This window comes from Cupriavidus neocaledonicus, assembly GCF_000372525.1.
GTDB lineage: Bacteria > Pseudomonadota > Gammaproteobacteria > Burkholderiales > Burkholderiaceae > Cupriavidus > Cupriavidus neocaledonicus.
The window spans coordinates 1-54,091 of the sequence record NZ_AQUR01000099.1; the positions used below are offsets into that span (position 1 = coordinate 1).

Here is a 54,091-nt window from a genome sequence, read left to right on the forward strand (position 1 = left end):
GAAGACCTCGTCCTGGTTGGGCAGGTTGGCGCCGCCCGAGTCGACCAGGTAGATGCACGGCAGGTGGTTTTCCTCGGCGATCTCCTGCGCGCGCACATGCTTCTTGACCGTCATCGGGTAATACGTGCCGCCCTTGACGGTGGCGTCGTTGCAGACGATCACGCATTCCTGGCCAGCGACGCGGCCGATGCCGGTGATGATGCCGGCGCCGGGCGCGGCATCGTCGTACATGTCGTACGCGGCCAGCTGCGACAGCTCCAGGAACGGCGTGCCGGGGTCGAGCAGCTGCTGCACGCGCTCGCGCGGCAGCAGCTTGCCGCGTGCCAGGTGCTTGTCGCGCGCCGCCGCGCCGCCGCCTTCGGCCAGCTTCGCGATCTTCGCCTTCAGGTCGGCCACCAGCGCGCGCATGGCCTCGGCATTGGCCTTGAAGGATTCGGCGCGGGCGTTGAGTTTGCTTTCGAGCGTGGGCATCTCGGAGTCTCTTGCTGGCAGATAAGGTTGGGGGCCGCCTGATGCTGTGCCGTGGCGGCCGGACTCAGCCGGCTGCCTTCGGCAACGGATGCCCGGGCATCAGCGCATAGGGATGCTTCCAGCCCGGCAGGGCGCGGAAGCGCTCGGTCCACGCGTGGATATGCGGATATTCCTTGCGCCAGTGCACGCCGATCTCGTCATCGAAGAAGACGTAGCCCGCCAGCGAGAAGTCGGCGATGGTGGCGCGCTCGCCCAGCACGAAGTCACGTCCGGCCAGGTGTGCGTTGAGCACGTTCCACGCGCCTTCGCAGCGCGCGCGGAAGAAATCCAGCACGGCGGGATCGGGCGACCTGGCGAAGGTGCGCATGAAGCGGTAGGTGGCGGTGTACGAGGTGAACTTGTGGTTGTCGAACAGCAGCCAGCGCAGCACCTCGGCGCGCTCGGCTTCGTTGCGCGGGCCGAACGCATCCAGGCGCGCGGCCAGCGTCTCGAGGATGGCGCCGGACTGCGACAGGCGCTGGCCGCCGAACTCCAGCACCGGCACCTCGCCCATCACGTTGATGGCGCGGTATTCCGGGGTGCGGGTCTCGCCGTTGAAGAAATCGACAAAGCGCGCCCGCCACAACGACTGGCCGCGCTGCACGCCGACGGTTTCCAGCAGCTGCGCCACCTTGTAGGCGTTGCCGGACTGGGCAAAGCAATACAGCAGGTACTCGGGTTCGTTCTGCTTGTCGGTGCTCATGGTTTCTCCCCGATGATGTCGCCATCCACATAAAGCCAGCGCGGCGCCTCGCCCGGGGCGCGCGCCTCGCAGACAAAGCGGCTGCGCTCATGCAGCCGCCAGGCGCGCCCGCCTACCTTGTAGCGCGCCACGAATTCCACTTCGGCATGGGTGTCGTCCTGCTGCGCATGCGCCTTGACCGCCAGGCCGAGCCAGCGCGTCGCGGTGTCCGGCACCAGGTCGGCCGGGCAGGTGGACGCATGCCAGGTCTGGCGCAGCCAGTCGATATCGTTCAGCACATAGGCGCTGTAGCGCGAGCGCATCAGCGCCTCGGCATTGGGCGGCAGCGCCTCGCCGCGATGAAAGCGGCCGCAGCAGGCGTCATAGTCAGCGCTGCCGCACGGGCACGGCTGCGGGCCGGCCTTGCGCAGACGCTGTGCCGCCCTGGTTGCCTTCGCCGCCTTCATGCCCGTCATCCCACCAGCTCCGGCAGCTCGCGCATATCGGTGAAGATGATGCGCGCGCCGGCCTCGCGCAGCTGCGCGGCATCGTTGCGCGCGGCGTAGCCGAACACCGTCATGCCGGCCGCCACGCCCGCGGTCACGCCGGTCGGGCTGTCCTCCACCACGGCGCAGCGCGCGGGCTCGACGCCCATGGTGCGCGCGGCCAGCAGGTACACGTCCGGCGCCGGCTTGCTGCGCGCCACTTCGGTGGCCGAGAAGATATGCTCGCGCTGGTCTTGCTGGAACAGCTCGACCAGCCCGGTCTTGGTCAGCTGCAGCTTGACCTTGACGCGGTCCGCGCCCGACGCCACGCACACCGGCATGCCGGTGGCGGCGACCGCGCGGATGGCCTCGCGCACATGCGCCACCGCCGCGACCTCTTCTTCCAGCACCGCATTGCGGCGCGCGAGCCAGGTCGAGAGCCAGTTCTCGGGCAGCGGCGCGCCGCGCATGCGTTCGATCATGTCGAGCTCTTCGCGCACCGCGCGGCCCAGGAACAGGCGCGTGGAGTCTTCCAGCGAGATCTCGATGCCGAGCTCGTTCAGCATCTGGTTGAGCACGCGGTTGACGATGGGCTCGCTGTCGACGAGCACGCCGTCGCAATCGAAGATCACACAATCGAAGCGGCCGGAATGGCCGGGGGTTGCTGCAGTCATGCGGGTTTCTTTTCCTTGGTATCGGGGTTGGGCACGGCCCGGAGTTCGGTCTGGCGGCGGCTCTTCAGGTGGGCCTCGATCTGGTCGAAGCGGTCGAAGCCCCAGAACGGCTCGCCGTCGACGATGACGAAGGGCGAGCCGAACACGCCCTTGGCCATCGCCACGTCGATCTCGGCCTTGAGCTGGTCCTTGATCTGGTAGCTGGTGGCGCCGGCATCGAGCGCCTGCACGTCCACGCCCAGCGGCTCGGCCAGCTTCATGATCTCCGCCGGCTCGGCGATGTTGATGTCGTCGACGAACAGGGCGCGGTACACGGACCTGGCGAAGGCCGCGGCGAGGTCATCGCCGTGATGGTTCTGCAGCCACAGCATGGCGCGCGCGGCATGCGTGGTCGGCAGCGGGAAATGGGTTGGGCGCTTGTAGTCGATGCCGTGGAAGCGCGCGGTGCGCTCGAAGTCGCGCCAGCTGTAGTCGCCCTTGAGCGGCAGCTGCGGCAGCGGCGATGCGCCGGTGGTCTTGAACACCACGCCCAGCAGGATCGGATGCCAGGCGACGTTGCGCCCGTACTTCTGCGCCAGGTCGTCGATACGGGTACTGGCGAAGTAGCCGTACGGCGAAGAGAAATCAAAATAGAAGTCGATCGCTGCGGTCATGTCGGGGGCCCTATTCTTGTGGTGGCAGGTCCGGTTGCGGGAAGACGTGACGCCGGCGCGGCACGCCTGCTCATCGTACGCGCAAATGGCGGCGCTAGGCCAGCGCGCGCGCGATCAGGATCTTCTGGATGTCGCTGGTGCCCTCGTAGATCTGGCACACGCGCACGTCGCGGTAGATGCGCTCGACCGGGAAGTCGCTGACGTAGCCGTAGCCGCCGAACACCTGGATCGCGTCGGAGCTGACCCGCTCGGCCATCTCGCTGGCGAACAGCTTGGCCATCGCCGCCTCCTTCAGGCACGGGCGGCCGGCATCGCGCAGCGCGGCGGCGTGCCACACCATCTGGCGCGCGACGTCGATGCGCGTGGCCATCTCGGCCAGGCGGAACTGCACCGCCTGGTGCTGGAACAGCGGCTGGCCGAAACTCTCGCGTTCCTTGGCATACGCAAGCGCCGCTTCAAACGCGGCGCGCGCCATGCCGATGCTCTGCGAGGCGATGCCGATGCGGCCGCCCTCCAGCCCCGACAGCGCCATCTTGTAGCCGCCGCCTTCGTCGCCGAGCAGGTTGGCGGCCGGCACGCGGCAATCCTCGAACAGGATCTGCGCGGTGTCCGACGAATGCTGGCCGAGCTTGTCCTCGAGCCGCGCCACCACGTAGCCCGGGGTCGAGGTCGGCACGATGAAGGCGCTGATGCCGCGCTTGCCGGCGGCCTTGTCGGTCACCGCCAGCACGATCGCCACGTCGGCGTTCTGGCCGCTGGTGATGAACTGCTTGACGCCGTTGAGCACGTAGTGGTCGCCGTCGCGGACCGCGCTGGTGCGCAGCGCCGAGGCATCGGAGCCGACGTGCGGCTCGGTCAGGCAGAACGCGCCCAGCATCTCGCCGCGCGCCAGCGGCACCAGCCACTGCTGCTTCTGCGCCTCGCTCGCGAACGACATCAGCATGCTGCACACCGGGCAGTTATTGACGCTGATGACGGTGGAGGTGCCGCCGTCGCCCGCCGCGATCTCTTCCAGGATCAGCGCCAGCGACAGGTAATCGAGCCCGGCGCCGCCATACTGCTCCGGCACCGCCACGCCATAGGCACCCAGCGCCGCCAGCTCGCGGTGCACGTCCTTGGGGAAGGTCTTGTCGCGGTCCCACTGCGCGGCCTGCGGCGCGATCACTTCCTGCGCGAACTGGCGCACGGCGTCGCGGATCATTTCCTGTTCGGGGGTCAGCAGCATGTCGGTTCGGTGATGAAGTGTACGGGCGCCCTTTACCAGGGGATGGGGGTGCCGTCGTAGTTGTGGAAGGTGCCGTTGTCGCGGCGCTTGACGCTGGCCAGCACCTGGCGCATGCCCTTGACGCTCTGCTGCACGGTCAGGTCGGCTTCCTGGCCGCCCATGTCGGTCTTGACCCAGCCCGGGTGCAGCGCGACGCAGGTGGCGTGGCGCGCATCCAGCGCCACCGCGCGCAGCGCGGCGTTGGCGCCCGCCTTGCTGACGCGGTACAGCCAGCTGGTGCTGTGCTCCATCGCGCCGATGCTGCCCATGCGCGAGGACAGCACCGCCAGCACGCCGCCATGGCCGGACTGCCCGGCCTCGACATAGGGCAGCAGCAACGGCAGCGCCATCATCGGCCCGAGCACGTTGACATGCATGACGCGATCGAACTCCGGCGGCGTGACCGGTTGCGCGCTCTCGGTGCGCGGCCCCATCACGCCGGCGTTGTAGATCGCGACGTCGAGCGCCTCGCCATCGAGCTTCCAGCCCAGGCCCGCCACCGCGCCGGCATCGGACAGGTCGGCCTGGTGCGCCTCGGCGCCGAGCGCCTCCAGCGCACCGACGCCTTCGGGCGTGCGCGCCGCCGCGATGACGCGCCAGCCGTCGGCACGGTACTGGCGCACGAATTCAAGGCCGATGCCGCGCGAGGCACCTAGGATGAGGGCGGTTGGCAAGGGTGGGCCTCCTTTCTGGAACTGGCCGGCGTCGGGTAACGCCGGCTGCGGGTTCAGCATCGGTCTTGCTCCTTCTCCCGCTTGCGGGAGAGGGTTGGGGTGAGGGTGGGCGTTACCACCAAGTGAAGCTGGTCGTGCTTGGCACGCGCTGGCCCTCACCCCCGCCCCTCTCCCGCGAGCGGGAGAGGGGAGAACACAAGCGGTGAGCGTGGGGCGTTACAGGATCTCGATCCCCACCGCCGTCGCCTCGCCGCCGCCGATGCACAGGCTCGCCACGCCGCGCCTGCCGCCGGTCTTGCGCAGCGCGCCGATCAGCGTGGTCATGATGCGCGCGCCCGAGGCGCCGATCGGGTGGCCCAGCGCGCAGGCGCCGCCGTGGATGTTGACCTTGTCGCGCGGGATCTTGAGGTCGTGCATGGCCGCCATCGGCACCACGGCGAAGGCCTCGTTGATCTCGAACAGGTCGACGCTGTCGGTGTTCCAGTCGAGCTTGCGATACAGCTTGGCGATGGCCTCGACCGGCGCGGTGGTAAACCAGCCCGGCGCCTGCGCATGGGTGGTGTGGCCCAGCATGCGGGCGATCGGCTGCAGGCCCAGCTTTTTCGCCGTGGCGGCGCGCATCATCACCAGTGCCGAGGCGCCGTCGTTGATCGACGACGACGAGGCCGCGGTGATGGTGCCGTCCTTGGCAAACGCCGGCTTGAGCGACGGGATCTTGTCGAGCTTGATGCGGCGCGGGCCTTCGTCGGTGTCGATCACGGTGTCTCCGCCCTTGCCCGATACCGTTACCGGCGCGATCTCCCAGCGGAAATCGCCGTTCTCGGTAGCCTGCTGCGCGCGGCGCACGCTTTCCATCGCGAACTCGTCCTGCTGCTGGCGCGTGAATCCGTACTTGGCGGCGCAGTCCTCGCCGAAGGTGCCCATGGCGCGGCCCTTGTCATACGCGTCTTCCAGGCCGTCCAGCATCATGTGGTCGTAGATCATGCCGTGGCCGATGCGGTAGCCGCCGCGGCCCTTGGGGATAAGGTACGGCGCATTGGTCATGCTTTCCATGCCGCCGGCGACCGCGATCTCGAACGAGCCCGCGACCAGGCCGTCATAGACGGTCATGGCCGCGCGCATGCCCGAGCCGCACATCTTGTTGACGGTGGTGCAGCCCGTGCCCAGCGGCAGGCCCGCGCCGAGCGCGGCCTGGCGCGCCGGAGCCTGGCCCTGCCCTGCCGGCAGCACGCAGCCGAACACCACTTCCTCTACCTGCTCGGGCTTGAGCCCGGCGCGCTCGACCGCCGCGCGGATGGCCACGGCGCCCAGCTGCGGCGCGGTGACGCTGGCGAATTCGCCCTGGAACGCAGCCATCGGCGTGCGGGCGGCTGAAACGATGACGATCTCTTCCATGTCGGGTCTCCTGGATCGGTAGCTAGGTATCGGTGGTGGCGGATAGACGGGTCAGCGGATCGACGCCTGCGGCGGCTCGCCGTACTGGCGGTAGGCCGCGGCCAGCTGCTCGTGCAGCTCGTCGTTGTTGCTGGCGGCCATGCCCAGGTCGCGCAGCAGGCCGTCGGACACGCCGTAGATCCAGCCGTGCACGGTGATGGCCTGGCCGCGGGCCCAGGCGTCCTGGATCACGGTGGTCTGGCAGACGTTGTTGACCTGCTCGATCACGTTGAGCTCGCACAGCCGGGTATGGGCGTCTTCCTCGCGCAGGATGGTGCCGAGGTAGGACTCATGCTTGTCGGCCACGTCGCGCACGTGGCGCAGCCAGTTGTCGGCCAGGCCGATGCGCTCGCGCTTGAGCGCCACCTTGACGCCGCCGCAGCCGTAGTGGCCCACCACGGTGATATGGCGCACCTTGAGCACTTCCACCGCGAACTGGATCACCGACAGCGCGTTCAGGTCGCTGTGCGCGATCACGTTGGCGATGTTGCGGTGGACGAACACCTCGCCCGGCGCCAGGCCCAGGATCTGGTTGGCCGGCACGCGCGAATCGGAGCAGCCGATCCACAGGTATTCCGGCGCCTGCTGGTTGGCCAGGCGGGTGAAGAAGGCCGGATCTTCCGCATTGACGCGGTCGACCCAGTCACGGTTGTTGCGGAACAGCTGGGCGATGGCGTCATTCATGCGACTCTCCTTGCAGGGCCGGCAGCGGGCTGGGGGTGGGGCTGATTGACGGACGGCTCGGCGCCGTAGCGGTGAATGAACCGCTCTGAAGCGTGATAGGCAAAAAAGTCATGGACATGTCCGGCCAGCAGCCGGTCCTTGTGGCTCTGCCACATGGCAGGGTCAAAAAAATCCGCATGGTGCCGCAGGAACGCCGCGCCTACGCGCGGATCGCCCAGCAGGAAGGTGCGGAAGGTCTCGGGAAAGATGTCGTGCGGACGCACGGTGTACCAGACTTCGCCCGACATTTCCTCTTCCTCGTTGCGCGGCTGCGGCACGTGGCGGATGTTGCAGTCGGTCAGGTACTCGATCTCGTCGTAGTCGTAGAACACCACGCGGCCGTGGCGCGTGACGCCGAAGTTCTTGTACAGCATGTCGCCCGGGAAGATGTTCGCGGCGATCAGTTCCTTGATCGCGTTGCCGTACTCGAGCACGCCGTGCTCGACCTGCGCGTCGGAACCCTCCTGCAGGTAGATGTTCAGCGGCGTCATGCGGCGCTCGATATAGACGTGGCGCACCACGATCTCTTCGTCGCCGTCCTTGGCGCGCTGGTATTCGATCATCGACGGGGCATGCTGCTCGAACTCGCGCACCAGCGCATCGTCGAAGCGCGACAGCGGAAACGCCACGTCGGAATATTCCAGCGTATCCGCCATGCGGCCGACGCGATCGTGCTGCTTGACCAGCTGGTACTTCGACTTGACCAGCTCGCGCGTGGTTTCCTTGGGCGCGGGGAAAACATCGCGGATCACCTTGAACACGTACGGGTACGACGGCAGCGTGAACACCAGCATCACCAGCCCGCGGATGCCGGGAGCGACGATGAACTTGTCCGACGAATGCTGCAGGTGGTGCAGGAAATCGCGGTAGAACAGGTTCTTGCCCTGCTTCTGCAGGCCCAGCGAGGTATAGATCTCCGCGCGCGGCTTGCGCGGCATGATGTCGCGCAGGAAAGTCACGTAGGCCGACGGGATCTCCATGTCGACCATGAAGTAGGAATGCGTGAACGAGAACAGGATCAGCAGCTGTTCCTTCTTCAGCAGCACGGTGTCGAGCACCAGCTTGCCCGAGGGCCCGTGCAGGATCGGGATCGCCAGCGGGAAGGTGCGGTCGCCGTTGAGGATGCGACCGATGATAAAGGCCGCCTTGTTGCGGAAGAACAGCGACGACAGCGTATGGATCTGGAAATTCGGCGCGATGCGCAGGTCGCCGAAATGCTCGCCGACGGCGCGCACCACGTAGCCGATGTCGCGCTGCAGGTCCTCGAACGGGCGCTCCAGCTGGAAATTGTGGACGATGCGCTCGAAGCACGCGGCCATGCCTTCGCGGCTGCCCGGATAGTAGGCGCGGAAGGTCGGGCGCGTGGGCGATTCCTCGTTCTCGATGTACTCGGTCGAGATCGCCGGGCGCACGAAGATGAAGTCGTTGTTGAAGTAAGAGCGGTGCAGGATGCGCGTGCACACCGAGTTGAAGAAGGTCTCGGCCAGCTCGGGCTGGTGGTGGTTGGTCAGCAGCCCGATGTAGTGCAGCTTGATCTGCTGCCAGATCTCGTCCTCGATGTTCTCGGCGTCGTACTCGTCTTCCAGGATCACGCTGGATTCGCGCACGCGCTCGTTGTAGAAGGCGATGCGGTCGCGCTGGATCTGCTGCAGCCCGTGCCAGTCGCCGGCCTCGAACTTCAGCTTGGCCTCGTGGCTGACCTCGCGGAACAGGCGGTAGTGCTTGTCGAACCCGTCGAGCATCGTTCTCGCCACATCGTAGGCAATCTGCGAGGAGAGCAGTTTGGGGAAGTGGGACATGGGTCGACGGGGACGACTACGTGACGGTCTTGCGACGGGTAATGAGATTGTAAATGGGTTCTGGCCCAGGGCCCCGGATGCCCGGGGACGCCGGAGGTGATTCCGGCGCCCCGGCGCACCGTTACATGGTTTCCGCGAACAGCTCGCGCCCGATCAGCATGCGGCGGATCTCCGAGGTGCCGGCGCCGATCTCGTACAGCTTGGCGTCGCGCCACAGGCGCCCGGCCGGGTACTCGTTGATATAGCCGTTGCCGCCCAGGATCTGCACGGTTTCGCCCGCCATCCAGGTGGCCTTCTCCGCGGTGTACAGGATCACCGCGGCGCAGTCCTTGCGCACCTGGCGCACGTGGTCGCTGCCGAGCGCGTCCAGGTTCTTCCCTACCGTGTACAGGTAGCTGCGCGCCGCCTGCAGCGTGGTGTACATGTCGGCCACCTTGCCCTGGATCAGCTGGAATTCGCCGATGCTCTGGCCGAACTGCTTGCGGTCGTGGATATACGGCGTGACCACGTCCATGCACGCCTGCATGATGCCGACCGGGCCGCCGGACAGCACCGCGCGCTCGTAGTCCAGGCCGCTCATCAGCACCCTGGCGCCACCGTTCTCGGCACCGAGGATGTTCTCGGCCGGCACTTCCACGTCCTCGAACACCAGCTCGCCGGTGTGCGAGCCGCGCATGCCCAGCTTGTCCAGCTTCTGCGCCACCGAGAAGCCCTTCATGCCCTTCTCGACGATAAAGGCGGTCATGCCGCGCGCGCCCAGCTCGGGCTCGGTCTTGGCGTAGACCACCAGCACGTCGCAGTCCGGGCCGTTGGTGATCCACATCTTGGTGCCGTTGAGCACGTAGCGGTCGCCCTTCCGTTGCGCGCGCAGCTTCATGCTGACCACGTCGGAGCCGGCGTTGGGCTCGCTCATCGCCAGCGCGCCGATCCATTCGCCCGAGACCAGCCTGGGCAGGTACTTCGCCTTCTGTGCCGGCGTGCCGTTGCGATGGATCTGGTTCACGCACAGGTTGGAATGCGCGCCGTACGACAGGCCCACCGAGGCCGAGGCGCGGCTGATTTCCTCCATCGCGATCATGTGGGCCAGGTAGCCCATGTTGGCGCCGCCGTATTCCTCGGCCACGGTAATGCCGAGCACGCCCAGGTCGCCCATCTTTTTCCAGGCGTCCATCGGGAACTGGTCGGTGCGGTCGATCTCGGCCGCGCGCGGAGCCAGTTCGGCCTGGGCCCAGTCGCGCACGGCGCCGCGCAGCATTTCGATGTCTTCGCCCAGATCGAATTTCAGGCCTGGCAATTCAGTCATGATGGTCTCCTGTAGGAATCGGTGTGTCGGTGTGTCGAAGGGTTCCCGGGGTCGCCGGATCGATCGGTTCAGACGTGGCCCAGCGTTTTGACCACGCACAGCGTCATCAGCATGGTCGCCACCGGCTTGCGGCGGCCTTGCTGCTCGACGTAGACATCGCCCTGCGCCACGATCAGCGTGCGCCCGGGCTTGAGCACCCGTCCCACCGCCACCAGGCGTTCGCCCTGGGCGGGGGACAGCAGGTTGATCTTGTACTCGGCGGTCAGGCCCGCCTCATCCTCGCCGACCAGCGTCAGCGCGGCATAGCCGCAGGCGCTGTCGGCCAGCGCGCCGACCACGCCGCCGTGGAAAAAGCCGTGCTGCTGGGTCACGTCCTCGGACCACGGCATCGCCAGCTCGACCTCGCCGCGCTGCACGCGCGCCAGCTCGGCGCCGAAGGTCCGCATCAGCCCCTGGCGCGAGAAGCTGGTGGCGATGGCGCCCGCGCGCGCGGCGGACAGCGGTTCCGGTTCAGCGGGCACGGCATGGGCAAGGGAGGCGGTCATGGCGGGTTCCGGTGTGGGGCCTGTCTGGACGGACAGCGCACGGCCAATGCGCTGCCCGGCTATTCTATTTACGTTTACGTAAACGTCAATGCCGGATCGCACGGACGCGTGCGCAGGTGCCGCTCACGCGGCATGGGTCTGGTCCGGCCCATTGTCGCCGCTCTGCGCCGCCAGCAGGGCCCTGCACTGGCGCTCATGCTGGTCGATCTCGGCCAGTTGCGCCTGCAGGTCCTCCATCTGTCGCTCGAGCGTGCGCCGGTGTGCCGCAAGCGCGACCAGGAACCGGTCCAGCTGCGGCGCGGTATCGCGCGGCGATTCGTAGAGATCAAGGATTTCGCGGATCTCGTTGAGAGTAAGCCCCAACCTCTTGCCGCGCAGCGTCAGCTTCAGCCGGGTCCGCTCACGGCCGTTGTAAACGCGTTTGCGCCCTCCCGGTCCCTCGCGTTGCGGCGACAGCAGGCCCTGGTCCTCGTAGAAGCGGATGGCACGCGGCGTGACGTCAAACTCACGCGCGAGGTCGGTAATGGTGTAGGTGGCGGAAGCCGCCGCTGGCGTCGCTGACATGGCCTGACCAAAGAAAGTGAACGGTCGTTCGTTGCGAAGTCAAGTTTTCGCTTAAGATGGACACGAACCCGTATGATTGACGTTTACGTTAGCGTCAACCAGATCGGCTGGCAACCGGTGCTTGCACGCCCCTGGCGCAGCTCAGGGACGTGCCGGCAAAACGAGAAAGCCCGCGTCCCGCCGCCAGGCTTCGACCACGAGACTCCTCATGAACGCACTCGAACACCAGCTCCAATACCCGTTCGGCGATACCATGCCCGCGCCCGGCGCCAGGCAGGAAGTCGCCCCCGGCGTCTACTGGCTGCGCATGCCGCTGCCGTTCGCGCTCGACCACATCAACCTGTGGCTGCTGCGCGACCGCCTGGACGGGCGCGACGGCTGGACCATCATCGACTGCGGCATCACCAACGATGTCATCAAGGGCCACTGGGAAACGATCTTCGCCAACGAGCTGGAAGGCCTGCCGGTGGTGCGCGTGCTGGTCACGCACAGCCATCCCGACCACGTCGGCCTGGCGCACTGGCTGTGCCGGCGGTTCGACGTGCGCCTGTGGATGAGCCTGGGCGACTACATGAGCGCGCGCGTGATGGGCAGCGGCACCGGCGCCGGCTCCAGCGCCGGCGGCGAAGCGGCTGCCGCGCATTTCGCGGTGCACGGCCTGACCGATCCCGACAGCCAGGAAAAGCTGCGCGCGCGCAAGACCTACTACCCGTCGCTGGTGCCCGACCTGCCGAGCCAATACCGCCGCCTGATGGAAGGCGACACGGTGCGGATCGGCACCGATCCGGCCACCTCCGGCTGGCGCGTGATCACCGGCTTCGGCCATTCGCCAGAGCATGTGGCGCTGTATAACGCCGCCACCAATGTGCTGGTCTCCGGCGACATGGTGCTGCCGCGCATTTCGACCAATGTCAGCGTGTTCGACATGGAGCCCGAGGCCAATTCGCTGCAGCTCTACCTGGATTCGCTGGGCAAGTACGAGCCGCTGCCGCAGGACGTGCTGATCCTGCCGTCGCACGGCCGCCCGTTCCGCAACCTGCATACCCGCATCATGCAGCTGCGCGAGCACCATGCCGACCGCCTCGCCGAAACGCTGGAGGCGTGCCGCGCCAAACCCTGCAGCGCGCACGACATCGTCGGCGTGATCTTCAAGCGCCAGTTCGACATCCACCAGATGACCTTCGCCATGGGCGAGTCGCTGGCGCACCTGCACTGCCTGTGGCACCGCGGCGAGCTGGTGCGCGAAACCGGCGACGACGGCGTGATCCGCTTCCGCGCCGCCTGAGCGCTTCAGCTGGCGGCCGCCAGCGCCGCCAGGTAGCGCACCCCGTCGACGGCGCGGCTGCCGTACCACGACAGCATCTCGCCGTCGACCAGCAGCACCGGCTTGCCGAGCTGGCGCTCGAGCGCGTCGGCGTGGTCTTCGGTAAAGCGATAGGGCTCGGTCGACAGCAGCACCAGGTCGAGCTCGCGCACCAGCGCGTCGCTCCAGCGGAAGGTCGGATAGCGCTCGCCGGGCGCATTCGGACGGCTGCAGTCGCCGCCTGCGCAAGCCTGTACGCTGTCCGCGCCGCCAGGCCAGGTCTGCCAGTTGGCCAGCGCCAGCATGCGGCTGATATAGGTATCGCGCGACACCGTCATCCACGGGTCCTGCCAGATCGCATACAGCACCCGGCGCGCCGGCCATGGCCGCACGCGGATCGCATCCAGCTGCGCCTGCAGCGCCGCGCACAGCGCCTCGGCCTCGGCATGGCAGCCGAAGATGCCGCCCAGCAGCCGGTACAGCCCGAAGTTGTCCTCGGGCGCGCACGGATGGGTGACGATCACGTTGGGAACGAAGTCGCGGATCTCGTCCACGGTCTCGCGCCGGTTCTCGTCGATATTGACCACCACATGCGTGGGCGCCAGCGCGCGCAGCCGCGCCACGTTGACGTCCTTGGTGCCGCCCACCTTGGGCACGGCGCGCACCGCCGGTTCCGGGTGGATGCAGAAGCCGGTGCGCGCCACCATCTGTCGCGCCAGCCCGAGCGCGAACAGCAGCTCGGTCACCGACGGCACCAGCGAGGCAATCCGCACCACGCCCGTGGCGGCGGCATGCTGCTGGCCGATGGCGTCGCGCCACATCTCAGGGCTCCCCGGATGCGTCGGCACGACGCGGCTTGCGCGGTGCGCCCGCGGCAAGCGCGTCGTACAGCCAGCGCGGCATCACGTGCAGCAGCGCCGCCACCACGCCCATCGGCCACGGGATCACGCGGAAGCGCCGGCCCGCCGCGATCACGCGCACGGCCTTGCGCGCGAACACGTCGGCATCGGTCAGGAACGGCATGCGGTACGGGTTGTGCGCGGTCATCGGCGTGCGGATATAACCGGGCGCGATCGTGACCACGCGGATGTCGTGCCGGCGCTGCTCCAGCCGCAGGCTTTCGAGCAGCTTGATCACCGCCGACTTGGAAGCGCTGTAGGCCCCCGCGCCCGGCAGCCCGCGCACCCCCGCCACGCTGGCAATGCCCACCAGCGTGCCGCGCCGGCCGAAATGGCCGGGCTCGCGCGCCTGCATCGCGTGCAGGAAAGGCTGGAAGGTGGTCAGCACGCCGAACCAGTTGGTATCCATGACCTGGCGGAAGGCATCCAGGTCCTCGCGCTCGCTGGCGACGGTGCCGACCGAGACCCCGGCATTGGCGATCACCACATCCGGGCAGCCGAACTGTCCCATGAAGTCTGCCGCCGCGCGCGCCATCGCGTCGGCATCGCGCACGTCGGCGCCATAGATTCGCACCGCGCCCGGGTCGGGCAGCGTCGCCACGAACTCGCGCAACGCGTCCTCGCGCCGCGCCACCAGGCCGAGGATGGCGCCCTGCGCGGCGTATTCGCGCGCGAGCGCCTGGCCCAGGCCGCTGGAGGCGCCGGTGAGGAAGACTTTGAGGGGACGCATGAGGGAACGAGTGCGGTCGGAAATAAAAAACGGCTGGTACAGGATACCAGCCGCTTGGCCTGCCACAGGTCCTTAACATCCTGCCTGTGTACTCCCTCTCCCGCTTGCGGGAGAGGGTTGGGGTGAGGGCCGGGCGGCACCCACGGAGTACGCGCCTGCGGTATGCCCGCGCCTGCCCTCACCCCGGCCCCTCTCCCGGCGGGAGAGGGGAGCAAACCCTCATCACATCTTCTTCGCCTTGATCTGCTCCACCAGGTAATCCATGGTCTGCACCGCGCCCTGCTTGTTGCCGGCGATCGACGGCGAGGTCACGTACTTGCCCTGCACCACCACGGTCGGCACGCCGTCGATCTTGTAGGCGTCGGCGATCTTGTTGGCGCGCTGCGAGTTGGTCGTCACCGTGAACGAGTTGTACGCATCCAGGAAGGCCTTGCGGTCGACGCCGTTCTTGGCCATGAAATCGGCGATCTCGTTGGGGTCGGTCAGGCGCTTGCGGTCCACGTGGATGGCGCTGAAGACCTTGTTGTGCATGGCATCGAGCTTGCCGATGGCTTCCAGCGCGTAAAAGATCTTGGTGTGCGGCAGCAGGTCGTCGCGAAACGCGACCGGCACGCGCTTGAACACCACATTGCCGCCCTGCTTCTTGACCCAGGCTTCCAGGTCGGGCTCGAAGTCATAGCAGTGCGGGCAGCCATACCAGAAGAACTCGGTCACCTCGATCTTGCCCGCCGCGACCGGCTGGGGCGTCTTCAGGACCTGGTACTCCTTGCCTTCGGTGGGTGCCGCGTGCGACGGGGCGGACATCAGCAGGCCGCCCACGGCGGCGAACATGGCGAACAGTGCGGCGAGTTTTTTCATTTGTGAACGGCCTTGCGGTTTGGACGATGAGCGTATGACAGCGGCGGCGGCACCCGGTTCATCGGCGCCCCCGCCGCTTATGGCGGAACCTGTTGCTGCGGCGTTGCGGCGGTTACCGGGTATTAAGCGGTGCCGCCTGCTGGTCCGCCTACTGCTTGGTAAAGCGGATCACCGAGGCCTCGAAACCGGACGACTGCAGCCGGTCGCGTGCCTTGTTCATGTCTTCGATGCGGTTGAAGGGCCCCAGGCGCACCCGGTACATCTTGACGCCGTTGACGTCACGCTCGGTGATGCGGGCCTCGAAGCCCTGCATCGCCAGGTTGGCCTTCTGGCGGTCGGCGTCGTCCGACGAGCGGAATGCGCCTACCTGCAGCAGGTAGCCCACCTTGTGCGCGTCGGCCTGGGCGATCTCGGCGATCGGGTCGGACACCGGCTTCTCGGCGGGCTTGGTGGCGAGCGGCTTGTCAGCCGGCTTCTCGACCGGCTTCTCGACCGGCTTGTCCAGCGGCTTCTCCGCCGGGCGCGCCGCCACCGGCGGCTGGCCGTTCTGCTTCGGCTCCGGCTCGGGCGCCTGGCCCACCGGCTTGGCCGGGGTCTTGCTCCACAGCGGCTTGTTGGGGTCGCTCGGGCCTTCGTCGGCGCGCTGGGCCGGGGACGGCAGCTGGCTGGCGACGTTGCCCGGCTCGCTCGGCCGGGGGGCGTGCTTCTGCTGGAACGGCGTCGGCGACTTGGTGATGTACAGGGCGACCACCACGGCGATGGCCAGCCCGACGATCAGCCCGAGCACCAGGCCCAGGAACGTACCGCCGCGCTGCTGGCTGCGGCGGACATTGCGCGACTCGCGCTTGCGTTGCTGTTGCATGAAGTCCTCTTCGGTGATGCCGGGATTATAGAGCCAGTGCCGCCGGCGGCCGCACCGGATCGTCCCCGGGGCCGGCTGGCCCCGGGCGTCGCCCGGCGCGCGAGCCGGGCGCCGGCGGCCTGCTTACATGCGGCGCGGGGCGGACACCCCGATCACCGCCAGGCCGTTGCGCAGCACCTGGCGCGTGGCGGCCAGCAGCGCCAGGCGGGCGCGCTTGACGGCGTCGTCGTCGACCAGCACGCGGTCGGCGTTGTAGAAGGCGTGGAAGTCGCCGGCCAGGTCGCGCAGGTAGAACGCCACCGCATGCGGCGCCAGTTCGGCCGCGGCCGCGGCCAGCATGTCGGGGAACTCGGCCAGGCGCTGTCCCAGCGCCAGCGCCTGGGCGCTGGCTTCGGCGCCGGTCACGGCGGCCAGGTCGGCGCCGGCCAGCTCGGCCAGGCGCGCTTCCCAGTCCGCGCCGCCCCAAGACTCGAAGATCGAGCAGATGCGGGCATGGGCGTACTGGACGTAGTACACCGGGTTCTCGTCGTTCTGCTTGAGCGCCAGGTCGACGTCGAACACGAACTCGGTATCGGCCTTGCGCGACAGCAGGAAGAAGCGCACCGCGTCGCGGCCGCGGGTGAAGTGCGCGGGCCAGTCGGCCACGCCGCCGTCCAGGCAGCCGCGGATGGTCTCGTCGCCACCGTTGGACCATTCGATCAGGTCGCGCACGGTGACGTAGGAGCCGGCGCGCTTGGAGATCTTGACCTCCTCGCCGTTCTTCATCACCGTCACCATCTTGTGCAGCACGTAGTCGGGATAGCCCTGCGGGATGCCGATGTCCAGGCCCTGCAGGCCGGCGCGCACGCGCGCGATGGTGCCGTGGTGGTCGCTGCCCTGCACGTTGATGACCTTGGTGAAGCCGCGCTCCCACTTGGTGGTGTGGTAGGCCACGTCCGGCACGAAATAGGTATAGGTGCCGTCGCTCTTCTTCATCACGCGGTCCTTGTCGTCGCCGTCGTCGGTGGTGCGCAGCCACAGCGCACCCTCGCTCTCGTAGGTCTTGCCTTTACCGATCAGCGACTGCACCGCGGCGTCGACGCGGCCGTCGCTGTACAGCGACGACTCCAGGTAATAGCGGTCGAACTTGACGCCGAAGGCCTGCAGGTCGATGTCCTGCTCGTTGCGCAGGTAGGTCACGGCGAACTTGCGGATCGAGTCGATGTCCTCGACGTTGCCCGAGGCGGTCACCGGCTCGCCGTCGGAGGCGCTGACGGTCTTGCCGGCGAGGAAGTCGGCGGCGATGTCGGCGATGTAGTCGCCGTTGTAGGCCGCCTCCGGCCAGCTGGCGTCGCCCGGCTTGAGGCCGCGCGCGCGCGCCTGCACCGACAGCGCCAGGGTCTGGATCTGCACGCCGGCGTCGTTGTAGTAGAACTCGCGGTGCACGTGCCAGCCCTGCCACGACAGCAGGTTGGCGAGCGCATCGCCCAGCGCCGCCTGGCGGCCGTGGCCGACGTGCAGCGGGCCGGTCGGGTTGGCCGAGACGAACTCGACCAGCACCTGGCCGTGCATGCCGCGCTCTCGTGCGCCGTAGTGATCGCCCTGGTTCAGCACCGCGCGCAGCACGTCGGCCTTGGCCGCCGGCGTCAGGCGCAGGTTGATGAAGCCGGGGCCGGCGATCTCCATGGTCGCGACCAGCGCCTGCGCACGCGCATCGGCCTGCACCGCGGCGACGATGCGCTGCGCCAGCTCGCGCGGATTGCTCTTGAGCGCGCGCGCGACCTGCATGGCGACATTGCAGGCGAGGTCGCCATGGGCGGCCACCTTGGGCCGCTCGAAGGTGACGGCGGGCAAGGTGGCATCGGCCGGGGCGAGCGCGCGCACGGCATCGGTGAACGCGGCGGCAAGATTGGAGGTCTGAACAGGCAGCATGGATGTCGGAAGCCCTGTGGGCTGGTATTCGGGCGCAGGCCCCGCGGGCCGCGCCGGTGCCACGAACGCGGCAAGTGACGGCGAATCAACGCCGCGCCGCGTGCAGGCATGGGAATCGGGAACGCGCAATTTTATCAGGTGCTATGCTGACATCATGCGCAAGGACGGCCACGGACCCCAATCCGCTCCGGCGGCCGTGCCAGACCGTGCCCGAACCGGCGCGGCATCCCGCCCCGGGGACGCCGCCCACCGTTCTCCGTGAAAGGAAAAACCATCATGCTGATCACCTTCAAATCCCACGCCGCGCAGGACCTGATCATGATGAAGGATCTGGCCGTGACGCTCCTGGGCATCATCGGCAAGCATCTCGGGGAACGGGGGGTGATCACCGTCGACGAACTGCCGCACGCGATCCACAAGCTCGAAGCGGCCGTGGCCGATGCGCGCCGCGCCCATCCCGCCGACACCGCGGTCGAGGCCCGGCCCGATGCCGACGAAGAAGAGGAAGAGCCGCTGCACCTGGGGCAGCGCGCCTATCCCTTCCTCGACATGCTGCGCGCCTCGCAGCGCGAAGGGGTCAATGTCCTCTGGGGCGTCTGAGCCGTGCCCGCCGGCCGCAAGGCGCTGAGCACCGCTGCGCGCCGGTCCACGGCTCGCGGATAAAAAAACACCCGGCACCACGACTGGCGACCGGGCTTCCGGACGAGGGTTCCGGAAAGGGGGGAATTCCGGCGGAGCAGGCTGGCACGCCAGCTGGATCTCCGCGTCAGGTGTTGTCGGTTAATCCGCGCGCTTATTCCTCATCGGCATGGTGCCGGCCATTGGCCAGCAGCAGCCCGATCAACGCGCCGACGGCGGCGGCAATCGCCACCGCCTTCAGCGGCGATTCGGCCACGCGGTGCTGGGCCTGCACCACCGCGCCATCCACGCGTTCGCGCGCGCGCATCATGCCGTCTGCAGTCTGGGCGCGCAGGCGGTGCGCCATCTCGCTGGCGCGTTCACGCAGGCGGTGGCCGGCCTGGAGGCTCTCGGCAGAGCCCTCGCGCGCCAGCACCTGGATGGTGTGCTCGAGCTGCGAGATCAGCGACTTGACTTCGCTGGACACCGGCGCCGCGGCCTCGCGCGTATCGCGCGCGGCATGCTTGATATGGCGGATCGCACTGTCGGCACTGTCGGACAGGTGGTTCAGTTCCTTCCGGACTTTGGGGTTCTGCGTCAGCATACGGTCTCCTCAGGTTCGGGTCGGCGAGGGCGTGATGCCGGCTTGCGCCGGCCTTACCGTCCCCTGCGAACGAGTCCCATCACCGCGGCAACCAGCGCCACGACCAGGAAGATGAAGAACAGGATCTTGGCGATTTCCACGGCGCCGGCGGCAATCCCGCCGAAGCCGAAAATCGCCGCGATCAGGGCGATGACGAAAAATACGAGTGCATATTGCAGCATGGCTAGGCTCCCGAAGATTCGGACCGGGCCAGGCGCACTGGCTGGGCCCATGTGAGGCTTGCGCCAACGGGTGCAAGCTCATAGCCTCATCGTAGAAAGCCACGCTTCGTGCCAATACCGACAGGCAGCCGATTCCGCTGTCAGCCAAGTCCTACAACGCCTGCCGGGCGCCACGCGGGCCCCGCGCAGCGCGTGCCGCGCACGCGCCGAGGCTGCCGCTGGCGCGAAACGCGATGCGGAAAGCCGGCGCCGGGTTGACCCATGGCGGTCGATGTGATTCCATGGGCCCTCCCTTGGCGCCGCGGCGGGCGAGCGCGCCTTCACCATAGGAATTGCCCCATGTTCAAGCAGTCATTTCTCCCTCACACGCTGTTGCTCGCGGGCGGCATCCTGCTGACCCTGGCGGTACTGGTGGCGTCGGAAACCGGCAATATCCGCCTGCGCGAAAGCTATACCGACGTGATCCGCTCGCAGCGCCTGCAGACCGAGCTGGCCGCGCTCAACGGCGAGCTGGTCAATGCCGAGGCCGGCCAGCGCGGCTTCCTGCTGACCGGCAAGGAAAGCTACCTCGAGCCGTACTACAAGGCGCTGCCGCGCATCGCCGAGCTGATGGCGCAGATCCGCGCGGGCTACGCCAATGACCCCGAAGGGCTGAAGCAGTTCGGCGATACCTCCAAGCTGGTCAACAGCAAGCTCAACGAGATGGCGCTGACGCTGGTGTACGGCAAGCGCGACCTGGAAGTCGCGCTGGACCTGATCCGCACCGACTACGGCAAGCAGACCATGGACAACGCGCGCCGCGGGCTCGACCAGCTGCAGGCGCGGGAGGCCGGCGCGGTCTCGCACCGGCTCGAGGGCGCCGAGAACGACGTGCAGCTGTCGCGCTACGGCATCGGCCTGCTTACCGCCATCAACATCATCCTGCTGATGGCGGTCGGCATCGGCCACGCCAAGCGGCTGGCGATGGCCGAGGCGGTGCGCACCCAGCTGGAAGAGGAAAGCGTGCGGCTGGACCGCAAGGTGCGCGCGCGCACGCGCCAGCTGTCGGCGCTGGCGGGCCACCTGCAGCGCGTGACCGAAGACGAGAAGACCCGCCTTGCGCGCGAACTGCATGACGAACTCGGCGCGATCCTGACCGCGATCAAGCTCGACCTGCACTGGGTGCGCCGCAAGGTACAGGCGGACCAGCCGGTGGCCGCCGAGCGCCTGACGCGCGTGATGCTGCACGTGGACCAGGGCATCCAGATCAAGCGCCGCCTGATCGAGGACCTGCGCCCCACCGTGCTGCTCAACCTGGGCCTGCGCGCCGCGGTGTGCCAGCTGGTCGAGGAAGTGGGTGCGCGCAACAACTGGGAAACCGAAGTCAGCGTGCCGGAAGACCTGCCGGCGCTGCGCGACGAAGCCGCGATCGCGCTGTACCGGATCGTGCAGGAATCGCTGACCAACGCCAGCAAGTACTCCCAGGCCAGGCACGTCGAGGTCTCGCTGGCGTGCCAGGGCGAACTGCTGACGCTGACGGTGCGCGACGACGGCAAGGGCCTGCCGCCGGACTTCGACGCCGGCAGCCAGGCCGGCCACCACGGCTTGCTGGGGATGGAGCAGCGCGTCACCGCGCTGGGCGGCAGCATGCAGATCGATTCGTCGCCGGATGCCGGGGTGCGCATCCGCATCGAGGTGCCGTTGACCGCCTCGGTGCTGGCGCCCGCCGAAGAACCCGAGAGCCCGGAGCCGGCGCGCGCCTGATCGGTCAGCCCTGCGGCGCGGCGTGTTCCTCGATCACGCGGAACACCTGCTCCAGCTCCAGGGACTTGTCGAAGAAGTAGTCGGCGCCGGCCTCGGCGCACTGGCGCCGGTACATCTCGAGCTGGGCGTGGTTGGTGTAGACGATGCGCACGGTGCCGGTGCCGGCGCGCTGCATCGCGCGCAGCACGTTGATGCCGTTACCCTGGCGCAACTGCAGGTCGACGATGGCGACGTCGTACTTGCCGGCGCCGAGCAGGCGCAGCGCCAGGGCTTCGGTATCGGCCCAGTCGACGTTCTCGATAAACGGGAAATCCTTCAGGTATTCGAGCAGCATGCCGCGCAGGACCGCCGAATCTTCAATCAGCAGCACGTTCAGCGCCCGGTAGGAAGTGTTCGAATCCTGCTCCGACATATTTTGTATTGCGGGTCCCTTCCGGGGCGGCCCGCGCGGGGCCGCGATTGAACTGCTATTCCACCAGGCCGTTCTTGATCGCGTAGTAGGTCAGGTCGGCGTTGGTCTTCATGCCCATTTTCTCCAGGATGCGCGAACGGTAGGTGCTGACGGTCTTGACGCTGAGGAACAGCTCGTCTGCGATCACCGACACCGACTGCCCGCGTGACAGCTTGCAGAAGATCTGGAACTCGCGCTCGGACAGCATCTGGTGCACCGGCTGCTCGGTCGGCTTGTCGAGCCCGCCGATCAGCAGGTCGGCCACGGTGGCGCTGACGTAGCGGCGGCCCTGCGCCACCGTGCGGATCGCCTTGACCAGGTCGTCGGGTGCGCTTTCCTTGGTCAGGTAGCCGGACGCGCCGGCACGGATCAGGTTGATCGCGTACTGGTCTTCCGGATACGTCGACAGGATCAGCACCGGCAGGTCGGGCTTGCGCTGGCGGATCAGCTTGAGCACATCGATGCCATTGCGGTCCGGCATCGAGATGTCCAGCACCAGCACGTCGAATTCGGCATCGCGCAGCTGCGCCATGACTTCGTCGCCACTGCCGGCCTCGCCGGTCACCTGGATATCGGGTTCTTCGGAAATGAACTGACGCAGCCCGGCACGCACAATCTCGTGGTCGTCGGCGATCAGGACGCGGATCATGTGAGGCTCCACGGGTTTAACGGACCGGCACTTCGGCCCGGTGCACGTCGGGTGCAGGCGGAACCGCTTGCGATGTTGTCATTGTAGTGCCGCGCGCGCGCTCGGGCTGTCGGTGTCAGGCTGACAATGCGGCGCGGCGGCAAGGCCGGCGGCGGGCACGTTGTGGCTGCGGCAAAAGCAAAGCGGGACGGATAAGATCCGTCCCGCTTTGCTGCGGCGCGTCAGGCCCTGGAACTTCCCTGGAGGGGGCCCGGCGCCGGCTGCACCGGTAGAGGCTGTGGCTAGTACTGCAAGCGACTACCCGGGGTGCTTACTGCGCTTTCGCGCCGGCTTCCGCACCGGCACTGACGCCCACGTCGGCCTTCGACTTCTTGGTCGACTTGGCGGCGTGCTTGCCATGCTTGGCCTTGCTGCCAGCCTCTGCCTTGGCCGAGCCGGTGGCGTCGGCGGCGGTGCCGGCGCTCTTGTCGACGGCGGCGCCCGCGGTCGACAGGCCCTTGTCAGCGGCGGTGCCCGCCGCCGACAGGCCCTTGTCGGTCGCCGCGCCGGCGGTCGACAGACCCTTCTCGGCCGCGCCCGCGGCGCCGGTGGCGGCACCGCCGACGGCGTTCAGGCCACCCTGAGCCGCCGCGGCGGGCGCAGGCGTGGTCACCGAGGCACCGACATCGGCCTTGGCGCCGACGGCAGCGCCGGTGCCCTGGGCCATGGCCAGCGAGGAAGCCGCAGCGATCGACAGGGCGGACAGGGAGAGCAGCAGTTTCTTCATGGACAGACTCCTTTCAGGATGCCCCACGGCGAAACATTCGCCGCGGTGATCACGCTGGTGATTGCGTGTATCGAGCCCTCAGTCTAGGGAGCCGGACCGCGGCGGTCTGTGAGCAGTTGAAAGGCACTGTAAGGAGTTGTGAGGCGGAGCGCACGCCACCCCGGCGGCGCCGCCCACGCCATCCGCTGCGCTTTTCCTGCTGCATCAAAGGGCTGGCGGCGGGGCATCGCCGCCGCCGCTGCCGCCCGGGCGTCGCACCCGGTTACAGGTTGGGCGCGAGCGCGCGCGCCAGCGCGGCGCGGTCTTCGTGGCGGCGCGCGACCATGTCGTCGAGCTGGTCCTGGCCGATCTTGCCGATGGTGAAGTAGGTCGACTCGGGATGCGCCAGGTAGAAGCCGCTGACCGAAGCGGCCGGCGTCATCGCCAGCGACTCGGTAATGCCCATGCCGATCTCGGCCGCGTCGAGGAACTCGAACATCGGCCCCTTGACGGTGTGCTCCGGGCAGGCCGGATAGCCGGGCGCGGGACGGATGCCGCGGTATTTCTCGGCGATCAGTTCGTCGTTGCTCAGGGCCTCGGCGGCGTCGTAGCCCCACAGGTCCTTGCGCACGCGCTCGTGCAGGCATTCGGCAAAGCCCTCGGCGAGGCGGTCGGCCAGCGCCTTGAGCATGATCGCGCTGTAGTCGTCGTGGTCGGCCTCGAACTGGGCTTCCTTCTTGTCGACGCCGAGGCCCGCGGTGACGGCGAACATGCCGACGTAGTCTGCAATGCCGCTGTCCTTCGGCGCAACGAAGTCAGCCAGGCAGCGGTTGGGCCGGCGCACGCCGTCCACCACCGGACGCTCGCTCTGCTGGCGCACGTTGTGCCAGGTCAGCGCGACCTTGCTGCGGGTCTCGTCGGTATAGATCTCGATATCGTCGTCGTTGACGGTGTTGGCCGGCAGCAGCGCGATCACGCCGTTGGCGGTGAGCCAGCGGCCCTGGATCAGCCGCGACAGCATCGCCTTGCCATCCGAGAACACCTTGCGCGCCGACTCGCCGACGATCTCGTCGTTGAGGATGTCGGGGAATTTGCCGGCCAGGTCCCAGGTCTGGAAGAAGGGGCCCCAGTCGATGTAGTTGGCCAGCTCGGCCAGGTCGTAGTTGCGGAACACGCGGCGGCCGATGAACTTCGGCCTGGGCGGCACGTAGCTGCTCCAGTCGATCGGCGTCTTATTGGCGCGCGCCTGCGCCAGCGTCACCATCGGCGTGGCCTTCTTGTTGGCGTGCTGGATGCGGATGCGCTCGTAGTCGCTCTTCAGCTCGTCCAGGTACCGTGCCGCGCCTTCGTCGGACAGCAGGCTCGATGCCACGCTGACCGAGCGCGAGGCGTCCGGCACGTACACCACCGGGCCTTCGTAGTTGGGCGCGATCTTGACCGCGGTGTGCACGCGCGAGGTGGTGGCGCCGCCGATCAGCAGCGGGATCTTCTTCACGCGGAAGTAGTCGTCGCGCTGCATCTCCGACGCCACGTAGGCCATTTCTTCCAGCGACGGCGTGATCAGCCCGGACAGGCCGACGATGTCCGCGCCCTCGACCTTGGCCTTGGCCAGGATCTCGTTGCACGGCACCATCACGCCCATGTTGACCACCTCGAAGTTATTGCACTGGAGCACTACCGAGACGATGTTCTTGCCGATGTCGTGCACGTCGCCCTTGACCGTGGCGATCACGATCTTGCCGCGCGCGCGCACGTCGCCGCCGGCCTCGGCCAGCAGGCGCTTCTCTTCCTCGATGAAGGGCAGCAGGTGCGCCACCGCCTGCTTCATCACGCGCGCGCTCTTGACCACCTGCGGCAGGAACATCTTGCCGGCGCCGAACAGGTCGCCGACGATGTTCATGCCATCCATCAGCGGGCCCTCGATCACCTCGATCGGGCGGCCGCCGCGCGCGGCGATCTGCTGGCGCGCTTCCTCGGTGTCTTCGACGATAAAGGTGGTGATGCCATGCACCAGCGCGTGCGCCAGGCGCTCGGCCACCGCCACTGGCTGCTCGGGCGTGCCGCGCCAGGCCAGGTTCTCTTCCTTCTTCGCACCGCCGCCCTTGAACCTGTCGGCGATCTCCAGCAGGCGGTCGGTGGCATCGTCGCGGCGGTTCAGCACCACGTCCTCGACGCGCTCGCGCAGCTCGGGATCGAGCTGGTCATACACGCCGAGCTGGCCGGCATTGACGATGCCCATGTCCATGCCCGCCGCGATGGCGTGGTACAGGAACACGGTGTGGATGGCCTCGCGCACCACGTCGTTGCCGCGGAACGAGAACGACACGTTGGAGACGCCGCCGCTGACCTTGGCGTACGGCAGGTTCTGCTTGATCCAGCGCGTGGCCTCGATGAAGTCCACGGCATAGTTGTTGTGTTCCTCGATGCCGGTCGCGACCGCGAAGATATTGGGGTCGAAGATGATGTCTTCCGGCGGGAAGCCGACTTCATTGACCAGGATGTCGTAGCTGCGCTGGCAGATCTCGGTCTTGCGCGCGAAGGTATCGGCCTGGCCCTGCTCGTCGAAGGCCATCACCACGCTGGCGGCGCCGTAGCGGCGGATCAGCTCGGCATGGTGGCGGAACTGCTCCTCGCCTTCCTTCAGCGAGATCGAATTGACCACCGGCTTGCCCTGCACGCACTGCAGGCCGGCCTCGATCACCTCCCACTTGGACGAGTCGATCATGATCGGCACGCGCGCGATGTCGGGCTCGGACGCGATCAGGTTCAGGAAGCGAACCATCGCGGCCTTCGAGTCCAGCATGGCCTCGTCCATGTTGATGTCGATGATCTGCGCGCCGTTCTCGACCTGCTGGCGCGCCACCGCCAGCGCCTCGTCGAACTGGCCGTTCAGGATCATGCGCGCGAAGGCCTTGGAGCCGGTCACGTTGGTGCGCTCGCCGACGTTGACGAACAGCGTGTCGTCGTCGATGGTGAAGGGCTCGAGGCCGGACAGGCGCATCGGGCGCGGGGGCAGTTTGTTCTCGCTCATGTTGTCAGGCTCTCGGGCTCAGGCGGCGTCGCGGTACTGGCCGGGCCAGCTGCGGGGTTTCTTGTCGGCCACGCGCTGGGCGATGGCGGCGATGTGCTCGGGCGTGGTGCCGCAGCAGCCGCCCACCAGGTTCACCAGTCCGGAGGCGGCGAACTCTTCGACCAGCGACGACGTGACCTCGGGGGTTTCGTCGAAGCCCGTGTCGCTCATCGGGTTGGGCAAACCCGCATTCGGGTAGCACGACACCGCGGCATCGCAGATCTTGGCCAGCTCGGCGATATAGGGGCGCATCAGCGTCGCGCCCAGCGCGCAGTTCAGCCCGAACGTCACCGGGCGCGCATGGCGCAGGCTGTTCCAGAACGCCTCGACGGTCTGGCCCGACAGAATCCGGCCCGAGGCATCGGTCACGGTGCCGGAGATCATCACCGGCACGCGCTCGCCGGTGTCCTCGAACAGCTGGTCGATGGCGAACAGCGCGGCCTTGGCGTTGAGCGTGTCGAAGATGGTCTCGACCAGGAACACGTCGGCGCCGCCTTCGAGCAAGGCCTGGCCCTGCTCGTAATAGGACTGGCGCAGTTCCTCGAAGGTGACGTTGCGCGCGCCGGGGTCGTTCACGTCGGGCGAGATGCTGGCGGTCTTGGGCGTGGGGCCGAAGGCGCCGGCGACGAAACGCGGCTTGTCGGGCGTGCTGTACTTGTCGCAGGCGGCGCGCGCCAGGCGCGCGGCCTCGACGTTCATCTCGTACGCCAGCTCGGCCATCTTGTAGTCTTCCTGCGCCACGCGGGTAGCACCGAAGGTATTGGTCTCGATCAGGTCGGCGCCGGCGGCCAGGTATTGCTCGTGGATCTCGCTGATGACCTGCGGGCGCGTCAGCAGCAGCAGTTCGTTGTTGCCCTTCACGTCCACCTTGTGTTCGGCAAAGCGCTCGCCGCGGTAGTCGGCCTCGCTCAGCTTGTAGCGCTGGATCATGGTGCCCATGGCGCCATCCAGGATCAGGATGCGTTCTTGCAGCAGCCGGGGCAGCTCGGCAGCCCGGGTGTAGGGGCGCGGTGCGGCCGCGCGGGATTCAGGGGCACTCATGGCGGGGAACTCTGGAAAGGCGGGGCCGGCGGAGCTTCGACGGTAGGCCGCGGTGGCCGATGGCGGCCAGGGAGGTGCGATTTTATCAGGTGTATCAAGGCCTTGCGGGCGCCTTCGGTTGCCTGCCGGACGCTCCCGCGCCTACACTGAGAGGCGTAAACAGCACCGTCCGGCGGCCCGCGCCGCGCCACTTCCGACCATGCAACACCTGTCCCCGACCGACGCCCACGCCTTGCTGGCGCAATCGCCCGAGACGCTCTTCATCGACTGCCGCAGCGAGATGGAATACCTGTTCGTCGGCCATCCCAAGGGCGCGCACAACGTGCCCTGGAACGACGGCCCGGACTGGGAGGTCAACCCGCATTTCGTGCAGATGGTGAAAAAGCTCGCCGGGCAGGCCTCGGCGCGGCCGGTGCTGCTGATCTGCCGCAGCGGCAACCGCTCGTCCGCCGCGGCACGCGCGCTCGAGGGCGCGGGTTTCTCCAACGTACGCTTTGTGCTGCACGGCTTCGAGGGCGACCTCGACGCGGAGCGCCACCGCAATACGCTCAACGGCTGGCGCCACGACGGGCTGCCGTGGGAACAGTACTGAGCCGTCGCGCTCGGCCGCAAGCAAGCAAAAGCCCGCCGAAGCGGGCTTTTTTTGTCGCGAAACCGGGCGGGCGACGGCTCGGGCGCCGGCCCGGCGAGGCCGCTCAGTGCATCACCAGCGGGTGCGTCATCACGTTATCGAACTTGCCGAGGAAGTCATCGACCTCCTCCACCGACGGCTCGCTTTCGATCAGCCGCTTGACGTCGGCGCGGAAGCTTTCGGCAAGCTGCCCGCCCAGGAAAATCTCCCGCTTCAGGTTCTTGTCGACGATTTCGTAGCCGCCGAATTCGAGCGGCGCTTGCTCGACATCCGCACCGAACTCGACGATGCAGTAGTTGTCGCTGTTGTAGATCATTTGCATGGCACACCTCCTGGGCGTCATGGATGGGCGGCTCGCCCTTGTGGTTCTTGCCTCAGTTGTTGCCATGAGGGGGCGCCGCGGCTTTACCTCCAAACTTGGGGTGACCGGCGGTAAATCAAGTTATCGGGTGCCTGTCACCACGTTGCCACGATTTTCTGCCTTACATGAATTGGGCATCGGCCAATGCAACAAGTTTCTTGAGCCTGGAACATCAGTGTGTTGCTTGTCACGGAACGTCGCACTGGCCCCCGCATGCGGCGCTCCCCAGGAATGCGTCCAGCGCGGCGTGGAAGCGTTCCGGCTGCTCCACGTGCACCAGGTGCGCCGCTTGCGGCACCACCTCGAGCCGGGACCCGGCGATCGCCGCGGCAATGCTTTGTGCCATCGCCACGGTAGCGCCCTGGTCCTGCTCGCCCGCTACTACCAGCGTAGGACAATGAATGCGGGAAAGCGCGCCGGCCAGGTCGAAAGCCATGATGGCCTCGGCCACACCCACGTATCCACGTACCGGAGTCGCCACCAGCATGTCGCGGATACGCAACACTTCTTCCGGATGTGACGCATGGAACGCCGGGGTCAGCCAGCGTCCGAGAGTGGCATCGGCCAGCCCGGCCATGCCATGGGCCTCGGCCTGGCCGATGCGGTTGTGCCACATCGGGTGGGCTTCCATCGGCGTCTGGCTGTTGGTCGCCACCAGCGTCAGTGAGAGCAGCCGCTCGGGATGTCGCAGCCCCATGCTCTGCCCGATCATGCCGCCGACCGAGATGCCGCAGAAATGCGCCTGCGGGATCTGCAGCGCATCCATCACGGCGACCACGTCGTCGGCCAGCCGCGTCATGGTGTAGGGGCCGAGCGGGGCATCGCTGGCGCCGTGGCCGCGCAGGTCAGGGCGCACCACGCGGTAGCGGCCGGCCAGGTGCCGGGCCGTGAGGTCCCACAGGGTATGGTCGGCCGCCAGGGCGTGGGTCAGGATCACCCAGGGCCCGTCGGCGCCGTCCAGGCGCACGTGCAGGTCGGCGCCGTCGGCGTGGATGCGGCGGGTTTCGGTGGGCGGCGTGGCAACGGTCATGGCTGGGACTCCTTTCGGTCAAGCCTGCGTGGATATGGTCAGACCGGCGGCGCGAACCGGCGGCGCTACGGCCCTTCCCTGCCGCGGTACACCAGGTCGATCTGGGTGCCGTCGGGCTCGGTCTGGCGCAACCGCACCGGCATCCAGCCGAGCGACTGCGCCAGCCAGACCTCGACCCGGCGCCGGTCGTTGGCGCGGCGCGGCAGCCGCACGAAGTGCTTGGCGCGCACCACGCCCTGGCCGGTGTCGACCTCGACCTCTCCAACATACTGCACTTGCATCGGTTGCACATCCCGGGTGTCGGCCACCTGGAACGCTTCCGTCACGCCGGGCGTGACATAGCGCTGCGGATTGCCGCGCACCAGGCCCACCAGTTGCAGGAAGACGCTGAAGCGGTCCTGCGCTCCTGGCGGGAACGGCGCCTGCGCGCCCGAGGCAAAAGCCACGGTGCCGGCCGCGGTGTCGATGCGCGAAGCCTCGACCTTGTTGCGGCGGCGCTCTTCGTAGCGTTCCGGCAACAGTCCCTGCTCGGTCAGTGCGCCGCTGCTCTGGAAGGCAAAGCGGAACCACAGCACGCGGGTCTCGACCGCGAGCCGGTAGCGGCTGCCGTCCTGCTCCCAGCGGATCAGGCCGTCGGGGTTCTGCACGCCGTTGACGAAGCTGGCGTAATGCATGGTCGCCGACGCGGGCGCGCTGTAGCGCACGCCGTTGACCCCGCCCTGCGGCCCGCCGGAGGGCGCCGGCGCGGCGGCGGCGGGCGCGGCCGCGCTGCCTTCGCCGCCGCTGCCGGCGGCCATCTCGGCGGCGCCCTGCGGGCTGGTGGCCAGCGGCGGGGCCGGCTCGGGGGCCGGGGCGGGCACTTCCGGCTCGGGCCGCGGTGCCGCGGGCTTGGGCTGCGGGCGCGGCGCGCGCGCGATCGGCCGCGGCTTGGGTGGCGCTGGCGGCGCCGGCGGCGGCAGCAGCACGGCTTCCAGCGTGGGGGTATTGCTGACATCGACCGGGATCAGCGGCCCGGGCATGCGCACCAGTCCCACCACCGCCAGCAGGTGGACCAGCAGCACCAGCGCAATCACAAAGATCCAGCGGCGCCGGCGCCAGACGCGGGAGTCCGCGCCGCGCCGGGCGTCAGGTTCAGGCGTGGCCGGTTTGTCCGGCCGGCGTGGCGGCGGCACCAAGGTAGCCGAGTTCCGATGAGAGCTGTTGGGCGATGGCGCGTACACGGCGATCCATCGTACCGCCCCATTCTGCATCGAATATGCTTTGCGCGCCCAGCACGATCAGCCCCATGGCGAGATGGCCATTGGCGTCGAACACCGGCATCGAGAACGCGTTGATGCCCGGCAGCACGCCGCCGAGCGTGCGCGCGGCGCCGTGCGCGCGCACCTCGGCGCAGATCGCGTCGTAGTCGGCCAGCGTGCGCGGCATGTCGGGCACGCCGTCATGGCCACGCGCGCCCAGCTCGCGCTCGATCAGCGGCAGGGTCTGCTTGCGCGGCAGGTAGGCGCCGTAGAGCCGGCCGGTGGCGGAGTTGAGCATCGGCATCACGTCGCCCAGGCGCAGGCTGACGGTGACCGGGTGGCTGGACTCCTCCCAGTGCACCACGGTGGGACCGTGGTTGCCCCACACGGCGATCCCCGCGGTCAGGTCCAGCTCGTCGCGCAGCTGCGACAGGATCGGGCGCGCCTTCTTGACCGGATCGAGGCGGTTCAGGCCCGCCAGGCCCAGTTGCAGCGCGAACGGCCCCAGGTCATAGCGCCCGCTGACCGGATCCTGCGCCACCGCGCCCAGCCGCATAAAGCTGACCAGGTAGCGGTGGGCCTTGGCCGGGTTCATGTCGGCGGCGGCGGCCAGGTCGCGCAGCATCATCGCGCGCGGCGATGCCGCCAGCGCCTGCAGCAGCCTGAAGCCCACTTCGATGGACTGGATGCCGGAACGCAGCTTGGCGTCTTCTTCTTCGATCTCTGACATGCGGGTGGCAGGGCGTGTGCTTGCTGGCTGGGGGAGGGAAAAATCCTAGGTAAATTTACTATAGCGAAATCGATTTACCAATTTTTAAGCGCTCGGTAGACTTTCTTCGCTACAGACCCGGCCGGCGGGCGCACGTGCGGCCCGCCAGACCGGGCCCCGTTTTACCATGGAGACCACCGATGCGCCCCCCTGGCTACTTCCGCCCCGCCCTCGCCGCGTTCGCCGCCTGCGCCGCCGCTCCCTTGTTCGCCTTGCTGTGCGCCGCCAGCAACCCCGCGCGCGCCGACAACTGGCCGTCGCAGCCGATCCGCTGGGTCGTGCCCTATCCCGCCGGCGGCGGCACCGATGTGGTGGCGCGCACGGTGGCCCAGGCGATCACGCCGGGGCTGGGCAAGCAGGTGGTGATCGACAACCGGCCGGGTGCGGCCACCATCGTCGGCGCCGATGCCGTGGCGCATGCCAGGCCCGACGGCTACACCGTGCTGACCGCCGATACCGCCACGCTGGCCGCCAATCCCTCGCTGTACAAGAAGCTGCCGTACAACGCCGACAAGGACTTCGTCTATATCGGCCAGCTGGCGCGCTTCCCGCTGGTGCTGGTGGCCAATCCGAACTTCCCCGCGCGCACGCTCAAGGAAGCGATCGACTATGCGCAGAAGCACCCGGGCAAGGTCAACTTTGCCTCGCCGGGCGCGGGCAGCCCGCACCATCTGGCGATGGAGCTGTTCATGGACCAGACCCGGGTCAAGATGACGCACGTGCCCTACAAGGGCGCCGCGCCCGCGGTGCAGGACCTGCTCGCGGGCCAGGTCGACCTGATGTTCCTGGACCTGGCCTCGGGCCAGCAGAACGTGCAGGCCGGCAAGCTGCGCGCGCTCGGGGTGGCCACGCCAAAACGGCTCACCGTGCTGCCGAGTGTGCCGACGGTTGCCGAAGGCGGGGTGGCCGGCTTCGAGGCCTACGCCTGGCAAGGCATGGTGGCGCCGGCGGGCACGCCCCAGGCGGTGGTCACGCGGCTGAACGCCGAGCTGGTCAAGGCGCTGAAGACGCCCGAGGTGCAGAAGAAGCTGGAAGGCGTGGGCGTGGAAGCGGTGTCGAGCACGCCCGAGGAATTCGCCAGCTACGCACGCGCCGAGGCCGAGCGCTGGGGCAAGTTGATCAGGGCCAAGGGCATCACCGTCGACTGAACCGCGCGTGGCGCCGCGTTAGACTAGCGCCCATTGCGCCTGCCCGGCAGGCGCCCCTGCTCCCTCCCGTATCCCATGAAACTCGCAACCCTGAAGGACGGTTCGCGCGACGGCCAGCTGGTGGTCGTGTCGCGCGACCTGAAGACCGCGCATTACGCCACCGACATCGCCGGCAAGCTGCAGGCCGTGCTCGACGACTGGCAGTTCTACGCGCCGCAGCTGCAGGACCTGTACGACGCGCTCAACGGCGGCCGCGTGCGGCATCCGTTCCCGTTCGCGCCGAAGGACTGCATGGCGCCGCTGCCGCGCGCCTATCAGTGGGCCGACGGCTCCGCCTATGTCAACCATGTCGAGCTGGTGCGCAAGGCGCGCGGCGCCGAGATGCCGCCCGAGTTCTGGACCGACCCGCTGATGTACCAGGGCGGCTCCGACGATTTCCTGGGCCCGCAGGACGACATCGTCTGCGCCAGCGAGGCCTTCGGCATCGACTTCGAGGCCGAGTTGGCGGTGATCACCGGCGACGTCCGGATGGGCGCCACCCCGGAGCAGGCCGGCGAGGCCATCCGGCTGGTGATGCTGGCCAACGACGTCTCGCTGCGCAACCTGATCCCGGCCGAACTGGGCAAGGGCTTCGGCTTCTTCCAGAGCAAGCCGGCGACGGCGTTCTCGCCGGTCGCGGTGACCCCCGACGAGCTCGGCGAGGCCTGGCGCGAGCGCAAGGTGCACCTGCCGATGACGGTGCACTGGAACAGCAAGAAGGTGGGCCAGCCCGACTGCGGCACCGACATGGTGTTCGACTTCGGCCAGCTGATCGCGCATATCTGCAAGACCCGCAACGTGCGCGCCGGCAGCATCGTCGGCTCGGGCACGATCTCCAACGTCGACCGCAAGAAGGGCTACTGCTGCATCGCCGAGAAACGCATGCTCGAGATCATCGACGCCGGCAAGCCGGTGACCGAATTCATGAAGTTCGGCGACGCGGTCAAGATCGAGATGTTCGACGCGCAGGGCCATTCGGTGTTCGGCGCGATCGACCAGCTGGTGGCCGCTGCCTGAGGCCCGCCGGGCCCCGGGGCAGACGCGCGCCGGATTTGCATATAATTAACCGACCGCCCGGTTGGTAAATTAACCTGCTTCCGGCGCCCGCGCTGGCGTCCACTGAAAAGGCCCCCATGACTACGTCCTCCGCTGACACCGCCGCCCTGTCCCCGCGCTACGAGCGCTACCGCGCGCTGACCCTGCGCCGCCACGGCCCGATCCTGGAAATCGTCATGGGCGCGGCCCAGTCGGCCAACCAGAAGCTGGCCACCGCCGACGCCGGCATGCATCGCGAGCTGGCCGAAATCTGGCGCGACGTCTCCGCCGACCCCGAGGTGCGCGTGGCACTGATCCGCGGCGAGGGCAAGGGTTTCTCCGCCGGCGGCGACCTGGCGCTGGTCGAGGACATGGCCAACGACTTCGACACCCGCACGCGCGTCTGGCACGAGGCGCGCGACCTGGTCTACAACGTCATCAACTGCGACAAGCCGGTGGTCTCGGCGATGCACGGGCCGGCGGTCGGCGCCGGGCTGGTGGCGGGGCTGCTGGCCGATATCTCGATCGCGGCGAAGACCGCGCGCATCGTCGACGGCCATACCCGGCTGGGCGTGGCCGCGGGCGACCATGCCGCGATCGTGTGGCCGCTGCTGTGCGGAATGGCCAAGGCCAAGTACTATCTGATGCTGTGCGAGTCGGTCAGCGGCGAAGAGGCCGAGCGGATCGGCCTGGTCTCGCTGGCGGTGGATGAGGACGAACTGGTGGCACGCGCTTTCGAGGTGGCCAACCGGCTGGCGGCGGGATCGCAGAGCGCGATCCGCTGGACCAAGTACGCCCTCAACAACTGGCTGCGCATGGCCGGTCCCGCTTTCGATACCTCGCTGGCGCTCGAATTCATGGGCTTTGCCGGCCCCGACGTGCACGAAGGCATGGCGAGCCTGCGCGAAAAGCGGCCGCCTCAGTTCAGGTAACGACGGCGCAGCCGCGCTCCCGGAGGTCCGGGCACCGGGCTGCGCCGCACACGGAGCGCGCGACCATGTTCGGACAGATTCCCGATTTCACCAACGGCTTCGACTTCATGCGCCGGCTATGGGGCGGCGCCGGCATGCCCGCCAGCCTGATGCCCGGCCTGCAGGCGATGACGCCGCCGATGGACCTGGAAGACCTCGACAAGCGCATCGCCGACCTGAAGGCGGTGGAGAGCTGGCTGCAGCTCAATACCAACCTGCTGCGCACCACCATCCAGGGGCTGGAAGTGCAGCGCGCCACGCTGGTGGCGCTGCAGACCTTCGGCAACGCGCTGTCGCCCGAGGCGATGCAATCGGCGATGGAAAACGTCGCGCGCGCGGCCAACGCGCCCAGCGCCGAGGCGCCGCAGCGCACCGGCGCGGATACCGGCGCCGGTACCAGCGCGGACACCGGCAGTGCTGCGCAGCCCGAGCCGCCGGCCGCCGAGCCGGCGCAGGCTGGCGCCAGCGACGCGGAGGCCGCTCCGGCGCCCAACGCCGCGCTATGGTGGGACATGCTGCAACAGCAGTTCAACCAGATCGCCAGCAGCGCCGCGGCAGCCAGCATGGTGCCGTTCGGCATGGGCGGCTTTGGCGCGACTGGCGCCGCCACGCCGGCCGGCACCACGCCAGCCGGCGCCGACAAGCCGAAGACCGCGGCAGCGGGCAAGACACCGCCGGCCGGAACCGGCAGGCCTGCCGCGAAGAAGGCGCCGGCGAAGAAGGCGCCGGCGCAGCAAGCGGCCGCCAAGAAGTCGGCCAAGGCCAGGCCGCCGCGGGAGACCGGGGGTGGCCGTGGTGGCAACGGCAGCAGCAACGGCGGCGGCAACGGCAGCAACAACGGCGGCAGCAACGGAGGCAGCGTCACCAACTGAGCCTGCCGCTGCCTGGCGCCTCCCATCCACCCATGCATCGCGATTCCCTGCCACTGCCCGCCGCGGCGCCCGCTTCCACGCCGGACCCTGCCGCGACCGCCCTGATCCTGATGGGCGGCGGCGCGCGTGCCGCCTACCAGGCCGGCGTGCTCAATGGCGTGGCCCGCATCGCCGCGCGCCATGGCCAGGCGCAGGCGGCGCTGCCGTTCGGCATCCTCGCCGGCACTTCGGCCGGGGCCATCAACGGGGCGGCGCTGGCCATCCATGCCGGCGACTTCGAGGCCGCCACGCAGAGCCTTGGCGCGCTCTGGCACAGCATCCATGCCGACGAGGTCTACCGCACCGATGTGCTGCGCGTGGGCGTGTCGGGGGCGCGCTGGCTGTCGACGCTGGCCTTGGGCTGGGCCACGCAGCGGCGCGCACCGCGCGCGCTGTTCGACAACACGCCGCTGGGCGGCCTGCTGGCCGAACTGTTCGAGCCCGCGCGGGTGCAGGCCAGCCTCGACAGCGGCGCGCTGCAGGCATTCGCGGTCACGGCGCTGTCGTACAGCACCGGGCGGCACGTGACCTTCTACCAGTCGCACCACCGCATCCATCCGTGGCACCGCAGCCAGCGCATCGCGGTGCCGGCGCAGATCACGGTGGACCACCTGCTGGCCTCGTCGTCGATCCCGTTCCTGTTCCCGGCCATGCCGCTGGAGCTGGACGGCCACCACGAGTGGTTCGGCGACGGCACCATGCGCCAGATGTCGCCGCTGTCGCCGGCGATCCACCTCGGCGCGTCGCGCATCCTGGCGATCGGCGCGGCCTCGCGCCAGCGCTCGGGCTGGTTCGACACCATGCCGGGCGGCGGCTATCCGTCGCTGGCGCAGGTGGGCGGCCAGGCGCTCGCCAGCATCTTCCTGGACGGCCTGAACGCCGACCTGGAGCGGCTGCTGCATATCAACCGGCTGCTGGCGCGCATGCCCGAAGTGGCCGGCGACCGCGAAGGCTGGCGCCCGGTGCAGGTGATGACGGTGGCGCCCAGCGAGCCGATCGAGGCCATCGCCGCGGAGCACCAGAAGCAGCTGCCGCGCACCGTGCGCGCGCTGCTGGCGCCGCTGGGCGGCACCGAGGCGCGCGGCGCCGCGTTCGCCAGCTACCTGCTGTTCGAACCGGCCTTCACGCAGGCGCTGATCGCATTGGGCGAGCGCGACGCCGAAGCCCAGGCCGACGAGCTGGCGGCCTTCCTCTACGGCATCGTGCCCGGCACCACGCCAGCCGCACCCGATACGGGCGACCACACGGCCGAGCAGGCAGTCTCACCCTGAGTTGCCGCCGTCACATGGCGCCGCTGCGGGCGCCCGCGCTGGCACTTTGGCCCGCCGCCGCGACGCTGATCGCCCGGAAAATGCCCGAGGCGCCGGCAAACGACGCCCAAAGCGTTGCATTTGGCCCGATCCACCCTAAAAAAGGAGAGAAGAGAATAATTCGCATCTGGTAGAATCTGCCCGTAATTTCAAAGGCTTACCATGCTCTACCCCGAACTGTTCAAATCGTTGGAAGCCGTCCGCTGGCACATGGACAAGGACATCCCCTGGGATACCTTCGACGCCAGCATGCTGACGGACGACCAGGCCAAGACCATTCGCATGAATGCGATCACGGAATGGTCCGCCCTGCCCGCGACCGAGATGTTCCTGCGCGACAACCGCCACGACTCTGACTTTTCGGCGTTCATGAGCATCTGGTTCTTCGAGGAGCAGAAGCACTCGCTGGTGCTGATGGAGTACCTGCGCCGCTTCCGTCCGGACCTGGTGCCGACCGAGGAAGAACTGCACGCGGTGCGCTTCGAGTTCGACCCGGCGCCGCCGCTGGAAACGCTGATGCTGCATTTCTGCGGCGAGATCCGCCTGAACCACTGGTATCGCCGTGCCGCCGAATGGCACACCGAACCGGTGATCAAGCATATCTACCGCACCCTGTCGCAGGACGAAGCCCGCCACGGCGGCGCCTACCTGCGCTACATGAAGAAGTACCTGGCGCAGTTCGGCGACAGCGCGCGCGCCGCCTTCGCCAAGATCGGCGTGCTGATGGCATCGGCGCGCCGCACCGAGAAGCCGCTGCACCCGACCAACCTGCACGTCAACAAGGCGCTGTTCCCCAACGACACGGTGCAGTCGCGCCTGCCCGATCCCGACTGGCTCGAGAAATGGCTGGACGAGCAGATCCGCTTCGACGAAGGCTGGGAGAAGAAGGTCATCGAACGGATCCTGCACAACATGTCGCTGCTGTTCGAGCGCACCTTCGAAACCGTGCAGGACCTGAACCGCTACCGCAAGGAGCTGAACGCCAGCCTGCAAGGCGCTGGCGCGGCCCGCCCGGCGCAGGCCTGAGCGTCCGGGACCGACAAAAAAAGCCCCGCCGAAGCGGGGCTTTTTTGCCTTCTTTTTACCTTCTTTTTACCTTCTCGCATTCCCGACAAATGCGACCCGCGGCGGCGCGCCGGATCGGGTCCGGCCCTCGCGGGCAGGGTGCAACGCCGTTTTCCTGTTCCCGGAAATACGGTGCCGCGGATGATAAGCGCGCCAGCCGCCGCGCAGGTAGTAGCCGGCTACTACATCGCCGCCGTGCCGCGGGCCAGTGCCGTCACGCCACCGCGCCAGCCAGGGCCGCCCCGGGGGCGGCGCCCAAGAACGGGTACCATTCGGGCAAGCGCGCCGGCTCCGCCACGGGCCGGCCTCCACCTATCCCATGCCACGATCCATGTCCGTACCCGCCTTCGAATCCAAGCTGACTCCCGCCGACGACACCGCCGCGCTGGCCGCGCGCATCGCCGCGCTGCCGCGCCCGCTGGTGTTTACCAACGGCGTCTTCGACATCCTGCATCGCGGCCATGCCACCTACCTGGCGCAGGCGCGCGCGCTGGGCGCAAGCCTGGTGGTCGGGGTCAACAGCGATGCCTCGGTGAAGATGCTGGGCAAGGGCGACGACCGCCCGCTCAACCATGAGTCGGACCGCATGGCGCTGCTGGCCGCGCTGGCGTCGGTCGACCTGGTGGCGATGTTCCGCGAACAGACGCCGGTGGAGCTGATCCGCCTGGTGCGCCCCGACATCTACGTCAAGGGCGGCGACTACGACATCGATGCGCTCGAGGAAACCCGGCTGGTACGCAGCTGGGGCGGCCAGGCCTACGCCATCCCGTTCCTGCACGACCGCTCGACCACCAAGCTGCTGACCAGGGTGCGCCAGGGCGGCTGAGCCGCCGCGCCGGCGCTAAGCGGCCGGCGCCGACGCCGGCGTGGCCGGCTGGGGTTGCAGCCGCATGCGCTCGCCGCGTACCTGCTGCTCCAGCCGGTGCGGCTCGCGCGGCGATTCGAACCACCCCGACAGCGGCTGCGGGCCGAACGCGCCCAGCACCGCGGCCAGCAGCACCGCGTTGGCGGACAGCAGCAACAGCAAGGCGATGCGCAGGGAGCGGGTGATCATGGGGAATCGGATGGGGTGGCGTCGTGGTGTCGTGGCGTCGTCAGGCTTCGGGCGTCGCCATCGCATGCAGGCCGAGCAGCACCAGATTATCGTGCATCTCGAACGGCACCGCGAGCGCCCCCGCCAGCGCGCCGCGCGCGCCGCCGGACAGCAGGCAGCGCGGCGGGCGCGACGCGTCGCCGCGCTCGCCCAGCGCGCGCCAGGTACGCTCGATGGCGCCGGCCTGCGCGGCCAGGCAGCCGGCGGCAATGGCGTCGTGGGTGTTGTCGGCCCAGCGCCGCTGCGCGCCTGCGACGCTGCCGGCCTCGCCCACGTCCAGCGCCGGCAGCTGCGCCGTATTGCGCGCCAGCGTGCCCAGCATCAGCGCCAGCCCCGGCAGGATCAAACCGCCTTCGAAGCGCGCGCCATCGTCGGTCACGGTGACGATGTCCAGCGTGGTGGCGGTGCCGGCGGTGACCACCAGCAGCGTGTCGCGCGGCAGCCAGCGATGCGCGCCGACGGCGCCGGTCCAGCGGTCGACGCCGAGCTGGGTCGGTTCGCGATAGCCGTTGGCAAGGTCGCCGTGCGCGGCGGTGCTGCGTACCCATTGCACCGGCGCGCAGCCGCCGAAGGCGTCGGCCAGCGCGGCATCGACGGCGGCGGCGATCACCGGCCCGGCCACATTGCTGATCCACACCGACGGCATCGGCCCGCTGGCGCGCAGCGCGCGCAGCTCGGCGGCCAGCGTCCGCAGCGCGCCGTGGCCGGCATGTGCGACCGCGCCGGCGTGCTGCCACGGCGTCGGCAGTGCAGCGATGCCCGCGCTCGCAGGCACCTCTGCAGCGGCGTCGCACCACGCCCACTTGAGCCGGGTATTGCCGATATCGACCAGCAGTCGCGGCGGGCTCATGCGCCGCCTTCCTGGCCCGGGGCGGGCCGCAGCGACAGCTCGCCGCTGGCGATGCGCTCCAGGCCGGTGGGCGTTTCCAGCAGCAGGTGGCCGGCCTCGTCGACGCCGCGCGCCATGCCTTCGGCGATCACCTGGCCGTCATGCAGCAGCCGCACCGGCTGGTCGCGGTAGGCATCGGCGGCGGACCAGCGCCGCGCCATCGGCCCGAAGCCATGCGCGAGGAAGTCCGCGCGCATCGCCGCCAGCCGCTCCAGCACCGCGGCCAGCAGGCGCGGCGCATCGCGCCCGGCATCGAAGCCCGGCATGGCCTCGGCCACGCCCGCCAGTTCGCGGCCCAGCGCGGCTTCCATCTGCGCATCGCGCACCAGGTTGAGGCCGATGCCGATCACCGCCCAGACCCGCCGCGGGCCCGCGGGCACCGATTCGATCAGGATGCCGGCCAGCTTGCGGCCATCGATCTGCAGGTCATTGGGCCATTTCAGGCCCACCCGCGCGCCCAGGGCCGGGGCGACGTCGCCCAGCGCCTCGGCCAGCGCCAGGCCCACCGCCAGGCTCAGCCCGCTCAGCTGCGCCGGCGCCAGCGCCAAAGGCAGCGCCACCGAAAAGGTCATGCCGGCCTGCCCCTGCCACGGCCGCCCCTGGCGCCCGCGCCCGGCGGTCTGGCGATAGGCCAGGCGCAGCGTGCCAGCGTCGGACCACGGCGCCTGGCGGCACAGTGCGGTGAGGTCGGCATTGGTCGAGCCGGTTTCCTCGACCAGTTCCAGGGTCCAGTCGCGCAGCGCGGGCGACAGCATGGCGCGCAGCGCGCCGGCATCGATGCGACAGGACATGGCGACGGAAGGATCGGGAGGATTCGGTGGAACGGCGGACATGCGCGGCAAAGGGACTGGGATGGGCGGGGTCGCGCTCGGCACAGGCGGGATGCCGGCCTGCAAACGGCGCGCGGCAGATGCCGCATTGTAGCCGCGCCGCGCGCCAGGGCATGCCACCGGCCACGGCGCGGTCGCGCCAGCCCGGCGCGTGGCTTAGAATCGAGACTCGGCCATCACATCGCTTGCCCTTGGAACGCCAGACGACGCCAGACTTCCAGATCACGCGCGGGCACGGAACCGTCAGCGTACAGCTGCGTGGCGACTGGACCGCGCTTGCGCTGGCCGGCTGCCGCCAGGCGCGGCAGCTGCGCGCGCAGCTGCACGAGCTGGCGCAGGCCCCCGACCACGCGCAATGGTCGCTGGCCGGCGTCGAGCGCCTCGACCATATCGGCGCACAGCTGCTGTGGCAGGCCTGGAACGGCGCGCTGCCGCAACGGCTCGAGGCCAGCGAGGGCCAGCGCCGCGTGTTCGAGCGCATCGCCGCGGTGCACGACGAGGGCTGGAAGAAGCACATGGTGGACCGCTTCAACCCGGTCACGCTGTTCGGCGCCAACGTGCTGTCGTTCGGCGCGCAGCTGGGCAACGGCATCACCATGCTGGGCCAGCTGGCGTTCGACCTGCTGCGCTTCGCGCGCATGCCGCAGCGCGGCCCGTGGCGCGAGATCTCGGCCAACATCTACAACGTCGGCTACAAGGCGCTGGGGATCACGGCGCTGGTCGGCTTCCTGATCGGCATCGTGCTGTCGTACCTGTCGGCCAACCAGCTGCGCACCTTCGGCGCCAGCACCTTCATCGTCAATATCCTGGGCATGGCGGTGATTCGCGAACTGGGGCCGGTGCTCGCCGCGATCCTGATCGCGGGGCGCTCGGGCTCGGCCATCACCGCGCAGATCGGCGTGATGCGCGTGACCGAAGAGCTGGACGCGATGCGCGTGATGGGCATCTCGCACGGCTTCCGGCTGATCATGCCGCGCGTGATCGCGCTGGCCATCGCCATGCCGCTGCTGGTGGCGTGGACCGACGTGATGGCGCTGGCCGGCGGCATGCTGGCCGCGCGCATGCAGCTGGGCATCAGCGCCACCTTCTTCCTGCGCGAGCTGCCCGATGCGGTGCCGGTGGCCAACCTGTGGCTGGGACTGGGCAAGGGCGTGGTGTTCGGCATCCTGATCGCGCTGACCGCGTGCCACTTCGGGCTGCGCATCAAGCCCAACACCCAGAGCCTGGGCGAAGGCACCACCGCCTCGGTGGTGACCGCGATCACCATCGTGATCCTGGCCGACGCGGTCTTCGCCATCCTGTTCAAGGACGTGGGCCTGTGAGCGCGGCGCCAGCGCATCCGTCCCCGCCAGGCGCGCCGCAGCACGCGCCCGGGCGCACCGCGGTGATCGAGGTGCGCGACCTGGTCAAGCGCTTCGGCAAGGCGGTGGTGCACGACCATGTGGACCTCGACGTCTACCGCGGCGAGGTGCTGTCGATCGTGGGCGGATCGGGCAGCGGCAAGACCGTGCTGCTGCGCCAGATCGTCGGGCTGGAGCGCCCGACCTCGGGCACCATCAAGGTGTTCGGCGAGGATCCGGCGCGGCTGCGGCCGGCCCAGCTGCAGGCGCTGCGCAGCCGCTGGGGCCTGCAGTTCCAGCGCGGCGCGCTGTTCTCGGCGCTGTCGGTGATCGACAATATCGCGCTGCCGCTGCGCGAGCTGCGCGCGCTGCCCGACAACCTGATCTGCCAGGCGGCGCTGCTCAAGCTGCAGCTGGTGGGACTGTCGGCGCGCGATGCCGACAAGATGCCGTCGGACCTGTCCGGCGGCATGATCAAGCGCGTGGCGCTGGCGCGCGCGCTGTCGCTGGAACCCGAGCTGCTGTTCCTGGACGAACCCACAGCCGGCCTGGACCCGATGGCGTCCGACGACTACGTCGCGCTGATCCGCGAGCTGCGCCGCGAACTGGGCCTGACCGTGGTGATGATCACGCACGACCTCGACACGCTGGTGGCCCTGTCCGACCGTGTCGCGGTGCTGGCCGACCACAAGGTGATCGCGGCCGCGCCGATTGCCCAGGTGGTGAAGGTGGACCATCCCTTCATCCGCGAGTATTTCCTGGGCGAGCGCGCCCAGCGCGCCCTGCAGGCGCTGCCCCAGGCCGGGCAGCCCGCGGCGCCGCCCCCTGGAGAAGCATGATGGAAAACAAGTCCCACGCCTTCCTCGCCGGCGTGTTCACCATCGGCCTGGCCGTGCTGGTGCTGTTCGCGATCTTCTGGTTCAGCAGCGACCACGCGGTGCGCGTGCCGTACGACCTGATCACCCGCTCCACCGTCAACGGCCTCGGGCCGCAGGCCGACGTCAAGTACCGCGGGCTGGCGGTGGGCAAGGTCGAGTCGATCAAGTTCGATCCGCAGGTGCCGGGGCAGATCATCGTGCGCGTCAACGTCAACCGCGAAACGCCGATCACGCGCACCACCTACGCCACGCTGGGCTTCCAGGGCGTGACCGGGATCGCCTACGTGCAGCTCGACGACTCCGCCGCGCACGACGGCACGGCGGCCTCGCCGCCGCTGCCGACCTCGCCGCGGGCGGTGGCGCGCATCGCCATGCGGCCCGGCTTCTTCGAGGAACTGGAAAAGCGCGGCGATTCGCTGCTGACCCAGGCCGAGACCCTGATGGGCTCGCTCAACGACATGTTCCGGGGCGCCAACCGCGACGAGCTGATGGCGGCGATCCGCTCGGTGCGCAAGACCGCCGAAGACTATTCGCGCCTGTCCGATTCGCTCGCGCCGGCCACGCAGCGCCTGCCGAAAGTGGCCGAGAACCTGAACGCGACGCTGGAATCGACGCGGCGCCTGACGCAGGAGCTGGCCAACCCCAACGGCACCGTGATGCGCACTGTCGACAGCGTCGGACGCGACCTGCAGGGCGCGGCCGCCTCGGTGCAGTCGGCGGCGGGCACCTTCAGCGAAGAGACCCTGCCGCAGCTCAACGGCCTGGCCCGCGACGCGCGCCAGACCGCGCGCAGCTTCGAGCGCGCCGCCGGCCAGTTCAACGAGAGCCCGAGCAGCGTGCTGTTCGGCGCGCCCGCGCCCACGCCGGGGCCGGGCGAGCCGGGCTTCAGCGCGGCCCCGTAGCGCGTCCGCCCTGCGACAAAGCCCGCCCCATCGATCACGCCACACGCCAACCGCGAGAATCCGCCGTGAACCCTGCGACCGAGATGCCACGCTTGCTGCGCTCCGCAACCGCCCGCCTGCGCGCGGCCCTGCTGCTGTTCTGCGCCGGCCTGGCGCTGTCGGGTTGCGCGCTGACGCGCGGCGAGCCCACCATCACCTATGACCTGGGCCCGGCCGTCGCCACCAGCGCGGCCTCCGCCAGCGGGAACCCTGCGCCCGCACCGCTGCCCAAACTGCGCGTGGCGCTGACCGACGGCCCCAGCTGGCTGGAAGGCAATGCCCTGTTCTACCGGCTCCAGTACGCCCAGGCGCAGCGCCTGCAGGCCTATGCCACGCAGCGCTGGGTGATGTCGCCCACGCGCCTGTTCGACGAGCGCCTGCGCGAGGCCGTGGCCGCGCGCGGCACGCTGGGCTGGTCCGGCGACAGCAGCGTGCCGGCGCTGAAGGTTGACCTGCTCGAGTTCGACCAGGTGTTCGACAGCGCCACCACCAGCGCGGGCGTGGTGCGGCTGCGCGCCACGGTGTACCGGCACGGCATGCTCGGCCAGCAGACCTTCGAGGCGCGCCGGCCCGCGCCCAGCGCCGACGGCGCCGGCGGCGTCAAGGCGCTGGCCGAAGCCAGCGATGCCGTGATTGCCGCGCTGCTCGACTGGATCGGCACGCTGCAGCTAAAGTAAAGCAACAGGAGATTCGCCATGGAGCCGGCTCCCCCGCCGCTCTCCGCGCCGCCGGCGGCTGTGCCGACACCACCGGCCGCCGCGCCGCAGCACTCGCCGCTGGCGCGCGTGGGGCTGCTCTGCTTCACGCTGCTGGTGGTGTATGCCAGCCTGTACCCGTTCTCCGGCTGGGTCGACAACGGCATCTCGCCCTTTGCCTTTGTCAGCGCGCCCAAGCCGCGCTATATCACCGACTTCGACCTGCTCACCAACGTGCTGGGGTATTTCCCGTTCGGCGCGCTGGTGGTGCTGTCGCTGCATCCGCGCGTGTCGGGCGGGCGCGCCACGCTGGTGGCGCTGGTGGCCGGCGCCTTGCTGTCGGCGTGCATGGAGGCCTTCCAGACCTGGCTGCCGAGCCGCATCTCGTCCAACATCGACCTGATCACCAATGCGCTGGGGGCACTGCTCGGCGGCGCCGTGGTAGCGCCGTTCACGCGCGCGCTGATCGACGACGGCCGGCTGACGCGGCTGCGCCATGCGTGGTTCGAGCCGCATGCCAGCTTTGCCATCATCCTGCTGCTGCTGTGGCCGTTCGCGCAGGTGTTTCCGCAGGAGCACCTGTTCGGCATGGGTGGCATCGTGCGCGAATGGCTGACCGACCCGGAATCGTGGCCGATGCAGGTGCTGCAGATGGTGTTCCCGCAGCTGGAGTCCTGGCAGGACCATATCGGCCTGCGGCCCGAGGACATGCAGAGCCAGCAATTGCTGGAATCGCTGGTGACCGCCAGCAGCTGGGTCGGCACCGGCCTGTTCGCCTCGGTGGCGATGCGCCGCAGCGCGCCGATGCTGCGCATCCTGGCCGGGCTGCTGGCGGCGGCGCTGCTGCTCAAGGCGGCCGCGGCCGAGCTGCAGTTCCCGACCGAAAGCGCCTTCGTCTGGCTGTCCGAGGGCGGGCGCTTCGCGCTGCTGACCAGCTCGCTGGTGCTGGCGCTGCTGCTGTACCTGCCGCGCTGGCTGCGCGCGGTGCTGGCGATGGCGGCGCTGATCGTGCTGGTGGCGCTGACCAACGTGCTGCCGTCCAATCCCTACGCCTGGATCTCGGAGCAGGGCTGGCGCATGGGCCGCTTCATCCACTTCAACAGCCTGGCGCAGTGGCTCGGCTGGCTGTGGCCGTTCCTGGCGTTCTGCTATGTGATCTGGCGCTTCGAACAGGTCAGCCTGCGCCGCCATGCGATGAAGAAGGCCGCGGCACGCCGTGAGGCGGCCACGGCCAACCTGCAGGAGTAAGCCGGCGCGGATGTCCGCGCCGACGCTCAGTGCAGCTGGCCGCCCTGTTCGCGCACGTCGCCGCGGGTCGACAGCGCCGTCGCCACCGCGGTGCGCAGGCCCTTCACCAGGGTCTCGTGCGCCAGGCTCGGCTGGCCGGGATGGCGCGCCGCCTGCTCGGGCAGATACGGAATGTGGATAAAGCCGCCGCGCACCGCGCCGTACGGCGGTTGCGCCAGCCGGTGCATCAGCCCGTAGAACACATGGTTGCAGACGAAGGTGCCGGCGGTCTGCGACACCGACGCCGGCACGCCGGCCGCGCGCATGTCGCGCACCATCGCCTTGATCGGCAGCGTGGCAAAGTAGGCGGCCGGGCCGCCGGCGACGATGGCGGTATCGATCGGCTGGGCGCCGGCGTTGTCGGCGATGCGCGCATCGTCGACATTGATCGCCACGCGCTCGACCGACATCTCGGCGCGCCCGCCGGCCTGGCCGACGGCGATCACCAGGGTCGGCCGCAGCGCGTCGAGCAGCCCGGCAATCGCATCAATGGCCGCGCCGAACACGCACGGCAGCTGGCGCGCGACGATCAGCGCGTCGCCGACGCGCTCGCCGTCGAGCGCGCGCACGGCTTCCCACGACGGGTTGACCGGTTCATCCTCGAACGGCTCGAAGCCGGTCAGCAGCACGGTAGGCATGGCGGGGCTCCTGCGCTTACATCAGCCAGTACAGCAGCACGATATTGGCCGCCAGGATTGCCAGCGCGGTCGGCACCTGCGCGCGGATCACGGCGTTCTTGTCGTCGAGTTCCAGCAAGGCCGCCGGCACGATATTGAAGTTGGCCGCCATCGGCGTCATCAGCGTACCGCAATAGCCCGAGAACATGCCGATCGCCGCCATCACCGCCGGATTGCCGCCGAACATGCCGACCAGGATGGGCACGCCGACGCCGCCGGTCATCACCGGGAAGGCGGCAAAGCCGTTGCCCATGATCACGGTGAACAGCGCCATGCCGACGCAATAGACCGCCACCGCCACCAGCTTGTAGTCCAGGTTGATGTAAGCGGTGGTCAGGTGCGCGACGGCCTTGCCCACGCCCGCGTCGGCAAACACCAGCCCCAGCATGGCCAGCATCTGCGGCAGCACCAGCGCCCAGCCCAGCGACTCGGTCAGCCGGCGCGATTCGCGCAGGCCCTGGGTCACGGTGTCGCGCGTGAGCCAGCACACCACCGCCAGCGAGATCAGGCAACCGATCCCCAGCGAAACGAAGGTCACGTTCTTGGGATCGAGCAGCGGCACGCCACCGATCCTGACGTCCTTGAACAGCATGGTGCCGATCACGGTCACCAGCGGGATCAGCAGTGCCGGGATGAACAGCTTGTTGCCGAGACGGCTCGCGCTGGCACGGCGCTCGGCCTCGGGCAGGCTCTCGTGCCTGCCGTGGCCGACGCCGCCAAAGCCGGCGATCAGCGCCATGACCACCGCGCCGATGCCGACCGCGGCCGGCGGCAGCCGGTCGCCGACCAGGAACACGATCGCGTACAGCAGCCAGAACAGGCCGGTGCTGAGGCGGCGCGGATGGGCGCGGTCGGTGAAGGTCATCAGCGCGGTGATGGCCAGCACCAGGCCGGCAAGCCAGTACAGGTATTCGATCGAGACAATCATGGCGTGCTCCTTACTCGGCGCTCTGCGCGGGCATGGCGGTGCGGGCAGCGCTGCCACCCAGCTCGCGCTCGAGCCAGCCGTCCAGGCGCTTGAGGCGCACGGCGTGGATCAGGAAGGCGCAGATCGCGGTGGGGATGCCCCACACGGCGATATGCAGCGGCTCGACCTCGATGTTCGACGACAGCAGGAAGGTATGCATCAGCGCAATCGCGCCGAACGCGACGAAGATGTCCTCGCCGAAGAACAGGCCGACGTTGTCGGTGGCGGCGCAGAAGGCCAGCACGCGCTGGCGCACCGGCTCGGGCAGGTGGCCGAAGCGGTTCTCGGCCGCGCCCTCGGCCATCGGCGCCAGCAGCGGGCGCACCATCTGCGGATGGCCGCCGAGGCTGGTCAGGCCGATCGCCGCGGTCAGTTCGCGCACGCCCAGGTAGACGATCAGCAGGCGCCCGACCGTGGCCGAGGCGATGCGCGCGATCCACGCCTGCGCGTGCTCGCGCAGCCCGTGGCGCTCCAGCAGGCCGATCACCGCCAGCGGCAGCAGGATGATCAGCGGCAGGTTGCGCGCCTTGACGAAGGCGGTGCCGATCGCGGCGAAGATCTGCATCAGCGGCATCGGCGCGGCCAGGCCCGTGGCCAGCGCGGCGAGCACCACCACCAGCATGGGATTGAAGCGCAGCACGAAGCCGACGATGATGACCCCGACCCCGACTAGGGGCCAGAGATTGACTGCCTGTTCCATGGAAACACCAAACGAAGATAACGAAGGCGCGCGGACAGCAGCCGTCGTGACGCGTGACGGCGCAGGCCGCGTGGCGGAAATGCCGGCGTGAAGGCGGAAAGACGCGCTCAGTCGCCGGCGCGGATCGCGATGCCTTCCGCGCCGAGCCGTTCCCGGATGCGGCGCGCGAAGGCCAGCGCGTGAGCGCCGTCGCCGTGCAGACACACGGTTTCGGCCTGAATCGGTACCCAGGTGCCGTCGATGGCGCGCACGCGCTGCTCGCGCACCATGGTCAGGGTCTGGTCCAGGGCGACCTCCTCGTCCTCATGCAGCGCGCCCGGCGTGCCGCGCTTGACCAGCGTGCCATCGGGGTTGTAGCCGCGGTCGGCGAAGACCTCCTGCTTGACGCGCAGGCCGGCTTCCTTCGCCACCTCGATCATCTGGCTGCCGGCCAGGCCGAAGAACACCAGGTCGGCGTCGAAGTCGCGCACCGCGCGCACGATCGCGCGCGCCAGCGCCGGGTCGCGCACGGCCTGGTTGTACAGCGCGCCATGCGGCTTGACGTGGTGCAGCACCCCGCCCTGCGCGCGCACGATCGCGGCGAGCGCGCCGATCTGGTACAGCACGTCGGCGTAGACGTGTTCCGGGTCGCGCTGCATCTCGGTGCGGCCGAAGTTGTCGCGATCCGGGTAGCTCGGGTGCGCGCCGATCGCCACGCCCTGCGCCAGCGCCCATTTCACCGTCTGCACCATGGTGGCGGCGTCGCCCGCGTGCCAGCCGCAGGCGATATTGGCCGAGCTGATCAGCGCCAGCAGCGCCTCGTCATTGCCACAGCCTTCGCCAAGATCCGCGTTCAAATCGATCTGCATTGCCATTCTCCTGTGCGGCGCCCCGGGCGCCTTGCTTATGCTGCCGCCCGCGTGCGGGTACGCCGGCGCGCGGCAATGGGCATGCCATCGCCCTGCCACTGCAGCGCCTGCTCGATCTGGCGCAGGTAGCGTGCCAGTTCCTCCTGCGCCGCCTGGGCCTGCGCCAGCGTGACCTGCACGAAGCGCACCGGCGCGCCCAGCGGCACCTGCGCCAGCCGCCACAAATCCGCTTCGATCACCACGCCGATCTTGGGATAGCCGCCGGTGGTCTGCGCATCCGCCATCAGCGCGATCGGCTGGCCCGCCGGCGGCACCTGCATCACGCCCGGCATCACCCCGTGCGAGAGCAGGTCGGCGCTGCGCTCGGGGCGCCGCGCCAGCGCCGGGCCGGCGAGGCGCAGGCCCATGCGGTTGCTGTTGGGCGTGACGGTCCAGTCGGCCTGCCACAGCGCGGCCTGCGCGGCCGCGTCGAAATCTTCGTATTCCGGCCCCGGCAGCATGCGAATCGCCGTGGCCTTGCCTTCCAGCGGGGCGGGCAGCGCCCACGCCGGTGCCTGCACGCCGATCCAGTCGGTCTCGGCTGCCAGTCCCGGCCGCCCCGCGGGCAGGCGGTCGCCCTCCTGCAGCGCGCGGCCGGCCAGTCCGCCGAAACCGGACTTCAGGTCGGTGCTGCGCGAACCCATCACCGGCTCGACCGCAATGCCGCCCGCCACGCACAGGTACACGCGCGTGCCGCCGCGCGTCGACGGCAGCGTCAGCGTCTCGCCCTTGTGGGCGTCGAACGCATGCCACGACCACACCGGCATGCCGTCAAGATTGGCGCCGCATTCGGCGCCGGCCAGGGCCACGCGCATATCGGCATGGAAGCGCACCGCGGCGCGGCCCAGCGTGAATTCAATGGCGGCGCAGCCGGGCGCATTGCCAAGCAGGCGGTTGCCGACTTCGACCGCCAGCATGTCCATGGCACCGCAGCGGCCCACGCCAAAACGGCGGAAGCCGGTACGGCCCAGGTCCTGCACCGAGGCGAGCGCGCCGGGACGAAGAATCTCGATCACGCGATGATTTCCTCGGCAACGAAGCGCACGGTATCGCCGGGCGCGAACAGGGACGGCGGATCGCGGTCCGCCACGAAGAGTTCGGCATCGGTGCGCCCGATCAGTTGCCAGCCGCCCGGCAGCACCGCCGGATAAATCCCGGTCTGCTCGCCGCCGATGCCGACCGACCCGGCCGGTACCGCCACCCGCGGCTCGCGCCGGCGCGGCGTCGCCAGTTCCGGCGCCAGCCCGCCCATGTAGGCAAAGCCGGGCTGGAAGCCGAGGAAGTAGACCACGTACTCGCCCGCCGCATGGCGGCGCACCACTTCCCGCGGCGTCAGGCCGGTATGCGCGGCGACGTCGCCCAGGTCCGGGCCATGCTCGCCGCCGTAGCGCACCGGGATCTCGACCAGCCTGCCGGTGGCATTGCGCGCCTCTCCCGAGGCCCACGCCAGCTTCAGGTTGCGCTCGAGCGCGTCCACGTCGGCACTGCCGTCGAAGATCACCGTCAGGTTGTTCATGCCCGGCACCACGTCGACCACGCCGCGCCAGTCCGCGGCACGCGCGGCCATGGCCCAGATGCGGCGCTGGACCGCCAGCGAGGCGGGCGGCGCGACGCTGTACAGCAGCGCCTGCTCGGCAAGGCGGTGAACGGTGCAGTTCATGGGATTCCCGGTAGCGCACTTGCTACCCAGTTTAGGCAGGCAAGCCGGAATGTGACGTCTTTGTATTTCATCGATAATTTATCGATGAATTCATCATATCGAAATGGACCGGGCCGGGACAGTCGGGGTAGACCCTAGGAAGAGGCAGTTGGTTGGGTGGACGGGAACTAACCGACGGGAGTAGGATTAAATCCTATCAAGAGGAAATCGCCATGCGAACCACGCAACAAATGAGCGTCACACTGCCGACCGAGATGGCTCAGGCGGTCAAGGACAAGGTGCGGTCGGGCGAATACGCCAGTGAAAGCGAGGTCATCCGCGATGGCTTGCGCGCGCTGCTGGCGCGTGACCGGGCCGTGGACGCGTGGCTGCTGCAGCAAGTGGGCCCTGCCTATGATGCGCTTCAGGCCGATCCATCCCGCGCCGTGACCGCAGATGACGTGCGTGCTCGTCTGGCTGCCAAACAGGCGGGGAAGGCCAAGGGCCGATGAGAACCTATCCCGTCGTCTTTGCGCCGGAGTTTGTGGAGCAACTTGAGAGCTTGTACGACTATATCGCCGAGGAAGCCTCGCCCTACATCGCGGCGCGGTATACCGGCGCGATCGTAGAATATTGCGAGTCGCTCAGTACATTTCCACACCGCGGCATCCTGCGCGATGACGTGCGGCCAGGACTGCGGATTACCCATTAAGCGCGCCGTGATCGCGTTCGCCGTGGATACCAAAAAGGTTTCCATCATCGGTTTGTTCTATGGCGGCCGGGACTACGAGACGATGCTGAACGAATCAGAATGAATCGACGATGGCCAGCGCGCCTGGCAAAGAGGCGGACACGAGCGAAAACAAAAAACGGCCGGAGAATTTCCCCGGCCGTTTTTTAATCCCAACCAACCCGCTCAGGCAAACCCCGCCTGATGCGCCTGCTGGTCGGCGTGGTAGGAACTGCGCACCATCGCGCCCACGGCGGCGTGGGTGAAGCCCATCTTGTAGGCCTCTTGCTCGAACATCTTGAAGGTGTCGGGATGCACGTAGCGCAGCACCGGCAGGTGGTGGTTCGACGGCGCCAGGTACTGGCCGATGGTCAGCATGTCGATGTCGTGCGCGCGCATGTCGCGCATGACTTCCAGGATTTCCTCGTCGGTCTCGCCCAGGCCGACCATCAGGCCTGACTTGGTCGGCACGTTGGGGTTGCGGCGCTTGAACTCCTGCAGCAGCTTGAGCGAGTGCGCGTAGTCGGCGCCCGGGCGGGCCTGCTTGTACAGGCGCGGCACGGTTTCCATGTTGTGGTTCATCACGTCCGGCGGGCACGCCTGCAGGATGTCCAGCGCCTTGTCCAGGCGGCCGCGGAAGTCGGGCACCAGCACTTCGATGCGGGTATCGGGCGACAGCTCGCGCGTCTGCGAGATGCAATCCACATAGTGCTGGGCACCGCCGTCGCGCAGGTCGTCGCGGTCGACGCTGGTGATCACCACGTAGTTCAGCTTGAGCTGGGCGATGGTACGGGCCAGGTTGCCGGGCTCGTTTACATCGAGCGGATCCGGGCGGCCATGGCCGACGTCGCAGAACGGGCAGCGGCGCGTGCACTTGTCGCCCATGATCATGAAGGTGGCCGTGCCCTTGCCGAAGCATTCGCCGATGTTGGGGCAGCTGGCTTCCTCGCACACCGTCACCAGGTTGTTGGCGCGCAGGATGTCCTTGATCTCATAGAAACGCGAATTGCCGGTGGCGGCCTTCACGCGGATCCAGTCCGGCTTCTTGAGCTTCTCGGCCGGCACGATCTTGATAGGGATGCGCGCGGTCTTGTCGGCCGACTTCTGCTTGCGGGTCGGGTCGTACTGCTCCGCGGGGGACTGCGGGGCTTCGCTGGAAGAGGCGTTCGGGGCGATCAGTGCGTCGCTCATACATTTCTCCGCACGCGCTCGGCGTGCATTTCGCTTTTGACTAGGAGGCCAGGGCCGGGGCGACAGGTTCTACGGCCGCCGGCACGCGAGCCTCATGCGCTGCCAGCACCTCGCACAATGCAGCCGCCAGGCGCTGTGCGATCTCGGGTTGTGTTGCCGCGGTCACGGGCACCGGGGCGCCACCGGCATCCGCCACCGGGCAGGTGGCGCCCGCGCTGGCCATGTCGACCGTTTCCAGTCCGGCATAGCCGCAGGGATTGATGCGCAGGAACGGCGACAGGTCCATCTGCACGTTGAGGCTGACGCCGTGGTAGCTGCAGCCGTTGCGGATCTTGAGGCCGAGCGCGGCAATCTTGGCGCCCTGGTGCGGCCCGCCGGACAGGTAGATGCCGGGGGCGCCGGGCTTGCGTTCGGCTGCGAGATTATACGCCGCGAGCGTGTCCAGCACGGCCTGCTCGATGCCGTGCACCAGCTCGCGCACCATCAGCCGGCGGCGGCGCAGGTCCAGCAGCAGGTAGGCCACGACCTGTCCGGGGCCGTGATAAGTGATCTGTCCGCCACGGTCGATCTGCACCACCGGAATTCGTTCGTCCGGGGCCAGCAGGTGCGCGGGGTCGCCCGCCTGGCCCAGCGTGTAGACCGGCGGATGCTCGACCAGCCAGACCTGGTCGGGCGTCTCGGGGGTGCGTGCGGCGGTGAAGGCGCGCATCGCGTCGAAACACGGCTGATAGTCCTCGCGGCCGCGCTCGATGACTTGAATCGGATGCATGGCGAGAGTGTAACGAAAAGGGCCGGCTTGCGCCGGCCCCGAAACTGGCCCATTCAGCGTGCGCGCGGCGGGCAACCGTCGGATGCGTCACGCGACCAGACCAGGCGCAGATGGCCCCGGTCCCGGTGCGTGGACGTTGCCCCGCCCGGCTCCGCTTCAGGAAGCGGTGACCCGGTCCTGGTTAGGCGTCCACTCGGTGCCTCGAACCAGGCGACGCAGGCTGCGGTACACCAGGTGCGGCAGGTCGGCCAGCGCCAGCGCCGGGCGGCGGGCCTCGGCAATCAGCGCCAGGCGCACCGGGTTCAGGGCGCGCGGGTCGATGCTGAGCACCACCTCGTCACCCGGGCGTAGCAGCAGGCTGCCGCCACAACGCAGCCAGTAGTCCTCCGAATAGTTCTCGCGGGTCAGCCATACGTCGGTGCCGCGGGCCTCGGCAATATGGAGGCGCTGGGCCGCATGCACCGACAGCGTGGTGACTTCGCCAGGATTCAGGGTGAACTCGGTCGTTGTGAGCACGGTTTTCATGGTGGTTCTCCGTTCAGCCGGCCTCGGCGGGGATACGCCAGACGCAGTACGGATTCGCGGCGGGACGCCGGAACTGGCCCGGCAAAGGGACCAGGCCAGTGAAATCCAGCGAATATCGTCGTGAGTAGGGGGCAACTGCGGGGGCCGGTGATGGAATATTAGTGATTGCCCGACCACTATCAAAACGATATATTTTCTTTGTTCTTGTTAGCCAATCTCACATAACCCCGATCCTCTGGAGGCGGCCATGGCCTGGAAAAGCGCCTGGGAGAAAGACCTGCCGCGCGGCTGGCACCGCGAATTGCCGCGCCTGCCGGCGCTGACCGCGCTGCGCGCGTTCGAAGCCGCGGCGCGCCACGAGAGCTTCTCGCGCGCGGCCACCGAGCTGTTCGTCACCCACGGCGCGGTCAGCCACCAGATCCGCGCGCTGGAAGAGGAACTGGGCATGCCGCTGTTCGAGCGCCACGGCAAGCGCGTGGCGCTGACGCCGGCGGGCCGGCTCTATGCCGAGCGCGTACGCGACGCGCTGC

The 54,091-nt window shown here is 68.7% G+C and carries 59 protein-coding genes and 1 pseudogene (1 of these 60 cut by a window edge); 19 read left to right on the forward strand and 41 right to left on the reverse strand.

All coding sequences use genetic code 11. The annotated features are described in order from the left end of the window. From A3AG_RS0117210 to A3AG_RS0117270, 13 genes are all read right to left on the reverse strand, one after another. Positions 1–471: carboxyl transferase domain-containing protein (locus A3AG_RS0117210; RefSeq protein ID WP_026164260.1), on the reverse strand; the 471-nt coding region annotated here is incomplete at its 3' end. A gap of 64 nt (positions 472–535) precedes the next feature. After that, on the reverse strand, positions 536–1,213 hold the full coding sequence (locus A3AG_RS0117215; protein ID WP_018006628.1) for a glutathione S-transferase family protein: 678 nt from the start codon (positions 1,211–1,213) through the stop codon (positions 536–538). Further along, positions 1,210–1,668 carry a YchJ family protein gene (locus A3AG_RS0117220; protein WP_018006629.1) on the reverse strand — a complete coding sequence of 153 codons (459 nt, stop codon included), beginning with the start codon at positions 1,666–1,668 and terminating at the stop codon, positions 1,210–1,212. The genes A3AG_RS0117215 and A3AG_RS0117220 overlap by 4 nt, the downstream gene beginning before the upstream one ends. Next, entirely contained in the window at positions 1,665–2,351 is a 687-nt protein-coding gene (locus A3AG_RS0117225; protein WP_018006630.1) for an HAD family hydrolase, read from the reverse strand. The genes A3AG_RS0117220 and A3AG_RS0117225 overlap by 4 nt, the downstream gene beginning before the upstream one ends. Beyond that, complete coding sequence (locus A3AG_RS0117230) at positions 2,348–3,004, reverse strand: 2-hydroxychromene-2-carboxylate isomerase (protein ID WP_026164262.1); 657 nt, start codon at positions 3,002–3,004, stop codon at positions 2,348–2,350. Before A3AG_RS0117230 ends, A3AG_RS0117225 begins: the two co-directional genes overlap by 4 nt. Before the next feature lie 94 nt (positions 3,005–3,098). Next, on the reverse strand, positions 3,099–4,229 hold the full coding sequence (locus A3AG_RS0117235) for an acyl-CoA dehydrogenase family protein (RefSeq protein WP_018006631.1): 1,131 nt from the start codon (positions 4,227–4,229) through the stop codon (positions 3,099–3,101). Between the two features lie 32 nt (positions 4,230–4,261). Continuing rightward, positions 4,262–4,942 (reverse strand): SDR family oxidoreductase, encoded by a 681-nt coding sequence (locus tag A3AG_RS0117240; RefSeq protein WP_026164263.1) that lies wholly within the window; start codon positions 4,940–4,942, stop codon positions 4,262–4,264. Between the two features lie 216 nt (positions 4,943–5,158). After that, positions 5,159–6,337, reverse strand: coding sequence for an acetyl-CoA C-acetyltransferase (locus A3AG_RS0117245; protein ID WP_018006633.1), 1,179 nt, complete (start codon positions 6,335–6,337; stop codon positions 5,159–5,161). Positions 6,338–6,388: 51 nt separating this feature from the next. Next, positions 6,389–7,060, reverse strand: a complete 672-nt coding sequence (gene can / locus A3AG_RS0117250) for a carbonate dehydratase (RefSeq protein WP_012351453.1) — start codon at positions 7,058–7,060, stop codon at positions 6,389–6,391. Next, complete coding sequence (aceK, locus tag A3AG_RS0117255; protein ID WP_018006634.1) at positions 7,057–8,898, reverse strand: bifunctional isocitrate dehydrogenase kinase/phosphatase; 1,842 nt, start codon at positions 8,896–8,898, stop codon at positions 7,057–7,059. The genes can and aceK overlap by 4 nt, the downstream gene beginning before the upstream one ends. A gap of 121 nt (positions 8,899–9,019) precedes the next feature. After that, the gene (locus tag A3AG_RS0117260) at positions 9,020–10,201 is read right to left on the reverse strand and encodes an isovaleryl-CoA dehydrogenase (protein WP_018006635.1); all 1,182 of its coding nucleotides are present in this window, start codon (positions 10,199–10,201) and stop codon (positions 9,020–9,022) included. Positions 10,202–10,269: 68 nt separating this feature from the next. Continuing rightward, positions 10,270–10,746, reverse strand: coding sequence for a PaaI family thioesterase (locus A3AG_RS0117265; protein WP_018006636.1), 477 nt, complete (start codon positions 10,744–10,746; stop codon positions 10,270–10,272). A 123-nt stretch (positions 10,747–10,869) separates the two neighbouring features. Next, positions 10,870–11,310, reverse strand: coding sequence for a MerR family transcriptional regulator (locus A3AG_RS0117270; RefSeq protein ID WP_018006637.1), 441 nt, complete (start codon positions 11,308–11,310; stop codon positions 10,870–10,872). Between the two features lie 208 nt (positions 11,311–11,518). On the opposite strand from A3AG_RS0117270, the gene A3AG_RS0117275 reads away from it, so the two are divergent. Further along, complete coding sequence (locus A3AG_RS0117275; protein WP_018006638.1) at positions 11,519–12,595, forward strand: MBL fold metallo-hydrolase; 1,077 nt, start codon at positions 11,519–11,521, stop codon at positions 12,593–12,595. A gap of 5 nt (positions 12,596–12,600) precedes the next feature. Here A3AG_RS0117275 and A3AG_RS0117280 read toward each other — a convergent pair whose 3' ends face one another. The 5 genes from A3AG_RS0117280 to argS form a co-directional block, all read right to left on the reverse strand. Continuing rightward, entirely contained in the window at positions 12,601–13,434 is an 834-nt protein-coding gene (locus A3AG_RS0117280; RefSeq protein ID WP_018006639.1) for a helical backbone metal receptor, read from the reverse strand. 1 nt (position 13,435) lies between these two features. After that, positions 13,436–14,242: an SDR family oxidoreductase gene (locus tag A3AG_RS0117285; protein ID WP_018006640.1), complete on the reverse strand. Its 807-nt coding sequence runs from the start codon at positions 14,240–14,242 to the stop codon at positions 13,436–13,438. 222 nt (positions 14,243–14,464) lie between these two features. Continuing rightward, complete coding sequence (locus tag A3AG_RS0117290) at positions 14,465–15,100, reverse strand: thiol:disulfide interchange protein DsbA/DsbL (RefSeq protein ID WP_018006641.1); 636 nt, start codon at positions 15,098–15,100, stop codon at positions 14,465–14,467. A 148-nt stretch (positions 15,101–15,248) separates the two neighbouring features. Further along, the gene (locus A3AG_RS0117295) at positions 15,249–15,962 is read right to left on the reverse strand and encodes an SPOR domain-containing protein (protein WP_018006642.1); all 714 of its coding nucleotides are present in this window, start codon (positions 15,960–15,962) and stop codon (positions 15,249–15,251) included. A 123-nt stretch (positions 15,963–16,085) separates the two neighbouring features. Continuing rightward, positions 16,086–17,873: an arginine--tRNA ligase gene (gene argS / locus A3AG_RS0117300; protein WP_018006643.1), complete on the reverse strand. Its 1,788-nt coding sequence runs from the start codon at positions 17,871–17,873 to the stop codon at positions 16,086–16,088. Positions 17,874–18,149: 276 nt separating this feature from the next. Here argS and A3AG_RS0117305 point away from each other — a divergent pair, with 276 nt between their 5' ends. Continuing rightward, positions 18,150–18,473 (forward strand): DUF1840 domain-containing protein, encoded by a 324-nt coding sequence (locus A3AG_RS0117305; protein WP_018006644.1) that lies wholly within the window; start codon positions 18,150–18,152, stop codon positions 18,471–18,473. Positions 18,474–18,666: 193 nt separating this feature from the next. Here the strand turns inward: A3AG_RS0117305 and A3AG_RS0117310 are convergent, their stop codons facing one another. Both A3AG_RS0117310 and A3AG_RS33485 read right to left on the reverse strand, forming a co-directional pair. Then, on the reverse strand, positions 18,667–19,095 hold the full coding sequence (locus tag A3AG_RS0117310) for a DUF883 family protein (protein ID WP_018006645.1): 429 nt from the start codon (positions 19,093–19,095) through the stop codon (positions 18,667–18,669). Between the two features lie 53 nt (positions 19,096–19,148). After that, complete coding sequence (locus A3AG_RS33485) at positions 19,149–19,316, reverse strand: DUF1328 domain-containing protein (RefSeq protein ID WP_010812883.1); 168 nt, start codon at positions 19,314–19,316, stop codon at positions 19,149–19,151. Positions 19,317–19,655: 339 nt separating this feature from the next. Between A3AG_RS33485 and A3AG_RS0117320 the strand changes: the two genes are divergently transcribed. Beyond that, positions 19,656–21,059 carry a sensor histidine kinase gene (locus tag A3AG_RS0117320; protein WP_018006646.1) on the forward strand — a complete coding sequence of 468 codons (1,404 nt, stop codon included), beginning with the start codon at positions 19,656–19,658 and terminating at the stop codon, positions 21,057–21,059. Between the two features lie 4 nt (positions 21,060–21,063). Here A3AG_RS0117320 and A3AG_RS0117325 read toward each other — a convergent pair whose 3' ends face one another. The 5 genes from A3AG_RS0117325 to A3AG_RS0117345 all read right to left on the reverse strand — a co-directional run bounded on the left by A3AG_RS0117325 (position 21,064) and on the right by A3AG_RS0117345 (position 27,015). Next, the gene (locus A3AG_RS0117325; RefSeq protein ID WP_018006647.1) at positions 21,064–21,471 is read right to left on the reverse strand and encodes a response regulator; all 408 of its coding nucleotides are present in this window, start codon (positions 21,469–21,471) and stop codon (positions 21,064–21,066) included. 55 nt (positions 21,472–21,526) lie between these two features. Next, the gene (locus A3AG_RS0117330) at positions 21,527–22,159 is read right to left on the reverse strand and encodes a response regulator (protein WP_018006648.1); all 633 of its coding nucleotides are present in this window, start codon (positions 22,157–22,159) and stop codon (positions 21,527–21,529) included. Between the two features lie 310 nt (positions 22,160–22,469). Further along, positions 22,470–22,925, reverse strand: a complete 456-nt coding sequence (locus tag A3AG_RS0117335; protein WP_018006649.1) for a hypothetical protein — start codon at positions 22,923–22,925, stop codon at positions 22,470–22,472. 262 nt (positions 22,926–23,187) lie between these two features. Then, the gene (metH, locus tag A3AG_RS0117340; RefSeq protein WP_018006650.1) at positions 23,188–25,935 is read right to left on the reverse strand and encodes a methionine synthase; all 2,748 of its coding nucleotides are present in this window, start codon (positions 25,933–25,935) and stop codon (positions 23,188–23,190) included. Between the two features lie 18 nt (positions 25,936–25,953). Then, a complete protein-coding gene (locus tag A3AG_RS0117345; RefSeq protein ID WP_018006651.1) occupies positions 25,954–27,015 on the reverse strand; it encodes a homocysteine S-methyltransferase family protein in 1,062 nt (353 codons plus the stop codon). A gap of 199 nt (positions 27,016–27,214) precedes the next feature. Here A3AG_RS0117345 and A3AG_RS0117350 point away from each other — a divergent pair, with 199 nt between their 5' ends. Then, entirely contained in the window at positions 27,215–27,607 is a 393-nt protein-coding gene (locus tag A3AG_RS0117350) for a rhodanese-like domain-containing protein (RefSeq protein WP_018006652.1), read from the forward strand. 103 nt (positions 27,608–27,710) lie between these two features. Here A3AG_RS0117350 and A3AG_RS0117355 read toward each other — a convergent pair whose 3' ends face one another. The 4 genes from A3AG_RS0117355 to A3AG_RS0117370 form a co-directional block, all read right to left on the reverse strand. Beyond that, positions 27,711–27,968 (reverse strand): BTH_I0359 family protein, encoded by a 258-nt coding sequence (locus A3AG_RS0117355; protein WP_012351433.1) that lies wholly within the window; start codon positions 27,966–27,968, stop codon positions 27,711–27,713. Between the two features lie 226 nt (positions 27,969–28,194). Next, entirely contained in the window at positions 28,195–29,037 is an 843-nt protein-coding gene (locus tag A3AG_RS0117360; protein WP_018006653.1) for an alpha/beta fold hydrolase, read from the reverse strand. 65 nt (positions 29,038–29,102) lie between these two features. Next, a complete protein-coding gene (locus A3AG_RS0117365; protein ID WP_240619874.1) occupies positions 29,103–30,110 on the reverse strand; it encodes a DUF3108 domain-containing protein in 1,008 nt (335 codons plus the stop codon). Between the two features lie 58 nt (positions 30,111–30,168). Beyond that, the gene (locus A3AG_RS0117370; protein WP_018006655.1) at positions 30,169–31,005 is read right to left on the reverse strand and encodes an IclR family transcriptional regulator; all 837 of its coding nucleotides are present in this window, start codon (positions 31,003–31,005) and stop codon (positions 30,169–30,171) included. Between the two features lie 179 nt (positions 31,006–31,184). Here A3AG_RS0117370 and A3AG_RS0117375 point away from each other — a divergent pair, with 179 nt between their 5' ends. The 7 genes from A3AG_RS0117375 (at position 31,185) to rfaE2 (ending at position 38,349) form a co-directional block, all read left to right on the forward strand. Then, positions 31,185–32,192, forward strand: coding sequence for a Bug family tripartite tricarboxylate transporter substrate binding protein (locus A3AG_RS0117375; protein WP_018006656.1), 1,008 nt, complete (start codon positions 31,185–31,187; stop codon positions 32,190–32,192). 75 nt (positions 32,193–32,267) lie between these two features. Beyond that, positions 32,268–33,248 (forward strand): fumarylacetoacetate hydrolase family protein, encoded by a 981-nt coding sequence (locus A3AG_RS0117380; RefSeq protein WP_018006657.1) that lies wholly within the window; start codon positions 32,268–32,270, stop codon positions 33,246–33,248. 116 nt (positions 33,249–33,364) lie between these two features. Further along, positions 33,365–34,198 (forward strand): enoyl-CoA hydratase/isomerase family protein, encoded by an 834-nt coding sequence (locus tag A3AG_RS0117385; protein ID WP_018006658.1) that lies wholly within the window; start codon positions 33,365–33,367, stop codon positions 34,196–34,198. Between the two features lie 65 nt (positions 34,199–34,263). Beyond that, on the forward strand, positions 34,264–35,109 hold the full coding sequence (locus tag A3AG_RS0117390; protein ID WP_018006659.1) for a PhaM family polyhydroxyalkanoate granule multifunctional regulatory protein: 846 nt from the start codon (positions 34,264–34,266) through the stop codon (positions 35,107–35,109). Between the two features lie 32 nt (positions 35,110–35,141). Beyond that, complete coding sequence (locus A3AG_RS0117395; RefSeq protein ID WP_018006660.1) at positions 35,142–36,419, forward strand: patatin-like phospholipase family protein; 1,278 nt, start codon at positions 35,142–35,144, stop codon at positions 36,417–36,419. A 201-nt stretch (positions 36,420–36,620) separates the two neighbouring features. Further along, a complete protein-coding gene (locus A3AG_RS0117400) occupies positions 36,621–37,484 on the forward strand; it encodes a ferritin family protein (protein WP_018006661.1) in 864 nt (287 codons plus the stop codon). A gap of 370 nt (positions 37,485–37,854) precedes the next feature. Beyond that, complete coding sequence (gene rfaE2 / locus A3AG_RS0117405) at positions 37,855–38,349, forward strand: D-glycero-beta-D-manno-heptose 1-phosphate adenylyltransferase (protein WP_018006662.1); 495 nt, start codon at positions 37,855–37,857, stop codon at positions 38,347–38,349. A gap of 15 nt (positions 38,350–38,364) precedes the next feature. On the opposite strand, the gene A3AG_RS0117410 is transcribed toward rfaE2, so the two are convergent. From A3AG_RS0117410 to A3AG_RS0117420, 3 genes are read right to left on the reverse strand one after another with little or no spacing between them, the layout of a single operon-like run. After that, positions 38,365–38,577 (reverse strand): hypothetical protein, encoded by a 213-nt coding sequence (locus A3AG_RS0117410; protein WP_018006663.1) that lies wholly within the window; start codon positions 38,575–38,577, stop codon positions 38,365–38,367. A 40-nt stretch (positions 38,578–38,617) separates the two neighbouring features. Continuing rightward, a complete protein-coding gene (locus A3AG_RS0117415; protein WP_018006664.1) occupies positions 38,618–39,466 on the reverse strand; it encodes a type III pantothenate kinase in 849 nt (282 codons plus the stop codon). Beyond that, positions 39,463–40,296: a biotin--[acetyl-CoA-carboxylase] ligase gene (locus A3AG_RS0117420; protein ID WP_035849108.1), complete on the reverse strand. Its 834-nt coding sequence runs from the start codon at positions 40,294–40,296 to the stop codon at positions 39,463–39,465. Before A3AG_RS0117420 ends, A3AG_RS0117415 begins: the two co-directional genes overlap by 4 nt. A 224-nt stretch (positions 40,297–40,520) precedes the next feature. On the opposite strand from A3AG_RS0117420, the gene A3AG_RS0117425 reads away from it, so the two are divergent. The 5 genes from A3AG_RS0117425 to A3AG_RS0117445 all read left to right on the forward strand — a co-directional run bounded on the left by A3AG_RS0117425 (position 40,521) and on the right by A3AG_RS0117445 (position 45,437). Then, positions 40,521–41,657 (forward strand): MlaE family ABC transporter permease, encoded by a 1,137-nt coding sequence (locus A3AG_RS0117425; RefSeq protein WP_018006666.1) that lies wholly within the window; start codon positions 40,521–40,523, stop codon positions 41,655–41,657. Then, complete coding sequence (locus A3AG_RS0117430) at positions 41,654–42,514, forward strand: ABC transporter ATP-binding protein (protein WP_018006667.1); 861 nt, start codon at positions 41,654–41,656, stop codon at positions 42,512–42,514. Before A3AG_RS0117425 ends, A3AG_RS0117430 begins: the two co-directional genes overlap by 4 nt. Further along, the gene (locus A3AG_RS0117435) at positions 42,511–43,455 is read left to right on the forward strand and encodes an MlaD family protein (protein ID WP_018006668.1); all 945 of its coding nucleotides are present in this window, start codon (positions 42,511–42,513) and stop codon (positions 43,453–43,455) included. The genes A3AG_RS0117430 and A3AG_RS0117435 overlap by 4 nt, the downstream gene beginning before the upstream one ends. Before the next feature lie 83 nt (positions 43,456–43,538). Further along, positions 43,539–44,171, forward strand: a complete 633-nt coding sequence (locus A3AG_RS0117440) for an ABC-type transport auxiliary lipoprotein family protein (RefSeq protein WP_026164265.1) — start codon at positions 43,539–43,541, stop codon at positions 44,169–44,171. A gap of 18 nt (positions 44,172–44,189) precedes the next feature. Next, the gene (locus A3AG_RS0117445) at positions 44,190–45,437 is read left to right on the forward strand and encodes a VanZ family protein (RefSeq protein ID WP_018006670.1); all 1,248 of its coding nucleotides are present in this window, start codon (positions 44,190–44,192) and stop codon (positions 45,435–45,437) included. 26 nt (positions 45,438–45,463) lie between these two features. On the opposite strand, the gene pcp is transcribed toward A3AG_RS0117445, so the two are convergent. From pcp to pxpB, 6 genes are all read right to left on the reverse strand, one after another. Further along, positions 45,464–46,114: a pyroglutamyl-peptidase I gene (gene pcp / locus A3AG_RS0117450; protein WP_018006671.1), complete on the reverse strand. Its 651-nt coding sequence runs from the start codon at positions 46,112–46,114 to the stop codon at positions 45,464–45,466. A 16-nt stretch (positions 46,115–46,130) separates the two neighbouring features. Next, the gene (locus A3AG_RS0117455) at positions 46,131–47,081 is read right to left on the reverse strand and encodes a DUF979 domain-containing protein (RefSeq protein ID WP_018006672.1); all 951 of its coding nucleotides are present in this window, start codon (positions 47,079–47,081) and stop codon (positions 46,131–46,133) included. Between the two features lie 10 nt (positions 47,082–47,091). Then, on the reverse strand, positions 47,092–47,820 hold the full coding sequence (locus A3AG_RS0117460; protein ID WP_018006673.1) for a DUF969 domain-containing protein: 729 nt from the start codon (positions 47,818–47,820) through the stop codon (positions 47,092–47,094). 107 nt (positions 47,821–47,927) lie between these two features. Beyond that, the gene (pxpA, locus tag A3AG_RS0117465) at positions 47,928–48,668 is read right to left on the reverse strand and encodes a 5-oxoprolinase subunit PxpA (protein ID WP_018006674.1); all 741 of its coding nucleotides are present in this window, start codon (positions 48,666–48,668) and stop codon (positions 47,928–47,930) included. 35 nt (positions 48,669–48,703) lie between these two features. Continuing rightward, positions 48,704–49,723 (reverse strand): 5-oxoprolinase subunit C family protein, encoded by a 1,020-nt coding sequence (locus A3AG_RS0117470; RefSeq protein WP_018006675.1) that lies wholly within the window; start codon positions 49,721–49,723, stop codon positions 48,704–48,706. Then, positions 49,720–50,367, reverse strand: coding sequence for a 5-oxoprolinase subunit PxpB (pxpB, locus tag A3AG_RS0117475; protein WP_018006676.1), 648 nt, complete (start codon positions 50,365–50,367; stop codon positions 49,720–49,722). The genes A3AG_RS0117470 and pxpB overlap by 4 nt, the downstream gene beginning before the upstream one ends. A 212-nt stretch (positions 50,368–50,579) precedes the next feature. Here pxpB and A3AG_RS0117480 point away from each other — a divergent pair, with 212 nt between their 5' ends. After that, complete coding sequence (locus A3AG_RS0117480) at positions 50,580–50,858, forward strand: ribbon-helix-helix domain-containing protein (RefSeq protein WP_026164266.1); 279 nt, start codon at positions 50,580–50,582, stop codon at positions 50,856–50,858. Then, a pseudogene (locus A3AG_RS31730) lies at positions 50,855–51,161 on the forward strand (type II toxin-antitoxin system RelE/ParE family toxin). The gene A3AG_RS0117480 and the pseudogene A3AG_RS31730 overlap by 4 nt, the downstream one beginning before the upstream one ends. Before the next feature lie 101 nt (positions 51,162–51,262). Here A3AG_RS31730 and lipA read toward each other — a convergent pair. The 3 genes from lipA to A3AG_RS0117500 all read right to left on the reverse strand — a co-directional run bounded on the left by lipA (position 51,263) and on the right by A3AG_RS0117500 (position 53,561). Further along, a complete protein-coding gene (gene lipA, locus A3AG_RS0117490) occupies positions 51,263–52,267 on the reverse strand; it encodes a lipoyl synthase (RefSeq protein ID WP_018006678.1) in 1,005 nt (334 codons plus the stop codon). 40 nt (positions 52,268–52,307) lie between these two features. Then, positions 52,308–53,036 carry a lipoyl(octanoyl) transferase LipB gene (gene lipB, locus A3AG_RS0117495; protein WP_018006679.1) on the reverse strand — a complete coding sequence of 243 codons (729 nt, stop codon included), beginning with the start codon at positions 53,034–53,036 and terminating at the stop codon, positions 52,308–52,310. 156 nt (positions 53,037–53,192) lie between these two features. After that, complete coding sequence (locus A3AG_RS0117500; protein WP_018006680.1) at positions 53,193–53,561, reverse strand: DUF2917 domain-containing protein; 369 nt, start codon at positions 53,559–53,561, stop codon at positions 53,193–53,195. Between the two features lie 247 nt (positions 53,562–53,808). Here A3AG_RS0117500 and A3AG_RS0117505 point away from each other — a divergent pair, with 247 nt between their 5' ends. Beyond that, positions 53,809–54,091, forward strand: the beginning of a protein-coding gene (locus tag A3AG_RS0117505; protein WP_018006681.1) for a transcriptional regulator GcvA. Its footprint extends 674 nt past the window's final position; the window shows 283 of its 957 coding nt (coding positions 1–283); it begins with the start codon at positions 53,809–53,811; the stop codon falls past the right edge of the window.

Excerpts from the sequence above, each read along its gene's own strand:
- A3AG_RS0117215 (WP_018006628.1), bottom strand. The coding sequence starts at position 1,213 with ATGAGCACCGACAAGCAGAACGAACCCGAGTACCTGCTGTATTGCTTT.
- A3AG_RS0117220 (WP_018006629.1), bottom strand. The coding sequence starts at position 1,668 with ATGACGGGCATGAAGGCGGCGAAGGCAACCAGGGCGGCACAGCGTCTG.
- A3AG_RS0117225 (WP_018006630.1), bottom strand. The coding sequence starts at position 2,351 with ATGACTGCAGCAACCCCCGGCCATTCCGGCCGCTTCGATTGTGTGATC.
- A3AG_RS0117230 (WP_026164262.1), bottom strand. The coding sequence starts at position 3,004 with ATGACCGCAGCGATCGACTTCTATTTTGATTTCTCTTCGCCGTACGGC.
- A3AG_RS0117235 (WP_018006631.1), bottom strand. The coding sequence starts at position 4,229 with ATGCTGCTGACCCCCGAACAGGAAATGATCCGCGACGCCGTGCGCCAG.
- A3AG_RS0117245 (WP_018006633.1), bottom strand. The coding sequence starts at position 6,337 with ATGGAAGAGATCGTCATCGTTTCAGCCGCCCGCACGCCGATGGCTGCG.
- can (WP_012351453.1), bottom strand. The coding sequence starts at position 7,060 with ATGAATGACGCCATCGCCCAGCTGTTCCGCAACAACCGTGACTGGGTC.
- aceK (WP_018006634.1), bottom strand. The coding sequence starts at position 8,898 with ATGTCCCACTTCCCCAAACTGCTCTCCTCGCAGATTGCCTACGATGTG.
- A3AG_RS0117260 (WP_018006635.1), bottom strand. The coding sequence starts at position 10,201 with ATGACTGAATTGCCAGGCCTGAAATTCGATCTGGGCGAAGACATCGAA.
- A3AG_RS0117265 (WP_018006636.1), bottom strand. The coding sequence starts at position 10,746 with ATGACCGCCTCCCTTGCCCATGCCGTGCCCGCTGAACCGGAACCGCTG.
- A3AG_RS0117270 (WP_018006637.1), bottom strand. The coding sequence starts at position 11,310 with ATGTCAGCGACGCCAGCGGCGGCTTCCGCCACCTACACCATTACCGAC.
- A3AG_RS0117275 (WP_018006638.1), top strand. The coding sequence starts at position 11,519 with ATGAACGCACTCGAACACCAGCTCCAATACCCGTTCGGCGATACCATG.
- A3AG_RS0117280 (WP_018006639.1), bottom strand. The coding sequence starts at position 13,434 with ATGTGGCGCGACGCCATCGGCCAGCAGCATGCCGCCGCCACGGGCGTG.
- A3AG_RS0117285 (WP_018006640.1), bottom strand. The coding sequence starts at position 14,242 with ATGCGTCCCCTCAAAGTCTTCCTCACCGGCGCCTCCAGCGGCCTGGGC.
- A3AG_RS0117290 (WP_018006641.1), bottom strand. The coding sequence starts at position 15,100 with ATGAAAAAACTCGCCGCACTGTTCGCCATGTTCGCCGCCGTGGGCGGC.
- A3AG_RS0117295 (WP_018006642.1), bottom strand. The coding sequence starts at position 15,962 with ATGCAACAGCAACGCAAGCGCGAGTCGCGCAATGTCCGCCGCAGCCAG.
- argS (WP_018006643.1), bottom strand. The coding sequence starts at position 17,873 with ATGCTGCCTGTTCAGACCTCCAATCTTGCCGCCGCGTTCACCGATGCC.
- A3AG_RS0117305 (WP_018006644.1), top strand. The coding sequence starts at position 18,150 with ATGCTGATCACCTTCAAATCCCACGCCGCGCAGGACCTGATCATGATG.
- A3AG_RS0117310 (WP_018006645.1), bottom strand. The coding sequence starts at position 19,095 with ATGCTGACGCAGAACCCCAAAGTCCGGAAGGAACTGAACCACCTGTCC.
- A3AG_RS33485 (WP_010812883.1), bottom strand. The coding sequence starts at position 19,316 with ATGCTGCAATATGCACTCGTATTTTTCGTCATCGCCCTGATCGCGGCG.
- A3AG_RS0117320 (WP_018006646.1), top strand. The coding sequence starts at position 19,656 with ATGTTCAAGCAGTCATTTCTCCCTCACACGCTGTTGCTCGCGGGCGGC.
- A3AG_RS0117325 (WP_018006647.1), bottom strand. The coding sequence starts at position 21,471 with ATGTCGGAGCAGGATTCGAACACTTCCTACCGGGCGCTGAACGTGCTG.
- A3AG_RS0117330 (WP_018006648.1), bottom strand. The coding sequence starts at position 22,159 with ATGATCCGCGTCCTGATCGCCGACGACCACGAGATTGTGCGTGCCGGG.
- A3AG_RS0117335 (WP_018006649.1), bottom strand. The coding sequence starts at position 22,925 with ATGAAGAAACTGCTGCTCTCCCTGTCCGCCCTGTCGATCGCTGCGGCT.
- metH (WP_018006650.1), bottom strand. The coding sequence starts at position 25,935 with ATGAGCGAGAACAAACTGCCCCCGCGCCCGATGCGCCTGTCCGGCCTC.
- A3AG_RS0117345 (WP_018006651.1), bottom strand. The coding sequence starts at position 27,015 with ATGAGTGCCCCTGAATCCCGCGCGGCCGCACCGCGCCCCTACACCCGG.
- A3AG_RS0117350 (WP_018006652.1), top strand. The coding sequence starts at position 27,215 with ATGCAACACCTGTCCCCGACCGACGCCCACGCCTTGCTGGCGCAATCG.
- A3AG_RS0117355 (WP_012351433.1), bottom strand. The coding sequence starts at position 27,968 with ATGCAAATGATCTACAACAGCGACAACTACTGCATCGTCGAGTTCGGT.
- A3AG_RS0117360 (WP_018006653.1), bottom strand. The coding sequence starts at position 29,037 with ATGACCGTTGCCACGCCGCCCACCGAAACCCGCCGCATCCACGCCGAC.
- A3AG_RS0117370 (WP_018006655.1), bottom strand. The coding sequence starts at position 31,005 with ATGTCAGAGATCGAAGAAGAAGACGCCAAGCTGCGTTCCGGCATCCAG.
- A3AG_RS0117375 (WP_018006656.1), top strand. The coding sequence starts at position 31,185 with ATGCGCCCCCCTGGCTACTTCCGCCCCGCCCTCGCCGCGTTCGCCGCC.
- A3AG_RS0117380 (WP_018006657.1), top strand. The coding sequence starts at position 32,268 with ATGAAACTCGCAACCCTGAAGGACGGTTCGCGCGACGGCCAGCTGGTG.
- A3AG_RS0117385 (WP_018006658.1), top strand. The coding sequence starts at position 33,365 with ATGACTACGTCCTCCGCTGACACCGCCGCCCTGTCCCCGCGCTACGAG.
- A3AG_RS0117390 (WP_018006659.1), top strand. The coding sequence starts at position 34,264 with ATGTTCGGACAGATTCCCGATTTCACCAACGGCTTCGACTTCATGCGC.
- A3AG_RS0117395 (WP_018006660.1), top strand. The coding sequence starts at position 35,142 with ATGCATCGCGATTCCCTGCCACTGCCCGCCGCGGCGCCCGCTTCCACG.
- A3AG_RS0117400 (WP_018006661.1), top strand. The coding sequence starts at position 36,621 with ATGCTCTACCCCGAACTGTTCAAATCGTTGGAAGCCGTCCGCTGGCAC.
- rfaE2 (WP_018006662.1), top strand. The coding sequence starts at position 37,855 with ATGTCCGTACCCGCCTTCGAATCCAAGCTGACTCCCGCCGACGACACC.
- A3AG_RS0117410 (WP_018006663.1), bottom strand. The coding sequence starts at position 38,577 with ATGATCACCCGCTCCCTGCGCATCGCCTTGCTGTTGCTGCTGTCCGCC.
- A3AG_RS0117415 (WP_018006664.1), bottom strand. The coding sequence starts at position 39,466 with ATGAGCCCGCCGCGACTGCTGGTCGATATCGGCAATACCCGGCTCAAG.
- A3AG_RS0117420 (WP_035849108.1), bottom strand. The coding sequence starts at position 40,296 with ATGTCCTGTCGCATCGATGCCGGCGCGCTGCGCGCCATGCTGTCGCCC.
- A3AG_RS0117435 (WP_018006668.1), top strand. The coding sequence starts at position 42,511 with ATGATGGAAAACAAGTCCCACGCCTTCCTCGCCGGCGTGTTCACCATC.
- A3AG_RS0117440 (WP_026164265.1), top strand. The coding sequence starts at position 43,539 with ATGCCACGCTTGCTGCGCTCCGCAACCGCCCGCCTGCGCGCGGCCCTG.
- A3AG_RS0117445 (WP_018006670.1), top strand. The coding sequence starts at position 44,190 with ATGGAGCCGGCTCCCCCGCCGCTCTCCGCGCCGCCGGCGGCTGTGCCG.
- pcp (WP_018006671.1), bottom strand. The coding sequence starts at position 46,114 with ATGCCTACCGTGCTGCTGACCGGCTTCGAGCCGTTCGAGGATGAACCG.
- A3AG_RS0117455 (WP_018006672.1), bottom strand. The coding sequence starts at position 47,081 with ATGATTGTCTCGATCGAATACCTGTACTGGCTTGCCGGCCTGGTGCTG.
- A3AG_RS0117460 (WP_018006673.1), bottom strand. The coding sequence starts at position 47,820 with ATGGAACAGGCAGTCAATCTCTGGCCCCTAGTCGGGGTCGGGGTCATC.
- pxpA (WP_018006674.1), bottom strand. The coding sequence starts at position 48,668 with ATGCAGATCGATTTGAACGCGGATCTTGGCGAAGGCTGTGGCAATGAC.
- pxpB (WP_018006676.1), bottom strand. The coding sequence starts at position 50,367 with ATGAACTGCACCGTTCACCGCCTTGCCGAGCAGGCGCTGCTGTACAGC.
- A3AG_RS0117480 (WP_026164266.1), top strand. The coding sequence starts at position 50,580 with ATGCGAACCACGCAACAAATGAGCGTCACACTGCCGACCGAGATGGCT.
- lipA (WP_018006678.1), bottom strand. The coding sequence starts at position 52,267 with ATGAGCGACGCACTGATCGCCCCGAACGCCTCTTCCAGCGAAGCCCCG.
- lipB (WP_018006679.1), bottom strand. The coding sequence starts at position 53,036 with ATGCATCCGATTCAAGTCATCGAGCGCGGCCGCGAGGACTATCAGCCG.
- A3AG_RS0117500 (WP_018006680.1), bottom strand. The coding sequence starts at position 53,561 with ATGAAAACCGTGCTCACAACGACCGAGTTCACCCTGAATCCTGGCGAA.